This window comes from Stenotrophomonas sp. YJH_SMC_25, from assembly GCF_059369595.1.
The window spans coordinates 1-53,215 of the sequence record NZ_JCAFSV010000020.1; the positions used below are offsets into that span (position 1 = coordinate 1).

54 protein-coding genes are annotated in these 53,215 nt (G+C 64.8%); 39 read left to right on the top strand and 15 right to left on the bottom strand.

The window, feature by feature from the left end:
• Positions 1–92: transposase (locus AC5P7E_RS19435; RefSeq protein ID WP_305099592.1), on the bottom strand; the 92-nt coding region annotated here is incomplete at its 3' end.
• Positions 93–370: 278 nt separating this feature from the next.
• On the opposite strand from AC5P7E_RS19435, the gene AC5P7E_RS19440 reads away from it, so the two are divergent.
• Both AC5P7E_RS19440 and maiA read left to right on the top strand, forming a co-directional pair.
• Positions 371–1,360 (top strand): fumarylacetoacetate hydrolase family protein, encoded by a 990-nt coding sequence (locus tag AC5P7E_RS19440; protein WP_005407957.1) that lies wholly within the window; start codon positions 371–373, stop codon positions 1,358–1,360.
• A gap of 14 nt (positions 1,361–1,374) precedes the next feature.
• The gene (gene maiA / locus AC5P7E_RS19445) at positions 1,375–2,043 is read left to right on the top strand and encodes a maleylacetoacetate isomerase (protein WP_005407958.1); all 669 of its coding nucleotides are present in this window, start codon (positions 1,375–1,377) and stop codon (positions 2,041–2,043) included.
• A 44-nt stretch (positions 2,044–2,087) separates the two neighbouring features.
• Here the strand turns inward: maiA and AC5P7E_RS19450 are convergent, their stop codons facing one another.
• The 3 genes from AC5P7E_RS19450 to AC5P7E_RS19460 form a co-directional block, all read right to left on the bottom strand.
• Positions 2,088–3,548 (bottom strand): UdgX family uracil-DNA binding protein, encoded by a 1,461-nt coding sequence (locus tag AC5P7E_RS19450; protein ID WP_059036186.1) that lies wholly within the window; start codon positions 3,546–3,548, stop codon positions 2,088–2,090.
• Complete coding sequence (locus AC5P7E_RS19455; RefSeq protein WP_012479051.1) at positions 3,529–4,812, bottom strand: putative DNA modification/repair radical SAM protein; 1,284 nt, start codon at positions 4,810–4,812, stop codon at positions 3,529–3,531. Before AC5P7E_RS19455 ends, AC5P7E_RS19450 begins: the two co-directional genes overlap by 20 nt.
• A 130-nt stretch (positions 4,813–4,942) precedes the next feature.
• On the bottom strand, positions 4,943–6,070 hold the full coding sequence (locus tag AC5P7E_RS19460) for a PilT/PilU family type 4a pilus ATPase (RefSeq protein WP_004141526.1): 1,128 nt from the start codon (positions 6,068–6,070) through the stop codon (positions 4,943–4,945).
• 121 nt (positions 6,071–6,191) lie between these two features.
• On the opposite strand from AC5P7E_RS19460, the gene AC5P7E_RS19465 reads away from it, so the two are divergent.
• From AC5P7E_RS19465 to AC5P7E_RS19575, 23 genes are all read left to right on the top strand, one after another.
• Positions 6,192–6,557 carry a DUF4398 domain-containing protein gene (locus tag AC5P7E_RS19465; RefSeq protein WP_005407961.1) on the top strand — a complete coding sequence of 122 codons (366 nt, stop codon included), beginning with the start codon at positions 6,192–6,194 and terminating at the stop codon, positions 6,555–6,557.
• Positions 6,554–7,438: an OmpA family protein gene (locus tag AC5P7E_RS19470; RefSeq protein WP_099484605.1), complete on the top strand. Its 885-nt coding sequence runs from the start codon at positions 6,554–6,556 to the stop codon at positions 7,436–7,438. The genes AC5P7E_RS19465 and AC5P7E_RS19470 overlap by 4 nt, the downstream gene beginning before the upstream one ends.
• A 324-nt stretch (positions 7,439–7,762) precedes the next feature.
• On the top strand, positions 7,763–7,999 hold the full coding sequence (locus AC5P7E_RS19475; RefSeq protein WP_005407964.1) for an HP1242/YdcH family protein: 237 nt from the start codon (positions 7,763–7,765) through the stop codon (positions 7,997–7,999).
• Positions 8,000–8,299: 300 nt separating this feature from the next.
• Positions 8,300–9,670 carry a pyridoxal-phosphate dependent enzyme gene (locus AC5P7E_RS19480; RefSeq protein WP_114619135.1) on the top strand — a complete coding sequence of 457 codons (1,371 nt, stop codon included), beginning with the start codon at positions 8,300–8,302 and terminating at the stop codon, positions 9,668–9,670.
• Between the two features lie 123 nt (positions 9,671–9,793).
• Positions 9,794–10,978 carry a cystathionine gamma-synthase gene (locus AC5P7E_RS19485; protein WP_114619136.1) on the top strand — a complete coding sequence of 395 codons (1,185 nt, stop codon included), beginning with the start codon at positions 9,794–9,796 and terminating at the stop codon, positions 10,976–10,978.
• The gene (locus AC5P7E_RS19490; RefSeq protein ID WP_099527059.1) at positions 10,978–11,772 is read left to right on the top strand and encodes an ABC transporter permease; all 795 of its coding nucleotides are present in this window, start codon (positions 10,978–10,980) and stop codon (positions 11,770–11,772) included. The genes AC5P7E_RS19485 and AC5P7E_RS19490 overlap by 1 nt, the downstream gene beginning before the upstream one ends.
• A complete protein-coding gene (locus AC5P7E_RS19495; protein WP_114619137.1) occupies positions 11,762–13,123 on the top strand; it encodes an ABC transporter ATP-binding protein in 1,362 nt (453 codons plus the stop codon). The genes AC5P7E_RS19490 and AC5P7E_RS19495 overlap by 11 nt, the downstream gene beginning before the upstream one ends.
• A complete protein-coding gene (locus tag AC5P7E_RS19500; protein WP_114619138.1) occupies positions 13,120–16,575 on the top strand; it encodes a glycosyltransferase in 3,456 nt (1,151 codons plus the stop codon). The genes AC5P7E_RS19495 and AC5P7E_RS19500 overlap by 4 nt, the downstream gene beginning before the upstream one ends.
• On the top strand, positions 16,572–17,600 hold the full coding sequence (locus tag AC5P7E_RS19505; protein WP_099527062.1) for a GHMP family kinase ATP-binding protein: 1,029 nt from the start codon (positions 16,572–16,574) through the stop codon (positions 17,598–17,600). The genes AC5P7E_RS19500 and AC5P7E_RS19505 overlap by 4 nt, the downstream gene beginning before the upstream one ends.
• Entirely contained in the window at positions 17,597–18,175 is a 579-nt protein-coding gene (locus AC5P7E_RS19510) for a D-sedoheptulose-7-phosphate isomerase (protein WP_099527063.1), read from the top strand. The genes AC5P7E_RS19505 and AC5P7E_RS19510 overlap by 4 nt, the downstream gene beginning before the upstream one ends.
• A gap of 1 nt (position 18,176) precedes the next feature.
• Positions 18,177–18,869 (top strand): sugar phosphate nucleotidyltransferase, encoded by a 693-nt coding sequence (locus AC5P7E_RS19515; RefSeq protein WP_111118421.1) that lies wholly within the window; start codon positions 18,177–18,179, stop codon positions 18,867–18,869.
• The gene (locus AC5P7E_RS19520; RefSeq protein ID WP_099527065.1) at positions 18,869–19,462 is read left to right on the top strand and encodes a D-glycero-alpha-D-manno-heptose-1,7-bisphosphate 7-phosphatase; all 594 of its coding nucleotides are present in this window, start codon (positions 18,869–18,871) and stop codon (positions 19,460–19,462) included. Before AC5P7E_RS19515 ends, AC5P7E_RS19520 begins: the two co-directional genes overlap by 1 nt.
• A 152-nt stretch (positions 19,463–19,614) precedes the next feature.
• Positions 19,615–20,412, top strand: coding sequence for a methyltransferase domain-containing protein (locus AC5P7E_RS19525; protein ID WP_111118422.1), 798 nt, complete (start codon positions 19,615–19,617; stop codon positions 20,410–20,412).
• 229 nt (positions 20,413–20,641) lie between these two features.
• Positions 20,642–22,534, top strand: coding sequence for a hypothetical protein (locus AC5P7E_RS19530; protein WP_099527067.1), 1,893 nt, complete (start codon positions 20,642–20,644; stop codon positions 22,532–22,534).
• Between the two features lie 77 nt (positions 22,535–22,611).
• A complete protein-coding gene (locus AC5P7E_RS19535) occupies positions 22,612–23,043 on the top strand; it encodes a GtrA family protein (protein ID WP_235643618.1) in 432 nt (143 codons plus the stop codon).
• 4 nt (positions 23,044–23,047) lie between these two features.
• Positions 23,048–24,178 (top strand): DegT/DnrJ/EryC1/StrS family aminotransferase, encoded by a 1,131-nt coding sequence (locus AC5P7E_RS19540; protein WP_099527069.1) that lies wholly within the window; start codon positions 23,048–23,050, stop codon positions 24,176–24,178.
• The gene (locus tag AC5P7E_RS19545; protein WP_099527070.1) at positions 24,175–25,137 is read left to right on the top strand and encodes a glycosyltransferase family 2 protein; all 963 of its coding nucleotides are present in this window, start codon (positions 24,175–24,177) and stop codon (positions 25,135–25,137) included. The genes AC5P7E_RS19540 and AC5P7E_RS19545 overlap by 4 nt, the downstream gene beginning before the upstream one ends.
• A complete protein-coding gene (locus AC5P7E_RS19550) occupies positions 25,137–25,379 on the top strand; it encodes an acyl carrier protein (RefSeq protein WP_111118423.1) in 243 nt (80 codons plus the stop codon). The genes AC5P7E_RS19545 and AC5P7E_RS19550 overlap by 1 nt, the downstream gene beginning before the upstream one ends.
• Position 25,380: 1 nt before the next feature.
• Positions 25,381–26,133, top strand: a complete 753-nt coding sequence (locus AC5P7E_RS19555) for an SDR family NAD(P)-dependent oxidoreductase (protein WP_099527072.1) — start codon at positions 25,381–25,383, stop codon at positions 26,131–26,133.
• Positions 26,133–27,524 (top strand): AMP-binding protein, encoded by a 1,392-nt coding sequence (locus AC5P7E_RS19560; RefSeq protein ID WP_099527073.1) that lies wholly within the window; start codon positions 26,133–26,135, stop codon positions 27,522–27,524. The genes AC5P7E_RS19555 and AC5P7E_RS19560 overlap by 1 nt, the downstream gene beginning before the upstream one ends.
• The gene (locus AC5P7E_RS19565; RefSeq protein WP_099527074.1) at positions 27,469–28,617 is read left to right on the top strand and encodes a LuxE/PaaK family acyltransferase; all 1,149 of its coding nucleotides are present in this window, start codon (positions 27,469–27,471) and stop codon (positions 28,615–28,617) included. The genes AC5P7E_RS19560 and AC5P7E_RS19565 overlap by 56 nt, the downstream gene beginning before the upstream one ends.
• The gene (locus AC5P7E_RS19570; RefSeq protein WP_111118424.1) at positions 28,614–29,822 is read left to right on the top strand and encodes an acyl-CoA reductase; all 1,209 of its coding nucleotides are present in this window, start codon (positions 28,614–28,616) and stop codon (positions 29,820–29,822) included. Before AC5P7E_RS19565 ends, AC5P7E_RS19570 begins: the two co-directional genes overlap by 4 nt.
• Positions 29,823–29,854: 32 nt before the next feature.
• Complete coding sequence (locus AC5P7E_RS19575; RefSeq protein ID WP_099527076.1) at positions 29,855–30,520, top strand: PglD-related sugar-binding protein; 666 nt, start codon at positions 29,855–29,857, stop codon at positions 30,518–30,520.
• A 25-nt stretch (positions 30,521–30,545) separates the two neighbouring features.
• On the opposite strand, the gene AC5P7E_RS19580 is transcribed toward AC5P7E_RS19575, so the two are convergent.
• Both AC5P7E_RS19580 and AC5P7E_RS19585 read right to left on the bottom strand, forming a co-directional pair.
• Positions 30,546–31,487, bottom strand: coding sequence for an electron transfer flavoprotein subunit alpha/FixB family protein (locus AC5P7E_RS19580; RefSeq protein WP_114619140.1), 942 nt, complete (start codon positions 31,485–31,487; stop codon positions 30,546–30,548).
• Positions 31,487–32,233, bottom strand: coding sequence for an electron transfer flavoprotein subunit beta/FixA family protein (locus AC5P7E_RS19585; RefSeq protein WP_024957342.1), 747 nt, complete (start codon positions 32,231–32,233; stop codon positions 31,487–31,489). The genes AC5P7E_RS19580 and AC5P7E_RS19585 overlap by 1 nt, the downstream gene beginning before the upstream one ends.
• A gap of 263 nt (positions 32,234–32,496) precedes the next feature.
• Here AC5P7E_RS19585 and rfbB point away from each other — a divergent pair, with 263 nt between their 5' ends.
• From rfbB to rfbD, 4 genes are read left to right on the top strand one after another with little or no spacing between them, the layout of a single operon-like run.
• The gene (gene rfbB / locus AC5P7E_RS19590; protein WP_111118427.1) at positions 32,497–33,552 is read left to right on the top strand and encodes a dTDP-glucose 4,6-dehydratase; all 1,056 of its coding nucleotides are present in this window, start codon (positions 32,497–32,499) and stop codon (positions 33,550–33,552) included.
• 16 nt (positions 33,553–33,568) lie between these two features.
• Positions 33,569–34,456: a glucose-1-phosphate thymidylyltransferase RfbA gene (gene rfbA, locus AC5P7E_RS19595; RefSeq protein ID WP_114619141.1), complete on the top strand. Its 888-nt coding sequence runs from the start codon at positions 33,569–33,571 to the stop codon at positions 34,454–34,456.
• On the top strand, positions 34,453–35,010 hold the full coding sequence (gene rfbC / locus AC5P7E_RS19600; protein WP_114619142.1) for a dTDP-4-dehydrorhamnose 3,5-epimerase: 558 nt from the start codon (positions 34,453–34,455) through the stop codon (positions 35,008–35,010). Before rfbA ends, rfbC begins: the two co-directional genes overlap by 4 nt.
• Positions 35,007–35,900 (top strand): dTDP-4-dehydrorhamnose reductase, encoded by an 894-nt coding sequence (rfbD, locus tag AC5P7E_RS19605; protein ID WP_114619143.1) that lies wholly within the window; start codon positions 35,007–35,009, stop codon positions 35,898–35,900. Before rfbC ends, rfbD begins: the two co-directional genes overlap by 4 nt.
• A gap of 75 nt (positions 35,901–35,975) precedes the next feature.
• Here rfbD and AC5P7E_RS19610 read toward each other — a convergent pair whose 3' ends face one another.
• Together AC5P7E_RS19610 and AC5P7E_RS19615 are read right to left on the bottom strand one after the other, a co-directional pair.
• Positions 35,976–37,379, bottom strand: coding sequence for a mannose-1-phosphate guanylyltransferase/mannose-6-phosphate isomerase (locus tag AC5P7E_RS19610; RefSeq protein WP_114619144.1), 1,404 nt, complete (start codon positions 37,377–37,379; stop codon positions 35,976–35,978).
• A gap of 11 nt (positions 37,380–37,390) precedes the next feature.
• Positions 37,391–38,737 carry a phosphohexomutase domain-containing protein gene (locus tag AC5P7E_RS19615; RefSeq protein WP_099596889.1) on the bottom strand — a complete coding sequence of 449 codons (1,347 nt, stop codon included), beginning with the start codon at positions 38,735–38,737 and terminating at the stop codon, positions 37,391–37,393.
• A 233-nt stretch (positions 38,738–38,970) separates the two neighbouring features.
• On the opposite strand from AC5P7E_RS19615, the gene AC5P7E_RS19620 reads away from it, so the two are divergent.
• The 9 genes from AC5P7E_RS19620 (at position 38,971) to AC5P7E_RS19660 (ending at position 45,614) form a co-directional block, all read left to right on the top strand.
• The gene (locus AC5P7E_RS19620) at positions 38,971–39,927 is read left to right on the top strand and encodes a UDP-glucuronic acid decarboxylase family protein (protein ID WP_099527084.1); all 957 of its coding nucleotides are present in this window, start codon (positions 38,971–38,973) and stop codon (positions 39,925–39,927) included.
• Positions 39,928–39,937: 10 nt separating this feature from the next.
• Complete coding sequence (locus AC5P7E_RS19625; RefSeq protein ID WP_099527085.1) at positions 39,938–40,882, top strand: glycosyltransferase; 945 nt, start codon at positions 39,938–39,940, stop codon at positions 40,880–40,882.
• Positions 40,860–41,264, top strand: a complete 405-nt coding sequence (locus AC5P7E_RS19630; protein ID WP_099527086.1) for a GtrA family protein — start codon at positions 40,860–40,862, stop codon at positions 41,262–41,264. Before AC5P7E_RS19625 ends, AC5P7E_RS19630 begins: the two co-directional genes overlap by 23 nt.
• On the top strand, positions 41,261–41,860 hold the full coding sequence (locus AC5P7E_RS19635; RefSeq protein WP_005407993.1) for a hypothetical protein: 600 nt from the start codon (positions 41,261–41,263) through the stop codon (positions 41,858–41,860). Before AC5P7E_RS19630 ends, AC5P7E_RS19635 begins: the two co-directional genes overlap by 4 nt.
• A gap of 51 nt (positions 41,861–41,911) precedes the next feature.
• The gene (locus tag AC5P7E_RS19640) at positions 41,912–42,337 is read left to right on the top strand and encodes a hypothetical protein (protein ID WP_099527087.1); all 426 of its coding nucleotides are present in this window, start codon (positions 41,912–41,914) and stop codon (positions 42,335–42,337) included.
• Positions 42,312–43,517, top strand: coding sequence for a hypothetical protein (locus tag AC5P7E_RS19645; protein ID WP_099527088.1), 1,206 nt, complete (start codon positions 42,312–42,314; stop codon positions 43,515–43,517). The genes AC5P7E_RS19640 and AC5P7E_RS19645 overlap by 26 nt, the downstream gene beginning before the upstream one ends.
• Positions 43,518–43,613: 96 nt before the next feature.
• Positions 43,614–44,345, top strand: a complete 732-nt coding sequence (locus AC5P7E_RS19650; protein ID WP_099527089.1) for a CoA transferase subunit A — start codon at positions 43,614–43,616, stop codon at positions 44,343–44,345.
• Position 44,346: 1 nt separating this feature from the next.
• Positions 44,347–44,979, top strand: coding sequence for a CoA transferase subunit B (locus tag AC5P7E_RS19655; RefSeq protein WP_088436267.1), 633 nt, complete (start codon positions 44,347–44,349; stop codon positions 44,977–44,979).
• A gap of 47 nt (positions 44,980–45,026) precedes the next feature.
• The gene (locus AC5P7E_RS19660) at positions 45,027–45,614 is read left to right on the top strand and encodes an alpha-ketoglutarate-dependent dioxygenase AlkB family protein (RefSeq protein WP_114619145.1); all 588 of its coding nucleotides are present in this window, start codon (positions 45,027–45,029) and stop codon (positions 45,612–45,614) included.
• A gap of 4 nt (positions 45,615–45,618) precedes the next feature.
• On the opposite strand, the gene AC5P7E_RS19665 is transcribed toward AC5P7E_RS19660, so the two are convergent.
• From AC5P7E_RS19665 to AC5P7E_RS19680, 4 genes are read right to left on the bottom strand one after another with little or no spacing between them, the layout of a single operon-like run.
• Positions 45,619–46,260, bottom strand: a complete 642-nt coding sequence (locus tag AC5P7E_RS19665; protein WP_099527091.1) for an ABC-type transport auxiliary lipoprotein family protein — start codon at positions 46,258–46,260, stop codon at positions 45,619–45,621.
• Complete coding sequence (locus AC5P7E_RS19670; protein ID WP_005408000.1) at positions 46,257–47,183, bottom strand: MlaD family protein; 927 nt, start codon at positions 47,181–47,183, stop codon at positions 46,257–46,259. The genes AC5P7E_RS19665 and AC5P7E_RS19670 overlap by 4 nt, the downstream gene beginning before the upstream one ends.
• Positions 47,184–47,186: 3 nt before the next feature.
• Entirely contained in the window at positions 47,187–48,014 is an 828-nt protein-coding gene (locus AC5P7E_RS19675) for an ABC transporter ATP-binding protein (protein ID WP_005412184.1), read from the bottom strand.
• 1 nt (position 48,015) lies between these two features.
• A complete protein-coding gene (locus tag AC5P7E_RS19680; RefSeq protein WP_005408002.1) occupies positions 48,016–49,137 on the bottom strand; it encodes an ABC transporter permease in 1,122 nt (373 codons plus the stop codon).
• A 93-nt stretch (positions 49,138–49,230) separates the two neighbouring features.
• On the opposite strand from AC5P7E_RS19680, the gene AC5P7E_RS19685 reads away from it, so the two are divergent.
• Positions 49,231–50,490 (top strand): threonine/serine exporter family protein, encoded by a 1,260-nt coding sequence (locus AC5P7E_RS19685; protein WP_005408003.1) that lies wholly within the window; start codon positions 49,231–49,233, stop codon positions 50,488–50,490.
• Between the two features lie 80 nt (positions 50,491–50,570).
• On the opposite strand, the gene AC5P7E_RS19690 is transcribed toward AC5P7E_RS19685, so the two are convergent.
• From AC5P7E_RS19690 to AC5P7E_RS19700, 3 genes are all read right to left on the bottom strand, one after another.
• Positions 50,571–50,954, bottom strand: coding sequence for an H-NS histone family protein (locus tag AC5P7E_RS19690; protein ID WP_005408004.1), 384 nt, complete (start codon positions 50,952–50,954; stop codon positions 50,571–50,573).
• 222 nt (positions 50,955–51,176) lie between these two features.
• Positions 51,177–52,880: a proline--tRNA ligase gene (locus AC5P7E_RS19695; protein ID WP_114619146.1), complete on the bottom strand. Its 1,704-nt coding sequence runs from the start codon at positions 52,878–52,880 to the stop codon at positions 51,177–51,179.
• Positions 52,881–53,106: 226 nt separating this feature from the next.
• Positions 53,107–53,215 (bottom strand): IS3 family transposase (locus tag AC5P7E_RS19700; protein WP_495205392.1); only part of this gene is annotated, 109 nt, incomplete at its 5' end.

Genomic DNA, 53,215 nt, shown 5'->3' on the forward strand with positions numbered 1-53,215 from the left:
CCGTGGCGACGGGCAATGGCTTTGACCGATGTGGAGGTCTTGCAGGCCTCTTTGGCGACCTGCAGTTTGAAACGTGCGTCGTATCTGTTCATGTATCCCTCGGGGTTGGATCTGACGTCCAACTCCCGGGGGTCACTTCATGGACGGGTTTACGGCGTGTCCTGCCGGCCCACACCGCCCCGCCCAACCAGCAGAAAGCCAGAGCCGCTTTTGACGTTGCCGTTGCTGTTGCATTGAGCCGGTGCAGGGCTGCAAGCCCTGCCGAACCCCCCACTACGGTAGGGTGGGCCGATGCCGCGCTGCAGCTTGGCGCCGCCGCAGATTTGATTACACTTGAAACTTGTTTGCCCACGACTCCGGACACCCACCCATGAAGCTTGGTTCTTTGAAGGAAGGCGGCCGCGACGGCACCCTGATCGTCGTCTCGCGTGACCTGCGCCACGGCGTGCGCGCCACCGGCATTGCCGCCACCCTGCAGCAGGCTCTGGAAGACTGGAGCCACATCGCGCCGCGCCTGAACGCCCTGTACGAATCGCTCAATGCCGGCGACGCCGACGGTGTGTTCGACCTCGACCCGCAGGCCCTGGCCGCGCCGATGCCGCGCGCCTATGAATTCGTCGACGGCAGTGCCTACCTGCCGCACGTCGAGCGCGTGCGCCGCGCTCGTGGCGCCGAGGTGCCGGAGAGCTTCTACACCGATCCGCTGATGTACCAGGCCACCAGCGCCGGCTTCTACGGCCCGCGCGATGCGGTCAAGGTGGTCAGCGAGGAGTACGGTATCGACCTGGAAGCGGAGATCGTGGTGATCACCGACGACGTGCCGATGGCGGCCACCCCGGAACAGGCGGCGGGCCACATCCAGCTGGTCGGCCTGGTCAACGATGTGTCGCTGCGCAACCTGATTCCGGGCGAGCTGGCCAAGGGCTTCGGCTTCCTGCAGTCCAAGCCGCGCTCGGCGCTGTCGCCGGTGTTCGTCACCCCCGACGAACTGGGCGTTGCGTGGCAGGACAGCAAGGTGCACCTGCCGCTGCTGACCCACATCAACGGCAAGTGGTTCGGTGCACCGGAAGCGGGCGTGGACATGCAGTTCAATTTCGCCCAGTTGGTCGCGCATGCGGCCAAGACCCGTCCGTTGGGCGCCGGCACCATCGTCGGCTCGGGCACCATCGCCAATGAAGACACCAGCAAGGGTGCCTCGTGCTTCGCCGAGCAGCGCGTGGTCGAAACCCTGCGCGACGGCAAGCCGAGCACGCCGTTCATGTCGTTCGGCGACGTGGTCCGCATCGAGATGCTCGATGCCGCCGGTAACAGCATCTTCGGTGCGATCGAGCAGCGCATCGAACAGGCCGCCAAGCCCTGAGCATGGAGGCGGCCATGGAGATTCCGGTCGACGACGGCATCGTGCTGTACACCTACTGGCGATCCAGCGCCGCCTACCGCGTGCGCATCGGCCTGGAGCTGAAGGGCCTGGCCTGGGAGGCCCGGCCGGTGCATCTGGTGCGCGACGGCGGAGAGCAGCACCTGGACGCCTATCGCGCGCTCAACCCGCAGCAGCAGGTGCCGACCCTGCTGCATGAGGGGCATGTGCTGACCCAGTCGCTGGCGATCCTTGAATACCTGGACGAGCGCTTTCCGCAGGTGCCGCTGCTGCCGGCCGATGCCGCCGGCCGTGCGCGGGTGCGGGCACTGGCCCAGCTGGTGGCCTGCGACATCCACCCGATCAACAACCTGCGGGTGATGCAGTACCTGGAGCGCAGTCTGCAGCTGCCGGCCGATGCACGCACGCAGTGGACGCTGCACTGGATTGCCGAGGGCTTTGCGGCGATGGAAGCGCTGTTGGCCAACAGCCGTGACACCGGCACCTTCTGCCACGGTGACCGCCCCGGGCTGGCCGACCTCTGCCTGCTGCCGCAGCTGTACAACGCCCATCGTTTCGGCCTGGACCTTGCGCCGTACCCGACCCTTCGCCGCATCGAGGCCGCCTGTCAGGCGCTGGACGCCTTCGACCGCGCGCGCCCGGAAAACCAGCCCGACGCAGCCTGAAAGTAGAGGGACGGAGGGGATCAAGTCGCAAGTGCATTCACGACTTAATCCCCTCCGTCCCCTTTTTGCAGCAGTTGCGCGAGATCATCGCGGAACAGTGCATAGGCCCGTTCGCGGCGCGCGCCATCGCCTTGCCGCAGCACCCACGCCGGGTGCACGGTGGCGTAGCCGCGGGTGCCTTCCTCCAGCGTGTGCCAGCGTCCACGGTCGCGCGACAGATTGAAATCACGGCCAAATACCGAGGCTGCCGCGGTTGCGCCCAGGCAGACGATGAGCTGCGGCCGCACGCGCGCAATCTCGCCCATCAGCCACGGCCGGCAGGCCTGGATGTGGCGGCTTTCCGGCCGCTTGTGCAGCCTTACCTTGCCGCGCCGCTCATGGTGGAAGTGCTTCACCGCGTTGGTCAGGTACAGCGTGGCGCGATCGATTCCCAGCTCGGCCAATGCGCGGTCCAGCAACTGGCCGGCAGGGCCGGCGAACGGCTGGCCGCGCAGATCCTCGGTATCGCCAGGCTGCTCGCCGATCACCATCACCCGCGCATCGGCCGGCCCCTGGCCGAACACCGTCTGTGTGGCGGTCTCCCACAGCGGGCACTGGCGGCAGGCGCTGGCCTGCTGTCGCAGCGTCTGCAGGCTGGCGGTATCTGGGCGCGCTGCCGCAGCGTCCCCACGCATGGGAATCCTGCGCTGGGGTGCCTGCGCGGGCCGGTCATGCATTTCCTGCACGCGATCGCCCGCATCGCGCACCAGGCGCGGCAGCAGCTGCGCCTCGGGCAGGTGGCGCCAGTATCTGGCCGGCATCTCCTGCATCATCATCCGGGTGTTGAGCCGGGCCGGATTGAAGATGCTGGCGTAATAGGTCTGCCACAGGGCCTCGCGCGCATCTTCGGCCGGGGCGTCCTCGCGCCGTGCGCCGGGGCCGAAGGTCAGCGCCTGTCCATCCCACGCCACGCTGCGCGAAGGAGTGAGGATCGCCCAGCGCATGCCGGTGAAGCGGCGTGCGAAGAACGGCGCGACCCGGTCGACGATGTGGTGCTGTGGCTCGAACCAGGCGATGAACGCATCAGGTTGGCCAGGCACCTCGCGGAAGCGCACGAATGCCTTCATCTTGTGCGTGTCACGGCGGACGGCCTGGGCCAATGTCATCGCACGCAGCACATCGGCATCGGCGGGATTGGTCAGCACCGCGCGTTCGCCATGGGTGATCCGCCACAGCAGCCGGTACAGCAGTGACAGGCGCTGCGGTTCGCCATGGCACAGGCAGGTGTCGGCCAGTTCCAGGAATTCGCGCGGGACGCCGGGAACGCTTGCCTGTGCCGCCACCGGTGCCTGCTGCACCGGCGGCGCATCCAGCAGCGAAGCCTCGCCGCCTTCGAGCCAGTCCAATTGCTCGGGCCGCACGCCCCGCAGCAGCGCATCACGCGCGCCGTCGCGCCAGGCCTGCAGCGACCACGGCGGATCCACCCGCTGCGACCAGCGCGGCGCGTCAGGCTGCCGGCGGTGCATCGAACAGTGATCCCTGGCGCGGCGGCGGGGCCAGTTGTGCTCGCAGCGCGGCCGGGTCATCCAGTGCCTTGCGCGGGTGATGGTCGGCCAACAGCACGAACGGTAGCAGTTTGCTCATCGGCGCCTTCAGGCGGGCGATGTCCGCCACGCGCAGGCGCCCGTGCCGGCGCGCCATCAGCACCCGGTCTGCATTGCGCACGCCCAGGCCGGGCACCCGCAGCAGCATTTCCTTCGGTGCACGGTTCAGATCGACCGGGAAGCGTTCGGGATGGCGGATCGCCCAGGCCATCTTCGGGTCGATATCCAGATCGAGCATTCCGCCCTGGGTGGTGTCGGTGATCTCGTCCACGCCGTAGCCATAGAAGCGCAACAGCCAGTCGGCCTGGTACAGCCGGTGCTCGCGTTGCAGGGGTGGGGGCTGCAGCGGCAGCTGCCGGCTGGCATCGGGAATCGGGCTGAACGCGGAGTAGTAGACCCGGCGCATCCGGTAACTGCCGTACAGGCTGTCGGCGCTGGCCAGGATCTGCTGGTCGTTGGCCCCATCCGCGCCGACGATCATCTGCGTGCTCTGCCCGGCCGGGGCGAAACGGGGAGGGCGCGGGCGTGCGCTGCGGCTGGCCGTCGGCGCCACCGCTGCGGGGGCCTTGCGCGCCTCCTTGGCTTCCTCGATGCGCCAACGCAGTTCGCCCATCGCGCCGCGTATCGAATGCACCGTCTTCTCCGGCGCCAAGGCGCTCAGCCCGGCTTCGGTCGGCAGTTCGACGTTGATCGACAGGCGGTCGGCGTAACGCCCGGCGCTGGCCAGCAGTTCCGGCGAGGCCTCGGGAATGGTCTTGAGGTGGATGTAGCCGGCGTAGCGGTGTTCTTCGCGCAGTTGCCGGGCCACCTCCACCATCTGCTCCATGGTGTAGTCCGCATTGCGGATGATGCCGCTGGAGAGGAACAGGCCCTCGATGTAGTTGCGCTTGTAGAAGTCCAGGGTGAGCGTGACCACCTCGTCCACGCTGAAGCGCGCGCGTGGCACATTGCTGGACACGCGATTGACGCAATAGGCGCAGTCGTAGACGCAGAAGTTGGTCAGCAGGATCTTCAGCAGCGATACGCAGCGGCCATCGGGCGTATAGCTGTGGCAGATGCCCATGCCCTCGGTGCTGCCGATACCGCCGCTGGCGCGCGAATCGCGCTTGCCCGAGCCGCTGGAGGCGCAGGAGGCGTCGTATTTGGCGGCATCGGCCAGAATGGCCAGCTTGCGGATGGTTTCCATTGAGGAAACCTACGGATGAGGGGTCTCATTGGATGAGACGGCCCCTGAATTCTTCAGGAAAAGGGGACGGAGGGGATCAAGTCGTAAGTGCATATACGACTTAATCCCCTCCGTCCCCTTTTTCGTGCGGTCAGAAGCCGTGGGTGATGCTGGGTGCGCCGGCCGAGAAATCCGCGTACGGGTCATGCTCGCCGCTGCTGCCTTCGGACAGGCGGAACTTCAGCGCCAGGCCATCGCGCGAGTCGGCCGCGCGCAGCGCTTCCTCCTGCTCGATGGTGCCGGCCTTGGCCAGCCGGAACAGGCACTGGTCGAAACTCTCCATGCCCTCTTCCAGCGATGCTTCCATCGCCGCCTTGATCTCGTGCACCTGGCCGCGACGCAGCAGGTCGCGGATCATCGGCGTGTTGAGCAGCACTTCGGTGGCCGGCAGGCGACGGCCTTCCTTGTTCTTCACCAGGCGCTGGCTGATCACCGCACGCAGGTTCAGCGCCAGGTTCATCAGCACGTTCTTGTGCGCGCTTTCCGGGAAGAAGTTGAGGATGCGCTCGATGGTCTGGTCGGCGTTGTTGGAGTGCAGGGTGGCCAGGCACAGGTGGCCGGTTTCGGCAAAGGCGATCGCCGCCTCCATCGTCTCCGCATCCAGGATTTCACCGATCAGGATCACGTCCGGCGCTTCACGCATCGCGTTCTTCAGCGCGTTGTGGAAGGCATGGGTATCCAGCCCGACCTCGCGCTGGTTGACGATCGACATCTTGTGCTTGTGCAGGTACTCGATCGGGTCTTCGATGGTGAGGATGTGACCGGTGGTGGTGCTGTTGCGGTGGTCGATCATCGACGCCAGCGAGGTGGACTTGCCGGAACCGGTGGACCCCACCACCAGTACCAGCCCGCGCGGGGTCATGATGACGTCCTTCAGCACCTGCGGCAGGTTCAGCTCCTCGATGCTCGGAATCCGGCTGCGGATGGCACGGATGACCATGCCCACTTCGCCGCGCTGCTTGAACACATTGACGCGGAAGCGACCGGCATCGGGCAGGGCGATGGCCATGTTGAGTTCCAGCTCGCGCTCGAACTGCGGCACCTGGCCTTCGTCCATCAGCGAGTAGGCGATCTTCTTGACCATGCCCGGCGGCAGGCCGGTGTTGCCCAGCGGATAGAGCTTCCCCTCGATCTTGATGTAGACCGGTGCCCCGGTGGTCAGAAACATGTCCGAAGCGTTCTTTTCGGTCATCAGCTTCAGGAAGTAGCCGATATCCATTGCGAATTTTCCCCAACGAAACGGCCGACGCCCGTTGCCAGCACGGTGTCGGCTTGACGACAATGGCCGTGAACCGACAACCGGTACGGCCTCCCCAATGAAACGACTTAGCTTCGCACGAATGCGCCACAGCCTGTATGTGATGGCGTTTGCATTCGCACTGTCTGCCCCCGCCTGGGCGCAGGATGGCGCGATGGAACTGGCCCAGGCCCGGCAGGCGGTCGACAAGGCCACCCAGGCCGATGCCGACCAGTACGCCCCGGACCTGATCGGGCTGGCCCGGCAGGGGCTGGAGCAGGCCCAGCGCGCCGCCGGCGACCGCCGCGAGCGCAAGAATGCCCCGGCCATGGCCCTGCGTGCCGCCGCCGATGCCGACCTGGCCCGCGTGCGCAGCGAGGAAGCCACCGTGACCGCCCAGCTGCAGCTGCGCCGCAACGAGGTCAACCAGCTGCAACGCCAGCTGTCGACCGGGGAGGATCGCCGGTGAAGCCGATGACTGCCGCAACCCTGGCCGCGCTGCTGGCGCTGCCGACCCTGGCCGTGGCCGCCGACAACCCGATGGTGGCGCAGCTGAGCCAGCGCCTGCTGGCCATCCAGGCCAACCCGGATACCGCTGAGCTGGGCGCCTTCGAGCGCATGCAGGCCCAGCAGGCCATCGCCACCCTGGACAAGGCCAAGCGCCGCGACCAGGAGCTGGCCACCTACCTGGCCGAGCGCCGGGTGGAGATCGCCGAGACGGCCGTGCGTACCGCGCTGGCCGCCCGCGAGGTCGACCGCCTGGAGCGGACCCGCAGCGACCTGCTGATCGAGGCCAGCCGCCGCGACGCCGCGCGTGCCCGCCAGGAAGCCGAACAGCTGCGCATGCAGGCACAGATGCAGGCCGAGGAGGCTGAACGCCTGCGCCAGGCCGCCGAGGCCGAGACCCTGGCCCGCCAGGACGCCGAGAACGCCCTGACCAGCGTCGCCGGCAAGCAGCAGCAGCGCCTCAGCGCCGCCCAGCAGAACGCCGCCAAGCTCGCCCGCGAGGAAGCCGAGCTGGTGTCCGGCCAGAAGCTGCCGGGGTCGAAGTTCGATGGCCGCGGCGAGGTCTTCACCTTCCGTGGCGATGCGTTTGCCGCCGGCGCCTCCAGCCTGTCCGGCGGCGCCCGCAATCAGGCCAAGGCGTTGGCCGAATACCTGAACATCGGCAAGAAGGGCCGCCTGCGCATCGAGGCTTACGACAGTGCCAACGGCGTAGGCCAGAAGCGTGCCGAGGCCCTGCGCGATGCCCTGGTTGCGGCGGGTGTCGCGAGCAACCGGATCCAGCTTGCCGGCAAGAAGGCGGCCTCCACCCAGGCACGTTCAGCCGAGGTCATCATCGCCCCGTAATTGCTTGATATTGTTTGTTTTTCGTTGTGATGAGCATTCAGCCTGAACCCCGCCCCGGCGGGGTTCGGTCTTTTTGCCGCAGGGGTCTTGTACCCCGCCTTGAGCAGGCGTAGGGTCAATCGTCCGGGACGCAATGCCGCGGACCGGACGATGGGAGGGCCGGGCCGATGCAAGCAGGGCGCGAACCGCAGCAGATCGACGTGCGCAGGCCAGTGCCGCAGGTCGTTGCAGGCGTCCAGGTGGCCATCGACCGGCGCTCCTCCATGAACAACGCCCCGTGCCTTGCGGCCGGGGCGTTCGTGTATCTGTCGAAGGAGGTCCATCATGTTTGAAGATCAGCCCCAGAGCGAGATCGACGCACGTCGCGCGCGTGATCCGGAGTTCAGGGCGCTCCATGACCAGCACCGCAAGTTGAACAAGAAGTGCATGGACGCGGAGTTGGGTGTACTCCCGATCGATGATGTCACCCTGGGTCGCATGAAGCGCGAGAAGCTGCTGGCCAAGCAACGACTTCTGCGAATGTACGAAACACCGCTCCCAACGACGTCCCCCACGCTTTGACGCACCCCGTCACGCCCGGAACGGCGTGACCCGGCCATCGATGGCCCCGCCGGGCGCTCCTGCCCCGGCATCGCGGCACCGCCGATGAGGCGGCCGCGCCAAGGCACCACAGGCGGTGGTGCCTTGGCCTGCAGGCACAACTCACCGATGCGGGCGGTACCGGTCTCCTCGTCGATCCGGGGCCGTCCGCATCTCTTTCTGCGGGCTTGCGGCCCGTCTCCGCGCCGACCTGACATTCATCGCCATCCGACGGATAATCATCGGTCCGGCCCCCTGCGGCGCGAACCGAAAGTCCTCCGAATGCCCATTCATTCTTCCGTCCTCGAACTCATCGGCCAGACCCCGATCGTCAAGGCCCAGCGCCTGGACACCGGCGTCTGCGAGCTCTACCTGAAGCTCGAAAGCGCCAACCCGGGTGGATCGATCAAGGATCGCATCGGCCTGTCGATGATCGAGGCGGCGGAGCAGCGCGGCGACCTGAAGCCGGGTGCGACCCTGGTCGAGGGTACCGCCGGCAACACCGGGCTGGGCCTGGCTTTGGTCGCGCAGCAGAAGGGTTACAAGCTGATCCTGGTCGTTCCCGACAAGATGAGCCGCGAGAAGATCTTCAACCTGAAGGCGATGGGCGCCGAAGTCCGCCTGACCCGCTCGGACGTGGCCAAGGGCCATCCGGAGTACTACCAGGACCTGGCCAAGACCATCGCCGAGCAGACCCCGGGCGCCTACTTCATCAACCAGTTCGGCAACCCGGACAACCCGGCCGCGCATGAATTCGGTACCGGCCCGGAGATCCTGGAGCAGATGGGCGGCGACCTCGACGCCATCGTGTTCGGCTGCGGCAGCTCCGGCACCATGACCGGCCTGTCGCGTGCCTTCGCCAAGCTGTCGCCGAAGACCGAGCTGGTGCTGGCCGATCCGGTCGGCTCGATCCTGGCCGAATACATCAATGACGGCGTGCTCAACGACAAGTCGGGCAGCTGGCTGGTGGAGGGCATCGGCGAGGACTTCCTGCCGTCGATCTCCGACTTCAGCCGCGTCAAGAAGGCTTACGCCATCAGCGATGCCGAGAGCTTCCACACCGCGCGCGAGCTGTTGGGCAAGGAAGGCATCCTCGGTGGCTCGTCCACCGGCACCCTGCTGGCCGCTGCGCTGAAGTACTGCAAGGAGCAGACCACGCCGAAGAAGGTGCTGGTACTGGTCTGCGATACCGGCAACAAGTACCTGTCGAAGATGTACAACGACTACTGGATGCTGGACAACGGCTTCCTGGAGCGCCCGCAGTACGGTGACCTGCGCGACCTGATCCTGCGCCCGTACGGCCAGCGCGACACCGTGGTGATCGGCCCGAACGACCTGCTCACCACCGCCTACCAGCGCATGAAGCTGTACGACGTGTCGCAGCTGCCGGTGATGGACGGTGACCAGCTGGTCGGCATCGTCGACGAAAGCGACGTGCTGCTGCACGTCTATGGTGACGAAGCGCGCTTCCGCGACACCGTCGCCACGGCGATGGTCAGCAAGCTGGACCGGCTGGACGTGAAGTCGCCGATCGAGGCGCTGCTGCCGGTGTTCGACCGCGGCCAGGTGGCGATCGTGATGGACGGCAACGCTTTCCTGGGCCTGATCACCCGTATCGACCTGCTGAACTATCTGCGCCGTCGCGTGCAGTAAGCCGTTGATCGCAGACGTTCGCTGCTGAATCCCGGTTTATCCGCGTCAAAGGTCGTTAAGGCCGCGCTGGTAGACTTCCGCACCTTCGATGGCGCCGCGTGTCGGCGCCCCTCAGGAAAGAACATGTCCAACGCTACTTCCCAGGATCGCGCCCTGGCCCTGGCCACGCTGGCCATCCACGGCGGCCAATCGCCCGACCCCAGCACCGGCGCGGTGATGCCGCCGATCTACGCCACCTCGACCTATGCGCAGTCCAGCCCGGGCGAGCACCAGGGCTTCGAGTACTCGCGTACCCACAACCCGACCCGCTTCGCCTATGAGCGTTGCGTGGCGTCGCTGGAAGGCGGTACACGTGGCTTTGCCTTCGCCTCGGGCATGGCGGCCAGCTCGACCGTGATCGAACTATTGGACGCCGGCAGCCACGTGGTGGCGATGGACGATATCTATGGCGGCAGCTTCCGCCTGTTCGAGCGCGTGCGTCGCCGCACCGCCGGGCTGGATTTCAGCTTCGTCGACCTGACCGATCTGGCGGCATTCGAAGCCTCGATCACGCCGAAGACGAAGATGGTGTGGATCGAGACCCCGACCAACCCGATGCTGAAGATCGTCGACATCGCCGCGGTGGCCGCCATCGCCAAGCGCCATGGCCTGATCGTGGTGGTCGACAACACCTTCGCCTCGCCGATGCTGCAGCGCCCGCTGGAACTGGGCGCGGACCTGGTCCTGCATTCGGCCACCAAGTACCTCAACGGCCACTCGGACATGGTCGGCGGCATGGTGGTGGTGGGCGACAACGCCGAACTGGCCGAGCAGATGGCTTTCCTGCAGAACTCGGTGGGTGGCGTGCAGGGCCCGTTCGACAGCTTCCTGGCCCTGCGCGGCCTGAAGACCCTGCCGCTGCGCATGAAGGCGCACTGCGCCAACGCGCTGGCCCTGGCCCAGTGGCTGGACAAGCACCCGGCGGTGGAGAAGGTGATCTACCCGGGCCTGCCGTCGCACCCGCAGCACGAGCTGGCGGGCAGGCAGATGGCTGGCTACGGCGGCATCGTCTCGATCGTGCTGAAGGGCGGTTTCGAGGCGGCCAAGCGCTTCTGCGAGAAGACCGAGCTGTTCACCCTGGCCGAGTCGCTGGGCGGTGTGGAGAGCCTGGTGAACCATCCGGCGGTGATGACGCATGCCTCGATTCCGGTCGCGCGGCGGGAACAGCTGGGGATCAACGATGCGCTGGTGCGGCTGAGCGTGGGGGTGGAAGAGCTGGGTGATCTGCAGGTGGATTTGGAGAGGGCGCTGGGGGCGCAGGCAGTCTGATGGGAATTCTCTCGGTCTTCGGCAAGCATCGCTCGCTGGCTTTCGAGCTGACCCAGCGCGAAGTGCTTGGCCGCTACCGGGGCGCGAGCTTCGGTCTGCTGTGGTCACTGATAAGCCCGTTCTTGATGCTCTTGGTCTACACCATGGCGTTTGGCTACATCATGAAGGGGCGTTGGCCGGGTTCGACGGGTTCCACGACTGACTTCGCCCTCATCCTCTTCGCCGGGCTGACCGTGCATGGATTCTTTGCGGAGTGCTTCACGCGCGCGCCTCAATTGATCGTGGCCAATACCAGCTATGTGAAGCGCGTGGTGTTTCCGCTGGACATCCTTGGTTGGAGCATGACCTTCTCCGCGCTGTTCCATCTGCTGATGAACATCGTGGTCCTTCTGCTGCTGCACCTGGCAGTGAAAGGCAACATTCCTCCGACGGCACTCCTGGTGCCGGTGGTGCTGTTGCCGCTGGTGATCCTCACGGTGGGTGTGAGCTGGATCGTCTCCGCGTTGGGCGTCTATCTGCGCGACATCGGTCAGATTGCCGGTGTGATCGCCACCGCGATGCTGTTCCTCTCCTCGGCCATTGTCCCGCCGGAATCCGTGCCTGCCAGTTACCGCATCGTGTTCGAACTCAATCCGCTCACCTTCATCATCAACCAAGTGCGTGAAGTGGTGATCTGGGGACGGTTGCCTGATTGGGAGGGGTTGGGCGTCTATGCGCTGATCGCCTGCGCCGTGGCATTGGTCGGGCATCGCGTGTTCAACAAACTGCGAGTGGGGTTTGCCGATGTGCTCTGATCGTGTCGATTCGGAAGTGGTGATCGACGTCCGTGGGGTCGGCAAGAGCTACCACATGTACGAGCGCCCCTCGCACCGCCTGTGGCAGGCACTGGCCGGCAAGCGCAAGGCGTACTACAAGGACTTCTGGGCGCTGCGTGATGTCAGCTTCAGCGTGCGCCGCGGGCAGACCGTCGGCATCGTCGGTCGAAACGGCTCGGGCAAGTCCACGCTGCTGCAGATGATCGCAGGCACGCTCAATCCCACCGAGGGTTCAATATCGGTGAACGGGCGCGTCGCGGCGTTGTTGGAGCTGGGCAGTGGCTTCAATCCCGAATTCACCGGCCGCGAGAACGTATTCCTCAACGCGGCGATCCTCGGTCTTTCCCGCACGCAGATCGAGCAGCGGCTGGAGAAGATCCTTGCCTTTGCCGATATTGGCGAGTTCATTGATCAGCCGGTACGCAGCTATTCCAGCGGCATGTCAGTGCGTCTTGCTTTTGCAGTGATTGCACACGTGGATGCGGACATCCTCATCATTGATGAGGCGTTGGCGGTCGGGGATGCGTTCTTCTCGCAGAAGTGCATGCGCTTCCTGCGTGAGTTCCAGAAGCACGGAACGCTGCTGTTCGTCAGTCATGACGCGGCGGCGGTCACCAACCTGTGTGAAAACGCGGTCTGGTTGCAGAACGGCCGCATGCGCCTGTCCGGCACCTCGCAGGAGGTGATCGAGGCGTACATGACCGAGCAGCACGTGGTGGGGCGACGCGAGGTGGGCTCGGAAGAGATCGTGGTGGCGCACAAGAAACCACGCAAGATGCTCGACGATGCGGCCGATTTCCGCCAGGACGCCCTTCGCGAGGCCGGCGTGCACAACCGCATGACCCTGTTCGAGTTCGATCCGGACAATGTGGGCCAGGAGTTCGGTGCGCAGGGGGCGCGGATCGTCGACGTCCGCCTCACCGATGCAGATGGCAACCGTGTGCTGGTGTTCGAAGGCGGGGAACTTGTCCGGCTCGAGCTGCAGGTTTCCCTGCAGCAGGCACTGGACAATCTCATCGTTGGCTTCTACGTCAAGGATCGCCTTGGCCAGCGTCTGTTTGGCGACAACAGCTACTTCGCGTGCAAGGACAAGCCGGTCTCCGGTGAAGCGGGCGAGACGGTGGTGGGTACGTTTCTTTTCCGGATGCCGGTAATGCCCTCCGGCTCCTACATGATCGACGCAGCGGTTGCCTCCGGCGACCAGCATGATCATACCCAGCAACACTGGATCCACGACGCGCTGGAGTTCCGCGCGATGGACGAGACGATGCGCTTCGGGCTGCTCGGTCTGCCGATGCTGGCCATCGAAGTTTCCAAGGAGTCGAGATGATCGAGTTTACCGGTGAGCGCTTTGTTCCGACCGAACAAGGCGTGATTAGGCAGGAACACCTGCATCGCTATGCCTGGTGCCTGCCGCTGGTGAAAGGCAAGGATGTGCTGGATGTGGCCAGTGGCGAGGGCTACGGGAGTGCCATGCTGGCTGCCAATGCACGCTCGGTACGTGGCGTGGATATTTCCCATGACGCGGTGGCCCATGCGGCCGAGCGCTACGCGGCGCTGCCCAATCTCGCCTACGTGCAGGGATCTGCAGCAGCCATTCCGCTGGCCGACGACAGTGTCGATGTCGTGGTCTCCTTCGAAACCATCGAGCACCTGATGGAACAGGAGGAGATGATGGCCGAGATCCGTCGCGTGCTGCGCCCCGATGGCATAGTGGTCATGTCCTCGCCGAACAAGGAGGTCTATTCCGATCGCGCCGGGTATCACAACGACTTCCATGTAAAGGAGCTTTACCAGGCGGAATTCGAGGCGCTTGTCGGGCGCTATTTCCCTGCCTCGCGCCTGTGCGGGCACCGCATGGCCGTGTGCTCGACGATCACTCCGCTGTCGGAAGTGCAGCATGCCGAGAGTTACCAGGCGCTGACCGACACTGGTTCCGGTGTCGAGGCGCGTGTGGCCAATGTCCCGGATGCGGTCTACTTCGTGATTGTGGCGGCGGCCGATGTGTCCCTGCTGCCTGATACATCTGCCTCGATCCTCTACGCCGAGGGTGAGGATCTGTATGCACAGCAGCATGATATTGCTCGCTGGGCACAGGGCTTGGACAACGAGCGTGAAAATGCCATTGGCTGGGCGCGTTCGCTGGAAGCGGAGCTTGAGAAATCCCGCGCCGATTACCACCGCCTGGAAGGCGAGTTCGATGATCGCACGCGTTGGGCGCTGGAGCTGAATCAGATCGTCCAGGCCAGAGGCGACCACACTGTCACTGCCGAAATGCGCGCACGCAACGATGCGCTGCAGGCGCAGCTGGAACAGGCGCAGGCGCAGCTGGAACAGGCGCAGGCCGGACTGGAACAGGCGCAGAGCGAGAAGGCGGACATCGAAGCCGAACTGCGACGTCACCAGGAAGCATCGCAGTACGAAGCGGCCGAGCTGCGCCGACTGCTGCAGACGGCCCATGAGACCGTTGCCAGTCGTTCGGAAGTCAGCCGCGAACTGCAGCGGCGCTCTGGTCTCGCCTTCCGGTCCGCTCCGGAAGACACCTCCGAGCTGGAAGTACAGCGCGTCATCCGCGACTACGACGAACAGTTGGAGAGCCTGAACGAGGCCTTCGCAAAGGTGCTCGCCTCCAAGTCTTGGCGCATTACCCGTCCGATGCGTTTCGCTTCGCGCCTGCTGCGTGGGGATGTGCCGGCCATCATTGCGTCGCTCCGTGCCAGCGGTCTGGCCCGCAACCGATTGCTGGCGCCGCTGGCACGCCCGGTGCGTAACTGGCTCCTGCGCCATGACAATGCCCGCGTTGAACCGCTATCGGGTCTGGCGTTGCAGTCGGTGGTGGAAGATCCAGACGAAGTACTGAAGACCCTGTCCTTCCCGGTGCATGAATCGCCGGAAGTCAGCATCGTCATTCCCACCTACGGCAACCTGCAACACACCCTGGCCTGCCTGCGCTCCATTGCCGACCATCCGCCGGCGGTGAGCTATGAAGTACTGGTGCTGGAAGATGCCTCTGGGGATGCGGAGATCGAAAAGCTGGTCCCGGTTCCGGGTCTGCGCTTCCACCACAACCCGAAGAATCTCGGCTTCCTGCTGTCCTGCAATCAGGCGCTGGAGCTTGCACGTGGTCGCTACACCTACTTCCTGAACAATGACACGGAAGTGCGTCCGGGCTGGATGGACCAGATGCTGGATGTATTCCAGCGGATGCCCGATTGCGGCATGGTCGGTTCCAAGCTGGTCTACCCTGACGGGCGCCTGCAGGAAGCCGGTGGCATCATCTGGCGCGACGGCTCGGCCTGGAACTACGGACGCCTGAGCAACCCGGCCGACAGCCAGTACAACTACCTGCGCCCGGTGGACTACTGCAGCGGTGCCAGCCTGCTCATTCCCACCGCGCTGCTGCGTGAACTGGGCGGCTTCGATCCGGAATTCGTGCCGGCCTACTGCGAGGATTCGGATCTGGCGTTCCGCGTGCGCAAGGCAGGCTATCAGCTCTACTACTGCCCGACCTCGGAGGTCGTGCATTACGAAGGCATTTCACACGGCACCGATACCGGCAGCGGCATCAAGGCCTACCAGGTTGCCAACCAGAAGAAGCTGCGCGAGCGCTGGCAGGACGAACTGGCATGGCACGAGCCCAACGGCGAGCACGTGGTGCTGGCCCGCGATCGTGCCTGGCAGAAGGAAACGGTGCTGATCGTCGACCACTACGTGCCGCAGCCTGATCGGGATGCCGGCTCGCGGACCATGATTGCGTTCATCGACGCGCTGTTGGCACGTGGCTGCGTGGTCAAATTCTGGGCCGACAACCTGTACTTCGATCCGATCTATACCCCGCCGCTGCAGGCCCGTGGCGTGGAAGTGATGTACGGCGGCCAGTGGGTGGGCGGCTTTGCGCGCTATCTGCAGGAAAACCCGCACGTGCGCATGGTGATGCTGTCGCGCCCGCATATCGCCGGTCATTACATCGATGCCCTGCGCAAGCAGCCAGGCGTGCGCACCGTTTACTACGGCCACGACCTGCACTTCCGTCGCATGGACATGGAAGCCAAGCGGAACGGTGGCAGCGATGTCGAGGCACGTTCGATGGAACTGCTGGAGCGGCAGATGTGGAAGGCCGTCGACTGTGTCCTCTACCCATCGGCCGAAGAGGCGCAGGATGTGCACGCGCTGGAGCCCTCTGTCGATGTGCGCGCGATCCTGCCGTATGCCTTTGACCACTTCAACGATGACGCCGTGCCAGCCCAACGTGCCGGCATCCTGTTCGTGGCCGGCTTCGCCCATGGCCCCAATGTCGACGCTGCACAGTGGCTGGTCGAATCAGTGATGCCGCATGTTTGGGCGCGCCATCCCGGCGTGAAGCTGTCGCTGGTTGGGTCCAACCCGACCGACGCCGTACGTGCCCTGGCTGGCGAGCATGTCGAGGTGACAGGGTTCGTGAGCGACGATGAACTGACCGAGCGCTACGGTGCCGCGCGTGTGGCCGTCGTGCCGCTGCGGTTTGGTGCCGGCGTCAAGGGAAAGGTGGTGGAGGCCATGCAGCAGGGCTTGCCGCTGGTGACCACCGGTGTTGGCGCCCAAGGCCTGGTGGGCCTGGACGCTGTGGCTACGGTGACCGATGGCGACGAAGGCCTTGCCGCCGGGCTGGTGTCGTTGCTGGAAGATGACGCGCTGTGGCTGCAGCGTTCGCGCGCGGCAGCCCGCTACTGCCGTGGCCAGTTCTCGCGCGATGCATTGGGCCGTGCGCTGGAATCGGCATTCGCAATGGAGAAGAAGGCATGATCGTTCGTTCTCGCGCCCCCCTGCGTCTTGGCCTGGCCGGCGGTGGTACTGACGTGTCGCCGTTCTGCGACCAGTTCGGTGGCTACGTCATGAACGTGACCATCGATAAGTTCGCCTACGCGACCCTTGATGGCTCGCCCGATGGCCTGGTCGAATTCCACGCACAGGATGCCGGCGCGTGCGAGCGCCTGGATCCGGAGTCCGTCGTTGCAGACCCCGGCCCGTTGCAGCTGATGAAGGGCGTGTATCTGCGCGTCTGCAATGACTTCCTGCAGGGTGAGCGGCCGGCCATCCGTATCCGCGCGCATTCCGATGCGCCGCCGGGCTCCGGCCTGGGCTCGTCTTCGACGATGGTGGTGGCACTGGTCACGGCATTTGCCGAATACTTCTCCCTGCCGCTGGGCGAATACGAGATCGCTCAGCTGGCCTACCGCATCGAGCGCGTCGACCTGCAGTTGTCCGGTGGCAAGCAGGACCAGTACGCGGCAGCGTTCGGTGGCTTCAATTTCATGGAGTTCTACGACGCCGATCGAGTGATCGTGAACCCACTGCGCATCAAGGACTGGATCTGGTCCGAGCTCGAGGCAGGCCTGGTGCTGTATTTCACCGGCGTGTCGCGTGCATCGGCCAAGATCATCGACGAGCAGTCGCGCAACATCAAGGAAGGCAAGGCCAGTTCGCTCGATGCGATGCACCGGCTGAAGGTCGAAGCAAGCCAGATGAAGGAAGCGCTGCTGCGCGGTGATTTCGAGCGGCTGGCCCAGGTGATGCAGTCCGGTTGGGAAGCCAAGAAACTTAGTGCCAGCAGCATCTCCAACCCGATGATCGATGAGATCGAAGTGCTGGCGATGCGCCACGGCGCGCGCGCGACCAAGGTCTCCGGCGCCGGCGGTGGCGGCTTCATGATGTTCCTTTGCGATCCGGCACATCGGATCGAACTGGTGCGAGCGCTCGCGGGCGCTGGCGGCACCGTTTTTGATACACACTTCACCCACCAAGGTGCAACGGCATGGAAAATCGGATGAACGACTTCATCAAGGCCGAGTTCGGCAAGACTCTCGAGAACTTCCAGCGCATGTCGGCCGATGCGGCGCTGGCGTCGCAGATCGAGCAGGCAGTGGCACTGTGCGTGGACGCGCTGAAGGCCGGTCGCAAGATCCTCTTCGCCGGTAACGGTGGCAGTGCCGCCGATGCTCAGCACTGGGCAGGTGAACTGGTCAGCCGTTTCTACTACGACCGTCCGGGCTTGCCGGCGATTGCGCTGACCACCGACACCTCGATCCTGACCGCCATCGGCAATGACTACGGCTACGACTACACCTTCGCCCGCCAGATCGAAGCGCTCGGCCAGGAAGGCGATGTATTCGTTGCGATTTCCACCTCGGGCCGTTCGAAGAACATCATGCGCGCGCTGGACGCCTGCGAAGCCAAGGGCGCGCGCGTGATCGGCTTCACTGGCGAGCATGGCGGCGACATGAAGGATCGCTGCGACATCTGTTTCCGCGTGCCCTCCAATGAAACGCCGCGCATCCAGGAAGGCCACGAGTTCATCGGCCACCTGCTGTGTGCGCTGATCGAAAGCGAGATGTTCCCACGCTGACATGGCTGCCGACGAGATTCTGATCCTGGCCGGTGGCTTCGGCACCCGCCTGCGAAGTGAAGTGCCCGACCTGCCCAAGCCACTGGCCCCGGTGGCCGGGCGCCCGTTCCTGGCCTACCTCCTGGACCGCTATGCGGCCGCCGGCATGCGTCGTGCGATCCTGGCAACCGGCTACCTCGGTGATGTGGTGGAGCAGACCATCGGCGCCCGATGGGCGGGCATGGACGTGGTCTACTCTCGCGAGGAGACCCCGCTTGGCACCGGCGGCGCGATCGCCGCCGCGGCGCGCCTGGCGCAGGGTGAGGGGCTGCACGTCTGCAACGGCGACACCTACCTCGAGTACGCGCCGGCCGCGCTGGAAGCGGCCGCGCATGACCTGCCGATGTCGATCGCGCTTGCGCGGGTGGATGATGTCTCACGCTATGGCACGGTGGATGTGGAGCAGGGCAGGGTGCTGCGCTTCCATGAAAAGCGTCCGGGTGGTGCTGGGCTGATCAATGCCGGCAGCTATTTTCTCAGCGCGCAGGCGCTGGCCAGCCTGCCAGGCGAAGCTACGTTCTCGTTCGAGAAGCAGGTGCTGGAACCGGCGGTGGCCGCTGGCCGCGTCGGCGCGCTGGTGGAAACCGCTGCGTTCATCGACATTGGTGTGCCTGAGGATTTCCACCGGGCGCAGACGCTGTTCGGGGCCATCTGATGGCGCTGCTGCCCAACGTGCCGGGCTTCGTCGCCGGGCCAGTCGCAAGGCGGCCCGGCGCGCCGGTGCTGTTCCTCGATCGGGACGGGGTCATCAACGTCAACCACGGCTACGTGCACACCGCGGAGCGTACCGAGTGGGTCGCCGGTATCCAGCCGCTGCTGGCCCATGCCGCGCGCCGGGGTTTCCAGGTGGTGGTGGCGACCAACCAGGCCGGCATCGCACGTGGCTTCTACAGCATCGATGAATTTACCGACTACACGCACTGGCAGCACGAGCAGTTGATGCAGGCCGGCGCGCCGCTGCTGGGCACGTGGTTCTGCCCGCATCATCCGCTGGCCGGCCAGGGTGAATTCAAGATTGACTGCCTGTGCCGAAAGCCCGAACCGGGCATGCTGCTGAAGGCGATCGAGGAGTTTTCGATTGATCCGGCGCAGGCGGTATTCGTTGGCGACAAGATCTCGGATATGCAGGCGGGGGCTGCCGCAGGCATTGGGAAGCTGTTCCTGATCGCAGGCGACATCGGCAAGGGTGCTGCGCCGCAGCAGGCTATCATGGTGCCTGACCTCGCTGCGGTGCAGCGTCAGCTGTAGCGGGTTCTCCACAAGGGTAGCAATCCTGTGCTGCTAGGATGCCCTCTCCATCCTTCCAGGAGAGGGCTGTGGCGCGCTTCAGATCTGTGTCGTCGACGGGTAACTGTCTGCTTTGCAATGAGCCGGCCACTGCCTTCAGGGTGGTTGATGGCGTGCAGTATCTTGAATGTGACATCTGCGATTTCATATTCGCCGACCCGGCGCTGATAGCCTCGATCGATGCTGGCGAATCTCCCCGGGAATACGACGAGGACTACTGGCGCTCCGAACTGCAGTCGGCACGTGACCGGTCTTTCGGGTCGTCGCTGGCAAGGTTGGGGGAGGCGTTGCTCTACTGCTCCATTCCCGTCCAGCGCTTCATCGATATCGGCACGGGCCCGGGTTTTCTGCTCGATGCGGTGCAGCGCTACCTGCCGAAGAGTTCGCATTGCTTCTACGGCGTAGAGAAGTTTCCGCCCGAGCCGGCGTACCGCTCCAGCCACGCGAATTACAGGTGCGGCGATCTGGCCGACATCGGGATGACGTTCGAATGCGGTATCTGCGTGGAAGTCGTTGAACATCTGACCCCGTCGATGGCGAGTTCGTTGGCGAGTTCCCTACGCAAGGTCGCCGCTCCGGGGGCCCTGTTTCTGTTCAACACCGGACTGACCGAGTATGTACGAACCGAGGATCCGGGCTACCTGGATCCATTCCATCGCGGGCACATCACCTGCTGGTCGGAAAACGCTGCGCGCCGGCTGTTCGAGCCTCTGGGCTTCCGCGTGCTCCCGCTGCAGGGCAAGAGCTGGGCTTTCGTGGTCGAAGTCATTTCCAACGACCCGCGGCAGCAGGTTCCGCTGGCTGATCGCATCTGGTCGGCGCCGCAGGCCAACGTCGATCTTTTGACCGATGAGGACATGGGAACGGTCATGCACATCCTGGCCCGGGAGAGCGCTCGGGCATACATCTAGTCCGTCCGGCCCCTTCTGCGGTGCTGCCTCGAGGTCAGCCCCCAGGGGGGGCGCGACCACAGTGTGTCGCACTGTTACTATCTCGGTCCGGCTGCTGATGGCATCGCGGCGGAATGGCCATGTACGTGCCCGCTGTTGCCTACGGATCCTGCCGGATCGTGGGCCGCGTGGTCGCGGCGTACAGGAAGCGAGGCCTTGCGGCGGTTTGAATCAATGGAGCAGTGTGTCGATGTTTAACAAAATCCTGGCTGTAAAGCCGGTGGTGCGTCTGGTGGACCTGGCGGCCATCGCAGCGATGACGTTCGCGCTGTCCATCTACTTCTATCATCCCTATTACTTCGGCGATGAGATGTTCTCCTTCAACTTCGGAGAGCACAGCGGCAACACCCTGATAGGGGTTTTCACCGGGCTGAACAGCTACAAGCCACGCATCGTCATGAACTTCATCTGGGCGGTCATCGTCTCCCAGGATCTTCCGCGCTGGATGACCATGCTGGTCAATTGTGCGGCATTGGCAGGATGTGCCGCGCTGGTCTATGGGATCGCACGGGTGCATTTCAATGCTCGCCGAAGCGCTGCCCTGTTGGCTGCGGCGATGATGGTGGCGTGTCGTTTCAACATCATGCTGTACTTCGACTACGTTTCGGGAACGGTCGAGGCGCTCAGTCTCCTGTTCCTGCTGGCCGGTGTTGCCGTGTCCATGCCCGGTCTGGTGTTCTTGCAGCGCCAGCGCGCTTCCTGCCTGGCACTGGCGCTGCTGTTCTTCATGCTGGCGGTGTTCACCCATGAGCGCTACGCATTGGCATTGCTCGGTCTGTCCGGCGTGGCGGTGCTGCGCTGGTGGCCCATGCGCAGGACCATCGGCGCCCAGCCTCTGATCTTCGCTCTGGTCGCTGCCGTTGTCCCGCTTGGCCTGTACATCCTTGCGGTGAAAGTGCTGTCCAACCAGCCGGTGGCGATGGGGACGTCCGGACAGACCGTCAGTGTATCGATCGACACGCTGAAGGTGTCTGCGACCTATCTGGTCAATCTGTTCCTGGGCGGCAACTACGGCCCGCAGTACTTCGTTGGCATGTTCAACCATGCGGCGCCGCGCTATCTGTACGTTTTCGTGCCTCTGGCGGCAGTCTCTCTGCTGGCTTGGTGCCTGCCGTGGCTGCGTCCGCAATGGCGGTCGACGACCTTCCTGATGCCGATGCTGGCTTTCCTCGCTGCGGTTCTCGGCCTGGTTGCGATCGCGAGCTTGCCGGGTGCGGCACGGCAGGAGGCCCGTTGGATGTTCCCGGCCATGGCATTCCTGCTGCTGTTCGTCTTCGCCGGCTACCGGCACCGCGCGCAGATCATCATCCTGTCTTTGCTGGCCGTCACCCAGCTGTTCTATATGTTCTTTGGCAGCATGTGGTCGATTGCCAGCATTGCCGGTGCGCGTCTTGCTGTGTCCATCAGCGATTCACTGAGCACCCTGCGCCAGAGCGGGCACGGTGTGGTCGTGGCAGGACCCGAGCCGGATATTAGCTGGGTCCTGGGCGAGGATGGCAAGGTCTACTGCCGCCTGAACCTGCCGAAAGGCCACTGCCTGTATCCACGCGCCGAGTTCAGCAAGGGGAATGTTCGGGACTTCAGCTATGGTCTTGTCATAGGTGAGCCGAATCTTCGCGGCCGGCCGGGGTTCAGCGTGATCTCCGCTGAACAGGCGCGACGCCTGATGGACCCCGCGGCGCTGCCGGCACCGACCCGTGAACTCGGTATTGGCAAGGATTGGTCCGGTTGGGTCGGCATCGCGCCGGCGCAGGTGAGCGATGAGGGCCTGGAACTGCGGGGGTTGTCGGAAATGACTCGGCAGCAGGCTGTGACTGAACTGGACCGCCACATCGTCCTGTATACCGCACAGTCCGCGGATGGGCGGCCGGGCAAGATGCGCCTGCAGGTCAACTGGCATGGCGCGGACGGTCAGTTCATCTCCACCCAGATCGAAGTCGTGGACGTGGGGGGGGTATCCCATACCTACCCCCTTCTGGCTGTCGCCCCCAGCGGTGCGACTCAGGCCTATGTCTATGCGACGTTGCCTGATGACCACTCCGGGAAGGTGTTGCTGCGCAGCATCGGCGTGGCCGATCCCTGATCGGCCCCCGGATGGAGCTATGTTAAGATTCCAAAGCCAATGCCCTGCGCCTTGGGGGCGCGACAACCGACCGAGGCTTGGGAGCACAGCAGGTGGTGTGGAAAGTGGAGCAGGAGAAGGTTGTTCGCCTCCTCAAATCCGAGAAGCTGCGATTCCTGATCGTGGGCGCGGGCAATACCGTGATCGGCTATGCCTGCTTCTTGCTGACGTTCGCACTCATGGATCCCTGGGCAGGCCCGGTCGCCATTCTTGTCGCCGCCTATCTGGTTGCACTTCCCATTGCCTTCGTCAATCAGCGGGTGTTCGTGTTCCGTTCACGGGCGCCCTGGGTACGCGAGTTCGGCCGGTTCCTGCTGGCCAACTCCACGATCTTCGCAATCAATGTGGTAGCACTGCCGATCTGCATAAGGCTCTCTGAGGGTGACCCGCGTGTCGTCCAGGGAGTGTTCGTGATGGTTTCGACTGTCGCGAGCTATTTTGCTCACAAGTATTTCTCTTTTTCCCGGTGACCCGATGCGTCGTATTCCGTTGTTGATTCCGAGGATGCCGTCTGCGGACAAGGTGTATCCGTATCTCCGAAAGATTGACCAGAATCGGATTTACACCAACTACGGCCCTTTGAATGGCGAGTTCGAGCAACGCCTGGCCACCGAACTCGGCCAGGGGCTTGAGCCGGCCCATCTGACGACGGTCTCCAATTGCACCGTCGGCCTCGAGCTGGCCATCCAGGCGCTCGCCTTGCCTGCGGGCGCGCGGGTCCTGTTACCCTCGCTCACCTTTGTCGCCACAGCCACTGCGATTGTCAGGGTGGGGGCCACCCCGCTGTTCAGCGATATCGACCCTTCCGGCTGGTGCCTGACTCCGGCCATTGCCGAAGATGCGCTGGCGCGGGGTGAGGCCTTCGACCTGGTGATGCCGGTCAGTACATTCGGCAAGCAACACGATGTCACCGCCTGGGACGACTTCAGTGCAAAGACCGGCATCCCGGTGCTGATCGACGCGGCAGGTGCCTTCGGCAACCAGCCGATCGGCCGCACGACGGACGTTGTGTTCAGCTTCCACGCGACGAAGTCCATCGGCAGCGGTGAGGGCGGATTGATCGTGTCGTTCAATGCCGAGCGCATCCGGCGCATCCGCCAGTTGGCCAACTTCGGCATCGACGCCGCCCGCGGCGAGCTGATCGGACTGGGGACCAACGGCAAGCTCAGCGAATATCACGCTGCAGTCGGGCTGGCGGCACTGGACGAGTGGCCCGACATCGTCGAGCAGCGGCGCGAGCTGCATGCCCGCTACCTGCGTACGCTGCGGCAGGCCTGCCCGAGCGTGGGGCTGCAGGATAAGGATCCCGATGGCATCTATCCGCTGCTCCCGGTGCTCCTGCCTGACGGTGTCGACGCGCTGGCCATCGGTGGCGCATTGCGCGAGCAGGGGATCGATACCCGGCGGTGGTACTGCCCGCCGTTGCACGCGCATGGCGTGCTGGCCCATTTCGACCGCTCGGGCTCGCTGGATGTTACCGCTGCCATCGGTGACCGCATTCTCGGTCTGCCGTTCTTCGCCGGTATCACTGACGAGGAGATCGGCACCGTGGTCGATTCGCTCGCACGTGCGATTTCCACCGAGTCCGCCGGAGTCGTCCAGTGAGTACGATCAGCTACGTCATTCCGGTCTATCACAATGAAGGTTCAATTGAGCTGACCTGGGCTGCGATCCGCGACCTGTTCGCCACCAGCCTGCCCGAACACGACTACGAGATTGTGTTCGTGAATGATGGCTCCAAGGATGGCTCCCATGCGGAGATGCTGCGTGTCAGTGCGCAGGATCCGCGCGTGCGATCGATCTCCTTCACGCGCAATTTCGGTCAGCTGTCGGCTACGTTGGCCGGCTTCGACGCCGCCAGCGGCGACGCGGTCATCAACATGTCCGCAGACATGCAGGATCCGGTCGAGTTGACCGCAGAGATGATCCGCAAGTGGGAACAGGGCAATGAAGTGGTCATCGCACATCGTGCGGACCGTGAGGACAACTTCACTTCATCGATGTTTTCCCGCATTGTCTACGGCATCCTGCGCATGTCCAACCCGAACATGCCGGCGGGCGGATTCGATTTCACCCTGATGAGCCGCCGTGCACTGACGCTCTTCATGAGCATGAAGGGGCGCCATCGCTTTTTCCAGGGAGACGTGCTCTGGGCCGGCTTCCCGACCGCCTACATTCCTTACGTGCGACGCAAGCGCGAGATCGGCAAGTCGCAGTACAACTTCAGCAAGAAGCTGAAACTGGCCTTCGATTTCATCATCGACGGTTCCTACCTTCCGATCCGTCTCATGTCCTTGTCCGGCACCGTACTGGCCATGTTGGGGCTTTGCTATGCCGTCGTGATCGCGGTTTCGCGCCTGTTCGACCTGACACCGTTCTCGGGATGGGCGCCGATCATGGTGGCGATCCTGGTGGTGGGCGGCATGATCATGTTGATGCTGGGTGTCATTGGCGAATACCTGTGGCGGATCCTCGACGAGATCCGTGCCAAGCCGATGTACATCGTCCGAGAAGATACAGCTGAGAAGGCTGCCATTTCCAAGAATGAGCTGGAGCAACACTGATGAGTAACAACAACGAGCGACTGGTATCGGTCTATTCGGCCGCCCTGAACATCGACGCTTCCCGCGTGGTCGATGGCCTGCTTTACAACAGCATTCCGGAATGGGATTCGATTGCCCACATGCTGCTGGTTTCTCAGCTTGAGAATGAGTTCGATGTCATGTTCGACACCGATGACATCATCGATATGAGCTCGGTCGCCAAGGCCAAGGAAATCCTGGCGAAGCACGGCGTCGAGTTCTGACATGGCCGGTTTGCTGGAAGGAAGGGTTGCGCTTATCACGGGGGCATCCCGCGGCATTGGTGAAGCAACGGTTCATGCCTACCTGCAGCAGGGCGCGCACGTTGTGGCGACCGCCCGGGACACCGCCGCCTTGCAGCCGCTGCTCGACAGCGTGCGCACGAGCATGCCTGAGGCACGGCTGGAGGCGGTTCCGCTCGACGTGACCGATCCGGTTTCCGTGCGTGATGCCTTCCAGACCGTGTTCAAGCAGCACCGCCGGCTGGACGTGCTCGTTTCCAACGCGGGCGTCCTGCAGGATGCCCTTATCGGCATGGTCACGCCCGAGCAGATCCAGCAGGTATTCTCGGTCAATACCTATGGCGTCCTGTACTGTGCCCAGTATGCGAGCCGACTGATGGCACGCAACGGTGGCGGCTCGATCATCAATCTTGCATCAATCATCGGCGTGAATGGCAACGTTGGCCAGGCGGTCTACGGTGGCAGCAAAGCGGCCGTGGTCGGCATCACCCTGTCGCTCTCCAAGGAGCTCGCGCCGAACAACATCCGCGTCAATGCGATCGCGCCAGGATTCATCGACACGGACATGGCGCGCTCCATCGGTTCGGAGAAATATGCGGAACGCGTGGCGTCCATCGCCATGGACCGGGTGGGTGCACCGGCAGAAGTGGCCAACGTGGCAGTCTTCCTCGGATCGGATCTGGCCTCCTACGTGACCGGCCAGGTGATCGGGGTCGATGGCGGGATGCTGATCTGATGTTCGCCCGCGTACTGGAGCAGCACGGCGACCAGATTGCCGTGATCCTTCCCGGCGGAGAGTCACTGGCATACCGCGAACTGGCCGCGCGCGCGGACGCTGCGTGGGCTGCTGTCGATCCGGATTGGGGCGTCATCGCCCTTGAATGCGCCAATACGTTGGACAACCTGCTGGCCTATCTGGGCGCCCTGCGTGCAGGGCAGCCCGTTCTGCTGCTGGATGCCTCGTTGAACGACACACTGCGCGAGCAGGTCATCGATCATTACAGCATCAGCCACGTGCGCCACCCCGACGGGCAGTGGCATGCAACCGGCAGGCACGCGGCCGCTGTTTCTGCTGAACTGGCGGTTCTGCTGCCGACATCGGGCAGTACGGGATCGTCGAAGCTGGTGCGTCTCTCTGCAGGAAACCTGCAGGCCAACGCCCGGTCGATCCAGGAGTATCTTGGGATCGATGGCGCGCAGCGTGCCATCACCTCGCTGCCCATGCATTACTCCTACGGTCTGTCGGTGGTCAACAGCCACCTGTTGGCGGGTGCGACGTTGCTGCTGACAGCCGAGTCCGTGGTTTCCAGGACTTTCTGGGATTTCTTCCGGCAGCACGAGGCGACGAGCCTCTCCGGTGTTCCGACTCATTACGAGATGCTGAAGCAGTTCCGCTTCGAGCGCATGTCGCTGCCTTCACTGCAGACCATGACGCAGGCCGGAGGCCGCTTGGCCGAGTCGACCATCGAGTGGTTCCACAACCTGGCCGAGCAGCGCGGCCAGCGTTTCTTCGTGATGTACGGCCAGACCGAGGCCACGGCCCGTATTGCCTATGTCCCCCATGACGTGCTGGCCAGCAAGATCGGGTCGGTTGGTGTTGCCATTCCCGGCGGAATGCTGTCATTGGTGGACGAGCAGGGGCAGGCCATCGAGCGGGCCGGTGAGGTGGGTGAGCTGCGCTATCGCGGCGCGAACGTGATGCTGGGGTACGCCGAGGGTCCTGGAGATCTGGCGTTGGGCGACATCCAGCAGGGTGTGCTCAGTACGGGTGACCTGGCGCGTTTTGACGAAGACGGGTACTACTACGTGGTTGGCCGCTTGAAGCGGATGATCAAGGTATTCGGCAACCGCTTCGGCCTGGACGAGATGGAGTCCACGCTGCGAGCCGATGGCTGGGATGTGGTCATGACCGGACGCGATGACCTTGTTGTCGCGGTCCTTGTCCGGCCCGAGGATGATGCCTGCGAGCGTCTGAGGCAGGACATCGCAGCGCGCTACAAGCTGAATCCAATCGCGGTGAGGGTGCTGCCGGTCGACGCCATTCCGCTGTCCTCGTCGGGCAAGATTCTGTATGCAGATCTCCTTCAACAGGCCGAGGCAGGCCAAGGGGCAGCCCGTGCAACGTGATTACTTCGACCTGCCTGTCTATGGCATCGGGGCTGCCGAGAAGGAAGTCCTGCTCAAGCAGCTGCTGAGCAGCTTGACCGTGCATCATGCCGAGCACTGCGCGCCCTATGCGCGCGTGCTGCAGGCCCACGGGCATGCGCCCGGCTTGGAACAAAGCGTCGACCAGATTCCTTTCCTGCCCGTACGCCTGTTCAAGGAATTCGAGCTCAGCTCGACACCGGCCGATCAGCGCTTCAAGGTCCTCACCTCGTCGGGCACGACGTCGCAGACGGTCTCCAGGATCATCCTTGATCGCGATACGGCGGCTGCGCAAACTCGCGCGTTGGTGCTGATCATGCAGCAGTTCCTCGGCAAGGCGCGCCTGCCGATGCTCATCATCGATCACCCCGGTGTGGTAAAGGATCGCGCCAATTTTTCCGCGCGTGGCGCTGGCATTCTTGGCCTGTCCAACTTTGGGCGTGACCATACCTATGCATTGAACGACGATATGTCGATCAATCTCGATGCAGTGAATGCGTTCCTGGAGCGGCATGCCGGCCAGCGCGTGTTCCTGTTCGGCTTCACCTTCATGGTCTGGAAATACTTTGTCCAGGCGTTGAAGGGGCGCAGTGATGTTCCGCGGTTCAGTGATGCCGTACTCATCCACAGTGGTGGCTGGAAGAAACTGCAGGATGAGGCGGTAAGCAATGAAGAGTTCAAGCGGTCGCTGGCCGGGGGATTCAATATCGGTGCTGTGCACAATTTCTACGGTATGGTCGAACAGGTTGGTTCGATCTTCGTCGAGTGCGAGCACGGCCGACTGCACTGTCCTGCCTTTGCTGATGTGAGAATCCGTGCGCCGAGCACGTGGGAACCACTGCCGGCGAACGTGCCAGGTCTTATCCAGGTGCTGTCGGTGCTGCCTACCAGTTACCCGGGCCATAGCCTGCTGACCGAGGACATCGGCGAGTGGACCGGCGTGGACGATTGTCCGTGTGGCCGCCTGGGCCGCACGTTCCGCGTGCATGGCCGGGTGGCGCGCGCGGAACTGCGTGGTTGCAGCGACACCCACGCTGCCGATGCCGCAACCGCCCCCTTTGATGCACGCCCATGAGTAATTACGAGTCCCTTATTGCGACGGCCCCGGACCTGGACGTCCTGGCCGAGGCCCCCCCGCTTCCCGCGTTCGCCGAGCCCTCGGTGGCATTTGTCGATGCTCTGTCTGCAGAGCTGTTCCGCATGCCGGAGGCACGGAGTTATCCCGAGCTGAGCGCGCTGGCATTCTGGATGCGGCGCTCGAGCATCGTGCGATTGAAGGAAGCCCATGATCGCCGTCACGACGGTCATCTGTCGGTGGCACGCGGAACGGTTCTGCATTTCGCGCCTTCCAACGTGGACACGATCTTTGTCTACTCGTGGTTCATTTCGCTCCTGTGTGGTAACCGCAACATCGTCAGGTTGTCGACGAAGGCATCGGTGCAGACCGACCTGCTGGTTGCTGCCATCGGGCGGGTAAGCGCGCGTCCCGAGCATGCCGAGATTGCCAGGCGCAGCCTGATGGTGCGCTACGCGGCTGACGCCCGCACCACTGCATTGTTGTCCGCTCACTGCGATACCCGTGTTATCTGGGGCGGCGACGCGACAGTTGCAGCCATCCGTCAGGTGCCCTTGCCACCGACTGCGACCGAGATTGCATTTGCAAACAAGTTCTCGCTCGGTCTCTTCGACGCGGCCGGCTGGATCTTCGCATCGCCCGAGCAGAAGGCGCGCTGGATCGATGGGTTCTTCAACGATGCCTACTGGTTCGATCAGATGGCCTGTTCGTCGCCGCGGCTGATTCTCTGGATCGGAAGCCCGGCGCAGGTGGATCAGGCACGGGACAGCTTCTGGCCCGCACTGGAACAGAAGGTGCGGGAAAAGGGTGTTTCCTTTGGCGACGTCGACTATGTAAACAAGCGAATCGCGCAGGATGTGCTTTCCATCGAGGCCGATGTCAGCATTCCGGCGGCAAGCGGCAACGATGTTGCGCGCCTTTGGCTTGAGGTTCCGGCATTGCACGCCGATGCACACTGCGGCGCGGGGCTCTTCTTCGAGTCTCGTATTGCGCATCTGGATGCGCTTCGTCCACTGCTTTCCCGCAAGGTTCAAACGGTTTCCTACCTCGGCATGCCATCGGATCAGCTGCGTTCCTTCGTGCAGCAGGCGCCGTTGGCCGGTGTTGACCGCTTTGTTCCTGTGGGAAGCGCGCTTGATTTCAGCAATGTCTGGGATGGTTTTGATCTGATGACCGTGTTCACGCGTGAAATCACGGTCGCCTGATCGAAGTTGTACGTTCCAAACGGAGAAGACGAATGCCATTGCTTAATGATCGTGCCATCGATTCGGTGGTAATTGCCGGGGCCGGTGGCTTCGGTATGGAAGTCTTCGATTACCTCAGCGTAGATGCGCACGGAGGCGGGCCGAAGATCGCCGGATTCATCGATGACGGTGTCGACAATCCGATTCCCGCCCAGCTCGGGTCGACCCATCTCGGCGCGATCGGCGACTATCAGCCTGTGGAACGACAGGCAGTCGTCGTTGCGGTTGGTTCGGTGAAGGGGCGCCGACTCATCCTGTCACGTCTCTGGGAGCGGGGCGTGTACGTTCCCCCGTTCGTGTCGACCAGTACCGTGACCTCTCCGAATGCGCAATTTGGGGATGGTGTACTGGTGTGCCCCTTCAGCGTGATCAATCGCAATGCCGTGCTCGGCCGCGGAGTGGCGGTCAACGTGCACTGCAGCGTGGGCCACGGCGCCCAGGTCGGGGAGTTCAGCATCCTCTCCCCCTACGCTGCTCTCAATGGCGATGCATCGATCGGCGACGATTGCTTTCTGGGGACGCGCGCGACGATCTACCCCAAGACCCGTCTGGGAGCGGGGTGCATTGTCGACAGCCATACCGGTGTGCGCGCGAGTGCAGGTGATCGCCAGATGATCTCCGCGCGCGGTACCTACCAGGTGATTGCGCTCCGGACCTGACGATCCGGAGCACAATTGGCGCGGGTCAGCCCAGCGCGGCTTCCAGCTCCGGCAGGATCGCAAACAGATCCCCCACCAGGCCGATATCGGCGATCTCGAAGATCGGCGCGTCGCCGTCCTTGTTGATGGCCACGATCGTACCGGCGTCCTTGATGCCGGTCAGATGCTGGATCGCACCGCTGATACCCACGGCCACGTACAGTTCCGGCGCGATGATCTTGCCGGTCTGGCCGACCTGCAGGTCACTGGGCACGTAGCCGGCATCGACCGCGGCGCGCGAGGCACCGACAGCGGCACCGAGCTTGTCGGCCAGCTGGAAGATCACCTTGAAGTTCTCTTCCGAACCGACGCCGCGGCCACCGGAGACCACGCGCTTGGCGCTCTGCAGGTCGGGGCGGTCGCTGGCACCGGCGGCCAGGCCGATGAAGCGGGTATGGGTCGGCAGCGCGGCATCGACGCTGGCCGCTTCAATGGCGGCACTGCCGCCCTGGGCGGCTTCCGGCCACGAGGCGGCGCGCACGGTGGCGACCACGGTCTGGTCGGCCGGGGCTTCCACGGTGATGATCGCGTTGCCGGCGTAGATCGGGCGCTTGAAGGTGTGGCTGCCTTCGACGGTCATCAGGTCGGAGACCTGGTTGACGCCGAGCAGGGCGGCCACGCACGGCATCAGGTCCTTGCCGAAGGTGGTCGACGGGCCGAACACGTGGGTGTAGCCCTTGGCCAGCTGCGCGATCTGCGGTGCCAGCACCTGGGCGATGGCCTGCGCGTTGGCGGCGTTGGCCACGGTCAGGACCTTGGAGACGCCACTGATCTTCGCGGCTTCAGCGGCGACGGCAGCCGGATCGGCGGCCAGCACCACCACGTCGATGCTGGCACCGCTGATGGCGGCGGCGGCACTGACGGTCTTGGCGGTGGCGGCGTTGAGCTTGCCGTCGTGGTGTTCGGCGATGACGAGAATCTTGCTCATTACAGCAGCCCCTTCTGCTTGAGTGCGGCCACCAGTTCGGCCGCGTCCTTGACCATTACGCCCTTGCTGCGCTTGGACGGCGCGGCGTACTGGGTGGTCCTGAAGGTGTCGGCGGCTTCAACGCCGAGATCGGCCAGTTGCAGGGTCTCCAGCGGCTTGGCCTTGGCCTTCATGATGTCCGGCAGCTTGATGAAGCGCGGCTCGTTCAGGCGCAGGTCGGTGGTGACCACGGCGGGCAGGTCCACTTCCAGCGTTTCCAGGCCGGCGTCGACTTCACGGGTCACCGTAGCCTTGCCGTCCGCGATCTCGAGCTTGCTGGCGAAGGTCGCCTGCGGACGGCCCCACAGCGTGGCCAGCATCTGGCCGGTCTGGTTGGCGTCGTCGTCGATGGCCTGCTTGCCCAGGATCACCAGGTCCGGCTGCTCCTTCTCGATCAGCTTCAGCAGGGTGCGCGAGGCGGTCAGCGGCTGGATGGCCTGGTCGGTCACCACGTGGATGGCGCGGTTGGCACCCATGGCCAGGCCGTTGCGCAGGTGCGCCTGGGCGTCGGCCGGGGCGATGGTGGCGACCACCACTTCCGTGGCGATGCCTTTGTCGCGCAGGCGCAGGGCTTCTTCCAGCGCGATTTCATCGAAGGGGTTGGGGGACAGCTTGACGCCGTCGGTGACCACGCCGGAACCGTCCGGCTTGACCTGAATGCGGACGTTGTAGTCCACCACGCGCTTGTACGCGACGAGGATTTTCATCTGGTACGGGGTCCTTCAATAACGGGGAGAACGTCCGGTGCTGCAAAAGCAACCGGTTCGGGGGTGGGATCCCGATTCTAGCTGGCTTGGGTCGACCATGCGAATGCGTATGGTTTTGCTGCGGCGCGGCAAAAAAATGCCCGATCCAGCGCTCCGTTCACGCCACGCAGGCAGTCGTGAAGACGAACGACATGTATCCTGTGCCGCTGTGCCGGGGCGCCTGCAGGCGCTCCGTGGATGAATTTCGATCAGGAGAACAGGTAGTGCCCACATGGCTTGTCACCGGCGGCGCCGGATTCATTGGCGGTAACTTCGTTCTCGAGGCCGTCGCGCGCGGCGTCAAGGTCATCAACCTCGATGTGCTGACCTATGCCGGCAACCTGAAGACCCTGTCCAGCCTGGACGGCAACCCGAACCACGTGTTCGTGCAGGGTGACATCGGCGACAGCGCACTGGTCACTCGCCTGCTGGCCGAGCACCAGCCCGATGCGGTGCTGAACTTCGCGGCCGAGAGCCACGTCGACCGTTCCATCGACGGGCCGGGTGCCTTCATCCAGACCAACGTGGTGGGCACCCTGGGCCTGCTGGAGGCGGTACGTGACTACTGGAAGGCGCTGCCGGCCGAGCAGGGCGCGGCCTTCCGCTTCCTGCACGTATCCACTGACGAGGTGTACGGCACCCTGGGTGAGACCGGCAAGTTCAGCGAAACCACGCCGTATGCTCCGAATTCCCCATATTCGGCGTCGAAGGCCGCTTCGGACCATCTGGTCCGTGCCTTCCACCACACCTACGGGCTGCCGGTGCTGACCACCAACTGTTCCAACAACTACGGCCCGTACCACTTCCCCGAGAAGCTGATCCCGCTGGTGATCGCCAAGGCGCTGGCCGGTGAGCCGCTGCCGGTGTACGGCGACGGCAAGCAGGTGCGCGACTGGCTGTTCGTGTCCGATCACTGCGAGGCGATCCGCACCGTGCTGGCCAAGGGCCGGGTCGGCGAGACCTACAACGTCGGCGGCAATTCGGAAAAGCAGAACATCGAAGTGGTGCAGGCCATCTGCGCACTGCTGGACCAACGCCGCCCGCGCGCGGACGGCCAGCCGCGCAGCAGCCAGATCACCTACGTCACCGACCGCCCGGGCCATGACCGCCGTTACGCGATCGATGCCTCCAAGCTGAAGAACGACCTGGGCTGGGAACCGGCCTACACCTTCGAGCAGGGCATCACCTTCACCGTTGACTGGTACCTGGACAACCAGGAATGGGTCAACGGCGTGCTCGACGGCAGCTACCGTCTGCAGCGCATCGGCACCGCGGCCTGAACACCCAGGAGACCTCATGACCCAGCGCAAGGGCATCATCCTCGCCGGCGGCTCCGGCACCCGGCTGTATCCGATTACCAAGGGCGTAAGCAAACAGCTGCTGCCGGTGTATGACAAACCCATGATCTACTACCCGCTCAGCGTGCTGATGCTGGCGGGCATCCGTGAAGTGCTGATCATCAACACGCCGCACGAGCAGGCGCTGTTCCAGCAGCTGCTGGGCGACGGCTCGCAGTGGGGCATGGACATCCAGTACGCCGTGCAGCCCAGCCCCGATGGCCTGGCCCAGGCCTATCTGATCGGCCGTGATTTCGTCGCCGGCAAGCCGAGCTGCCTGGTGCTGGGCGACAACATCTTCCACGGCCACGGCCTGCGCGAAGTACTCAAGCGCGCCGACGAACGCGTGGACGGTTCGACCGTGTTCGGTTATTGGGTCAATGATCCGGAACGTTATGGCGTGGCCGAGTTCGATCAGAGCGGCAAGGTGATCGATCTGGTGGAGAAACCGGAAAAGCCACGCTCCAACTATGCGGTCACCGGACTGTACTTCTACGACGGCAAGGCCAGCGATTACGCGGCCGAACTGAAGCCGTCGCCGCGTGGCGAACTGGAGATCACTGATCTCAACAAGCGCTACCTGGACGAAGGCAATCTGCACCTGGAGGCCCTCGGCCGTGGCTATGCATGGCTGGATACCGGCACTCACCAGTCGCTGCTGGAGGCGTCCAACTTCATCGAGACCATCCAGACCCGCCAGGGCCTGCAGGTCTGTTGCCCTGAAGAAATCGCGTTCGGCCAAGGCTGGATCAATGCCGAGCAGCTGGAGGCGCTGGCTGCGCCGCTGATCAAGAACGGCTACGGCCAGTACCTGCACACGCTCGCCCAGCGTGGAGTCGTTCCGTGAAAGTAATTGAAACCAAGCTGCCCGGCTGCGTGGTGATCGAGCCGGCCGTGTTCGGCGATGCCCGCGGTTACTTCTTTGAAACCTGGAATGCCGAGCGTTTCGCCGCGCTGGGATTGCCGGACCGTTTCGTGCAGAGCAACGTGTCCACCTCGGCGCAGGGCGTGCTGCGTGGCCTGCATTACCAGTGGCCGCGCCCGCAGGGCAAGCTGGTCAGCGTGCTGGAAGGCGAGGTCTATGACGTGGCCGTAGACATCCGCCGCGGCTCGCCGACCTTCGGCCAGTGGGAAGCAGTGGCGCTGAGCGCTGAAAACAGGAAGCAGTTCTGGATTCCGGAAGGCTTCGCCCATGGCTTTGCCGTACTCTCCGAGCGCGCGCTGTTCAGTTATCTATGCACGGATGTATACGTCAAGGAAGCCGATGCAGGTATCCGCTGGAACGATGCTGATATTGCGGTGGACTGGCCGATCAGTGCGCCGGTGCTCTCGGCCAAGGACGAGAACGCCCCCTTCCTGAAGGACATTGCTGAAGACCGCCTGCCGGTCTACGTGCCATGACCGTGCTGGTGTTCGGTGGCAATGGCCAGGTCGGCCAGGAGCTGCTGCGCGCGCTGGCCCCGCTGGGGGCAGTGGTTGCCACCACCCGTAGCGGCCAGCTGCCCGACGGTAGCGCCTGCGAAACCGCCGATTTCTGCCAGCCCGACAGCCTGCCTGCCTTGCTGGACCGCGTGCAGCCGTCGCTGGTGGTCAATGCGGCCGCTTACACCGCCGTTGACCGCGCAGAACAGGATGTTGATGCCGCCTTCGCCGCCAACGCGCAGGCGCCGGGCGTGATCGCGCACTGGTGTGCGGCGCATGGCGTGCCGTTCGTGCATTACTCCACCGACTACGTGTTCGATGGCCAGGGCACCGCGCCCTACCGCGAGGACGAGCCGACCGCACCGCTGGGTGTCTATGGCACCAGCAAGCGCGACGGCGAGGAGGCGGTGCGTGCCGCGGGAGGACGGCATCTGATCTTCCGTACGGCGTGGGTGTATGCCTCGCACGGCGCGAACTTCCTGCGCACCATGCTGCGCGTCGGGGCCGAGCGCGATGCGTTGCGGGTGGTGGCCGACCAGATCGGTACGCCGACGCCGGCCGCGCTGATAGCTGATGTCACCTTGCAGGCGCTGCAGCACCCGGGGCAGTTGTCGGGTACGTGGCACCTGACCGCCAGCGGCCAGACCAGCTGGCATGGGTTCGCCGAAGCGATCTTCGCCGAGGCGTTGGCCACCGGCGTGTTGACCAAGGTGCCGACCGTCGAGGCGATTCCCAGTTCCGAGTATCCGACCCCGGCCAAGCGCCCGGCCTGGTCGGTGCTGGACAACCGCAAGCTGCAGCGGGATTTCGGCATCGTGCTGCCGACCTGGCAGGACGGCCTGAAACGGGTGATGGCGGAGATGGCCTGACCCGGTAGGCGGCGTGCCGACCAACGGTCGGCACCCACCCCGACCCGCGGCCGGCAGCCTCCAGCGGGCGCTGGGTCAGTTGCGCCCGTACGTATCCTCGAAGCGCACGATGTCATCCTCGCCCAGATAACTGCCTGACTGCACTTCGATCAGTTCCAGCGGCAGTTTGCCCGGGTTGCGCAGGCGGTGGGTCACGCCCAGCGGGATGTAGGTGCTCTGGTTCTCGCTGAGCAGGATCACCTCGCTGCCACGGGTCACTTCGGCGGTGCCGCTGACCACGATCCAGTGCTCGGCGCGGTGGTGATGCATCTGCAGGCTGAGCGTACCGCCGGGCTTGACCGTGATCCGCTTGACCTGGAAACGCTCGCCGTTGTCGATCGAATCGTAGGCACCCCAGGGGCGATACACTTTGCGGTGCCAGGTGGCTTCGCTGCGGCCTTCAGCCTTCAGCTTCGCCACTATCGTCTTGACCTCCTGCATGCGGTCGGCCTTGCCGACCAGCACCGCATCGTCGGTCTCGACCACGATCACGTCATCGAGGCCGACCATGGCCACCAAGCGCTGCGCATAGGCATAGGTGTTGCGGCAGTCGATGGCGATCACATCGCCCTGATGGGCGTTGCCGTCGCCGTCCTGCTGCGAGACATCGCGCAGCGCGGTCCACGAACCGACGTCGTTCCAACCGGCATCCAGCGGGATCACGACTGCATCGGCAGTCTTCTCCATCACCGCGTAGTCGATCGAGTCCGACGGCACCGCCGTGAAGGCATCCCTGTCCAGGCGGGTGAAGTCGGCATCGCGGCGCGCCTGCTGCCAGGCCTGGCGGCTGCGGGCCAGCATTTCCGGCTGGAAGCGCTCCAGCTCCTGCAGGTAACGCGACGCCTTGAATAGGAACATGCCGCTGTTCCAGTAGTACTGGCCGCTGCTGACGTAGCCGGTGGCGGTCTCCAGGTCGGGCTTTTCGACGAAGCGTTCGACGGCACGCAGGCCCTGGCCGTTGGCAGTCTTGATATAGCCGTAGCCGGTTTCCGGGCCGGTCGGCACGATGCCGAACGTGACCAGCTTGCCGGCTTCAGCGGCACTGGCGGCGGCCTGCACCGCGTTGCGGAAGGCCGCCTCGTCGGTGATTACATGATCGGAGGGCAGCACCAGCAGCAGCGCGTCGGCACCGTCACGGGTGGCCTCCAGCGCGGCCACGGCAATCGCCGGTGCAGTGTTGCGGCCAACCGGTTCCAGGATGATCGCGGCCGGCTCGGCGCCGACCTGCTGCAGCTGTTCGGCGGCAACGAAGCGGTGTTCCTCGTTGGCAATCACCAGCGGGCCACGCGCCGCCAGTGGGGCGACGCGTTGCCAGGTGGCCTGCAGCATCGTCAGCTCGCCGGCCAGTGGCAGGAACTGCTTCGGGTAGGCCTCGCGCGAAAGCGGCCATAGGCGTGTACCGGACCCACCGGACAGGATGACGGGCTGGATGCTGCTCATGCGGGCCTCGGTTACTGCTGGATCAGACGGGAGATTTCGTCGGTACGCGCCTGCATCAGTGCGGCGTCACCACGCGCTTCGACGTTCAGGCGCAGCAGCGGCTCGGTGTTGGAACTGCGCAGGTTGAAGCGCCAGTTGCCGAAGTCGGCACTGATGCCATCGGTGTGGTCCAGCGCGGGCGACTGCGCGGCGAAGTGTTCCATCACGCGCGCAACGGCAGCCTTGGCATCGGCCACCTTGAAGTTGATCTCGCCGCTGCACGGGTAGGCTGCCATGCGGTCTTCAACCCAGTCGGCCAGCGAACGGCTGCTCTCGGAAACCAGCTGGGCGATCAGCAGCCACGGAATCATGCCCGAGTCGGCATAGGCGAACTCGCGGAAATAGTGGTGTGCGCTCATCTCGCCGCCGTACACCGCGTCTTCGGCACGCATCTTTTCCTTGATGAAGGCATGGCCGCTCTTGCACTGCACCGCGACACCGCCGGCCTGCTCGACCATGTCCACCGTGTTCCAGACCAGGCGCGGGTCATGCACGATCTTGCCGCCGGGATGGCGCGCCAGGATCGCCTTGGCCAGCAGGCCGACCAGGTAGTAGCCCTCGATGAAGCGGCCGCTGTGGTCGAAGAAGAAGCAACGGTCGAAGTCACCGTCCCAGGCGATGCCGAAGTCGGCACCGTGTTCGCGCACCGCGTCGGCGGTGGCGGCGCGGTTCTCCGGCAGCAGCGGGTTGGGAATGCCGTTGGGGAAGCTGCCGTCCGGCTCGTGGCAGATGCGGATGAACTCGAACGGCAGGTGCGGTGCCAGCAGGTCGACGATGGCGCCGGCGCCGCCATTGCCCGCATTGACCACCAGCTTCAGCGGCTTCAGTTTGCTGGCATCGACGTAGCTCAGCAGATGCTGGATGTAGGCGTGCTTGTCATGCTGGGCGGTCTGCCCGGCACGCGGCGGCTGGGCCTCGGAGGAATCGGCGGCGACCGCGTCGGAAATCGCGAACAGGCCGGTATCCGAACTGATCGGCCGCGCGTTCTCCTTCACCAGCTTCATGCCGTTGTAGTCCATCGGGTTGTGGCTGGCGGTCACCATCACGCCGCCGGCCGCGCCGAGGTGATCGGTCTGGAAGTAGACCTCTTCGGTGCCGCACAGGCCGATGTCGATCACCTCGCGCCCGGTACCGCGCAGGCCTGCGGCCAGCGCATCCTGCAGTGCCGGACTGGTAAGGCGCACATCATGGCCGAGGACCACCGGGCCTGGAGCGAGCTGTGCGGCCAGGGCGACGCCGATGCGACGGGCCAGGTCCTCGTTCAGTTCTTCCGGCACACGGCCGCGGATATCGTAGGCCTTGAAAGCGGGCAGGGGCATCGAAGCAGTCCATCCGGATAGAGAAGCCTGATTATAGCGGGAGGGTCTGCAAACGGCCGGTGAGCCAGGGGCGCCCGGCCAGCAGCGTTGATTTGGGAGGGGGCAGGCCGATTCCCCGTCGATGGGCCATGGCCAGCGGGCAGTTCGCATACAATTGCGCGCTGACGACCGAGGACATGGCCCGCGTGGCCATCGCCAATTGGCCTGCTGTTCCAGAAGGATCGAGGTTTGCTTTGAAATTCACTCACGATCAGAAACGCGTGCTGGTGACCGGAGGCGCGGGCTTCCTTGGGTCGCATCTGTGCGATCGGCTCATCGCGGGCGGCCATGACGTCCTCTGCGTGGACAACTTCTACACCGGCAGCAAGGCGAACGTGGATGGGCTGCTGGGCCACCCACGGTTCGAGCTCATGCGCCATGACGTGACGTTCCCGCTCTATGTGGAAGTGGACCGGATCTTCAACCTGGCCTGCCCGGCGTCACCGATCCACTACCAGCAGGACCCGGTGCAGACCACCAAGACCAGCGTGCATGGGGCGATCAACATGCTCGGCCTGGCCAAGCGCCTGCGCGCGCGCATCCTGCAGGCCAGCACCAGCGAGGTGTACGGCGATCCGGAAATCCACCCGCAGGTGGAAGGCTACTGGGGCCGGGTCAACCCGATCGGCATCCGCAGCTGCTATGACGAGGGCAAGCGTTGCGCCGAAACGCTGTTCTTCGACTACTGGCGCCAGCATCAGCTGGAGATCAAGGTCATGCGCATCTTCAACACGTATGGTCCGCGCATGCATCCCAATGACGGCCGGGTGGTCAGCAACTTCATCGTGCAGGCGCTGAAGGGCGAGCCGATCACCATCTATGGCGATGGCAGCCAGACGCGCAGCTTCTGCTATGTCGATGACCTGATCGAGGGCATGTTGCGGCTGATGGACTCGCCGGCTGATCTCACCGGTCCGATCAATATCGGCAATCCGTCCGAGTACACCATGCTGGAACTGGCCGAGACCGTGCTCCGTCTGGTCGGCGGCGCGTCGAAGATCGAGTACCGTCCGCTCCCCTCGGATGATCCACGCCAACGCCAGCCGGATATCAGCCTGGCCAAAGCGGATCTGGGCTGGGAGCCCAAGGTCGGCCTGGAGGACGGCCTGAAGGAGACCATCGCCTATTTCCGCCATCGCTTGCAGGCCTGAGGTGGCGACGATGCGCAAGATCGTGGTGATGCCGGTCTACGAGGACCTGGAAGCCTCCTCGAAGCTTTTCGTCGAGCTCGCCCGCACCCAGGGTCCGGACACCTATGTGGTGGCCGTGGACGACGGCTCGGTGCGGCAGCCATTGCCGATCAGCGCCATTGAGGCTTCGGGGCTGGAGGGCGTGGTGATCCGCCTGCGCCGCAATGTCGGGCATCAGCGTGCGATCGCCATCGGCCTGGGCTATGTGGCCGAACACTTCGATGGCAATGACATTGTCGTGGTGATGGATTCCGATGGCGAGGATACGCCGGAGAGCATCACCGAGCTGGTGGCGGGCCTGGATTCGGCCGATGTCGACGTGGTGGTGGCCAGCCGTCGCAGCCGGGTCGAATCGCTGAAGTTCAAGTCGTTCTACATCGTCTACAAGCTGCTGTTCTCGCTGCTCAGCGGGCGCCAGATCAGCTTCGGCAACTTCATGGCGGCGAAGATGCCGGCGGTGCGCCGGTTGGCATCGATGCAGGAGCTGTGGATCCACGTTGCCGCCTGCGTGCTGGGCTCGAAGCTGCGCGTGCAGACCTGTGCGCTGGATCGTGGTCCGCGCTATGCCGGTCGCAGCAAGATGAACTTCGTCGGCCTGGCCCTGCACGGATTCCGTGCACTGATGGTGTTTGCCGAGGACGTGCTGGTACGCGTGGGCATCGCCTGCACCATGGTGGCGGCACTGTCGATCATCGGCGGGATCGTTGCCACCGGGCTGAAGATGCTGGGCTTTGCATCGCAGGGCTGGTTCTCGCTGGCATTCGGCATCCTGGTGCTGGTGTTCCTGCAGACCGCGGCACTGACGCTGATCATCCTGATGTTGTCGGGGATGATGCGCGGCGGTGGCGTCATGAGCGTGGGCAGCTATCGCGAATTCATCGACGAGGTCCTGCATGCCTGCCGCCGCAGTGGCTAAGGGTGCGCTGGGCGGACAGGCCGTCCGCTACGTGATCAATGGCCTGGTCGCCACCGCAGTGCACTATGGAGTGCTGCACTTCAACATCGAGGTGCTGCACATCCCGCTGGCCGCGATGGCCAATGCGATTGCAGCGGTCTTCGGCATCACTGTGTCGTTCCTCGGCAGCCGCTACTTCGTTTTCCATGGCAGGCAGGGCAGCCTGGCGCGGCAGGGCTCGCTGTTCCTGCTGATCTACGCCGCGATCGCCGTCCTGCATGCGCTGGTGATGTACGTCTGGGCCGATCGATGGGGCCTGGACTACCGCGCAGGGTTCGTGCTGGCGACCGGAATGCAGATGGCCGTCAGCTTCGTCGCCAACAAGTTCCTGGTGTTCAAATGAACAAATATCTGCGTGCCGCGCTGGCAACCCTTGCATTCATTGCCGCCCTGCTGCTGGTCTACTACGTCCACATGCGCCAGTTCCGCGTGAACGTGGTGCTGTATGCCAGCATCCTCGACGCGGTGATCGCAGTGGTGGTGGTGTTTGCGGGCCTGTATGCATTGAAGTGGTTCAGGGATTTCAGCCGCCTCGAGCTGATCCAGCTGGCCGCCATCTGGTTGCTGGGAGGCTACGTGTTCGCGATCTCGGTCCCGACCGTCATCGACCGCTCGCTGTCCTTCTACATCCTGGAGAAACTGCAACAGCGTGGTGGTGGGATACGCGAAGACGCGTTCCGCCAGGTGTTCACTGAAGAGTACGTCCGCGAGCATCACCTGGTGGAAGTGCGCCTGACCGAGCAGCTGCAGTCCGGAACCGTGCAGATCCATGATGGTTGTGTGCGGTTGACCGCGCGCGGCGAGCGCCTCGCATCGTTCGGCCGCTTCTACCGGCAGAACCTGCTGCCGACCCACCGCCTGCTGATGGGGCAGTACACCGATGCGCTCACTGATCCTTTCCGCGACAGCCGGATGCCGTCCGACTACCGTTGCCAATAGCCTGGGTGCTGCTGGCGCATTGGTTTTTCCGTTGGTTCCTTGAAACGTTTCATGGATGACATGACCTCCACCTCTCCTCCCTTGCGCGCTACGCGCCGGGACCTGGCGATTGCCGGGATCCTGGTGCTGCTGTTGGGCGCTTCACTCGTATCGGTCGCCAAGCGATCGGACTATCAGACGTCGCTGCTGCGCCAGGCCTTCGCTGAGGACGCGGGATTCGACGCATCCGTACCACGTGAGGTGGTGGACGCACGTGATCTGGTGCGCGCGCAGCCGATCGCGCCTTCGCTGCTTTCGCTCGGGCAGGGGCTGAAGGACGACCCCTTGATCCAGCAACGCATGTGGGAGGCGCTGTATCCGGTTCGGTTCAGCGATACCGATACCCCACAGCGCCTGCTGAGGGCCGGTGATCCGCTGGTTGACCAGTGCCACGTCCAAGGGAGGAGTGGAGATGTCGTTCTTGCCGACTGCCGCTGAACCAGGGCGCCGTGCGGCGCTGGCCATGCTGGTCTCCATTCTTCTCTGCTATGGCCTGGCCGCCGTAGGCCTGGCGGGCTGGCCGGTGCAGGTGGCATTCGGCACGGTCGTGCTCAGCGCGCTGCTCGCCCTGCCAGCCGTGCGTGACCTGCGTACCGCGCCTCTGGTCCTGGCCGTTCTGGTGCTGGTGTTGATCGCGCTGGGAAGCCCCACCGATGGCTGGGACCCGCGTTCGATCTGGCTCTTCCATGCCAAGCGGATCTACCTGGAGGGCACGTTGTACGCCCAGCTGGATGATTACGCGCCGTGGAGCCACAACGACTATCCCGCACTGGTTCCGTTGTTGATGGCCAGTGCAGCAGGTTTGGCCGGGCACTGGAACGAACTGCTGCCCAAGGCGGTGGCACCGCTGCTGCTGCTGCCGGCACTGCTGCTGATTGCCCCGAGTTTCCGATGGCGCTGGTGCGGAATGCTGTTCGCATTGCTGCTGCTGCGCCTGGGGCGTGACATGCTGATCAACGGCTACATGGATCCGCTGGTGGCGGTCTATGCCGTCGCTGCCGTGGCGACAGCGGTGCGTCACCGCATGTCTGGGAAGCATGGTGGTGGTCGAGAGCTGGTCGCATTCACCCTGCTGGTGGCCGTGCTGTCGATGTTGAAGAATGAGGGTGCGGTGCTTGCGGCTCTGTTGACGGCCGTGGTACTGGGCGAAGGCGTGCTGCGTGAGCGCCGCCTGGGCTGGCGCATCCTCCTGGCCGCGGTTGTGGCCCTGCTGCCACTGCTGGCATGGAAGCTGGCCGTCGGGCAGGCAGGGGTTGCCAATGACCTGGCGGGAAGCGACATGAAGGCGCAGCTGTTGGCGCGGCTTGGCAGCGAGGGCGGTGCCAAGCCGATCGTCGGGCGCCTGCTGCTGGATGTGTGGGTGCTGGTGCCGCTGCTGGTGCTGGCGGTGCTCTGGCGTCCGGTGCTGCGGGTTCCGGCGGCATCGGCCGCCGTGCTGGCGGCGCTGGCGTACGCAGCGGTGCTGTTCCTGGTCTACCTGGGAACGCCGCATGACCTGGACTGGCACCTGCGCACCAGTGTCGACCGTGTCCGCATGCCGGTGACACTGCTGCTGGGGTTTGCGGTGTTGCTGGCGCTGGAACATCGCGTCGCGGCGAAGATGCCGGGGACGCGCTGAGGCGCAACGCGCCGTGGCGTCATGCTGCGGCGCATCCCAGCCGTATGCGGTCGTAGCGCTAGAATGCGCTCATTCTTCCCGTGTGGGGCTGTAGAAATGGAACACGTGACTTCCACCGACAAGCGTGGCAAGCGCTTCGCCACCGCAGCGCAGGCGCTGGAGGGCGTGGTCGCCGATGGCCAGACGCTGGCCGTGGGTGGCTTCGGCCTGTGCGGCATTCCCGAGGCATTGATCGCCGCGCTGCGCGATAGTGGTGCCAAGGGCCTGACCGTGATCTCCAACAATGCCGGGGTCGATGGTTTCGGCCTGGGCCAGCTGCTGGAAACCCGGCAGATCAAGAAGATGATTTCGTCCTACGTGGGCGAGAACAAGGAGTTCGAGCGCCAGTTCCTGGCCGGTGAGCTCGAGCTGGAATTCAATCCGCAGGGCACCCTGGCCGAGCGCTTGCGTGCCGGCGGTGCAGGTATTCCAGCGTTCTTCACCGCCACCGGCTATGGCACGGTGGTGGCCGAAGGCAAGGAAACCCGCGAGTTCGACGGCAAGCACTACGTGATGGAAACCGCGCTGCGCGCCGACGTGGCGCTGGTCAAGGCGTGGAAGGCCGACGAGGCCGGCAACCTGGTGTTCCGCAAGACCGCTCGGAATTTCAACCCGGCCTGTGCGATGGCCGGCAAGGTCTGCATCGCCGAGGTCGAGGAGATCGTGCCGGTCGGCGCCATCGATCCGGACCAGGTGCACCTGCCGGGCATCTACGTGCACCGCATCGTGCACAACGCACATCCTGAAAAACGCATCGAACAGCGCACCATCCGCGCGGAGGGCAACTGACATGGCGTGGACCCGTGACGAGATGGCGGCACGCGCCGCCCGCGAACTGACCGATGGAGCGTACGTGAACCTGGGCATCGGCCTGCCGACCCTGGTCGCCAACCACATCCCTGAAGGCGTGGACGTGTGGCTGCAGTCGGAGAACGGCCTGCTCGGCATCGGCCCGTTCCCGACCGACGCCGAAGTGGACGCCGACCTGATCAATGCCGGCAAGCAGACCGTGACCGCACGCGCCGGTGCCAGCTATTTCGGCAGCCACGACAGCTTCGCGATGATCCGCGGTGGCCACGTCAACCTGGCCATCCTCGGCGCCATGCAGGTCACCGACAAGGGCGACCTGGCCAACTGGATGGTGCCCGGCAAGATGGTCAAGGGCATGGGCGGCGCGATGGACCTGGTGGCCGGCGTGCAGCGCGTGGTTGTGCTGATGGAGCACACCGCCAAGAACGGCGAGCACAAGATCCTGGCCGAATGCACGCTGCCGCTGACCGGCGTCGGCGTGGTCGACCGCATCATCACCGACCTGGCCGTGTTCGACGTCACCGATGCTGGTCTGGTGCTGGTAGAAGCGGCGCCGGGTGTCAGCGATGACGAACTGAAGGAAAAAACGGGCGTGGCGTTCGCGCGCCGCTGACGTTCCGGGGCGGCCTTCGGTCGCCCCCCCTTTCCCTTGGGGCGCCCATGCTGTTCCCCCACGACCTTCCCGATGCCGACGTCCGCCACCTCCCGGCCTGGCTGTCTCCCGCCGAGGCCGATGCCTTGCAGCGCGATCTGCAAGCCGGCCTGCCGTGGGAGGTGCATCGCATCCGCATGTTCGGCGGCTGGGTGGATTCGCCACGGTTGAGCTGCTGGATAGGTGATCCGCAGGCGCGCTATCGCTACTCGGGGGCAGAATTCGTGCCGCACCCGTGGCCGCCGTCCCTGCAGGGCATGCGCGAGCGCCTGCAGGACGATGGCTTCGGCCGCTTCAACAGCGTATTGCTGAACCGCTATCGCAGCGGCGGCGATTACATGGGCTGGCACAGTGACGACGAACCCGAACTGGGCCCGGCGCCGGTGATCGCCTCGCTGAGCCTGGGCGCGGCACGGCGCTTCCTGCTGCGCCGGCGAGACGATACGGCGCGCAAGGCGGAGTATCTGCTCGGCCATGGCGACCTGCTGGTAATGGCCGGGCAGACCCAGCGTTATTACCAGCACGCGCTGCCGAAGATGGCGCGCGTGCAGGGCGAGCGGATCAACCTGACGTTCCGCTGGATTGCGCCACGCTGATCGATCAGCGCGTGACGGTCGGCCGGTCGGCCTGCCCGCTCACCAGCGTCCAGCCCACCACGTCCTGCGCCAGCTGCTGCAGGCCACGTTCGAAGGCGGCGGTGACGGCCGGCACGTCGGTACTGCCGACCGGCTGTGCCTGGCGGAAGGTACGGTCGGCCACCACGCGCTGGTCGGCGACGTGGATCAGCTTGGCGTTGACCTCGATCACCACCGTCGGCGTGGCCTGGCCCTGGTAGTCCGACTCGAAGCGGCGCACGTCGGTGGACAGCTTGTAGTCGGCGCGGATGCCGGCGGTGCTGCGGGCGACGCCGTGGATGCGCCCGGAATCCTCAAAGCCGCGCAGCAGGGTGTCCTCGATCATGTCGGTGGCCGGCTGGGCCCAGCTGGCGCCCTTGTAGATCTCCAGCTGCGATGGCGTCGGCCGCACGTTGATGCGCGGGCTGTCGACCATGCGTGCGGCGCTGGGCTTGGCCAGTACCAGCTGCCAGCTGGCCTGTGGCCACGCCGGGTCGGCCTTCACCTGCACCGAGGGCGAGTACAGCGTCACCGCGGTTTTCTCGCTGCTGCCGAGGATGGAGCAGCCGCCCAGCAGGGTGACCATCGAAGTAGCCAGCAGCAGGCGCGGAAGGGTGGTCGGGCTCATTTGGGTTCGAACTCCTTCGGTGCGTCGCGGCCCAGCAGGTAGCGCGCGGGGTTGTTCTCGAGGCGGTCGCTGACCCGGCGCAGGTCGCGGATCAGGCCGCGCAGTTCGGTCAGCGTCGGGCCCAGCTGGCCGAGGCCATCGTTGGCGAAGCTGTTGATCGCGGCGCGGTTCTCGCCAAGGATCGAATCGGCGTTGCCGGCGGCCGAATCGAGCTTGGCCAGGGTGCCGTCGAGCTTGTCGATGATGCCCGGCAGCTGCTGCACCAGGTTCCTGTCCAGGCGCTCGATGGTGCCGTTGGTGGTCTTCAGCGTGGTGTCCAGGCTGCGGGCGGCATCGCGCGCGCTGAGCAGCAGCGCCTGCGTGCCCTGGTCGCGGTCGGCCAGGCCACCGCTGATCGTCTCCAGGTTGGCCAGCGTCGCGTTGATCGAGGCCACGTTGCGGTCGCTGAGGATCTGGTCCATGCGCTCGACGATGCGGTTGGCGACGTCGGTGATGTTCTGCAGCGCCGACGGCGTGGTCGGGATGATCGGGGCCGGGTCCTTGTTGACCGTGGTCAGCGCCGGCGACTGCGGCGTGCCGCCGCTGAGCTGGATGATCGACGGGCCGGTCAGGCTGGTGATCGCCAGCTTGGCACGGGTATCGGTCTTGACCGGGGTGGTCGAGTTCAGGCGGATGCGTGCGACCACCTGACGCGGGTCGTCAGGCACCAGGTTCAGTTCGATGATCGAACCGACCGCGATGCCGTTGTACTGCACCGGGCTGCCCACCGACAGGCCGGTCACCGCCTCGCGGAACACCACGCGGTATTCCTGCCAGGTGCGGTCGGAGGAGTACTTGGCCGCCCACAGGCCGAAGGCCAGCAGGGCCAAGCCGGTGATCAGGGTGAACGCGCCGATCAGCACGTAGTTGGCTTTGGTTTCCATGGCTCAGGCACTCTCGATCTGTTCGCCGCGCGCGGCACGCGCACGCGGTCCGTGGAAGTATTCCTGGATCCACGGATGATCCAGTTTCTCGATGTCCGGCAGTGGCGCGTTGGCCACCACTTTGCGGTCGGCGATCACCGCCACCCGGTCGCAGATGGCGTACAGCGTGTCCAGGTCGTGGGTGATCAGGAACACGGTCAGCCCCAGCGCCTCCTGCAGGGTCTTGATCAGGCGGTCGAACGCGGCCGCACCGATCGGGTCGAGGCCTGCGGTCGGTTCATCCAGGAACAGCAGCGGCGGGTCCAGCGCCAGCGCGCGGGCCAGGCCAGCGCGCTTGCGCATGCCACCGGACAACTGCGATGGCAGCTTGTTGATCGCATCGGCGGGAAGGCCGGCCAGCTTCACCTTCAGCAGCGCCAGCTCGTAGTGCCAGCGCTCGGGCAATTCGCGGTGGTGTTCCTTCAAGGGCACCTGCACGTTCTCGCCCACGGTCAGCGATGAGAACAGGGCGCCGTCCTGGAACAGCACGCCGGTATTGCGTTCGATGTGCAGGCGGCTCTCGGCGTCGTCGGCACGCGCATCGCGGCCCAGCACTTCGATCTGGCCGGCGTCGGGCGTGCGCAGGCCCAGGATCGAGCGCATCAGCACCGACTTGCCGGTGCCCGAGCCACCCACCACGCCCAGGATCTCGCCACGGCGCACGTCCAGGTCCAGGTCTTCATGCACGATCTGGCTGCCGAAGCGGTTGACCAGCCCGCGCACGCGGATGGCCAGGTCGTGGCCGTCGCCGTCCTGCATGGGTATTTCTTCGGGAGTCGGATGCGTGCTCATGTCACCAGTCCATGTGCATGAACCACAACGCCGCGAAGGCGTCGATGATGATCACCAGCGAGATCGTCTGCACCACGCTGGAGGTGGTGCGTTCACCGACCGACTGCGCCGTGCCTTCCACCTTCAGCCCTTCCAGGCAGCCGATCAGGCCGATCACCAGCGCAAACACCGGCGCCTTCGACAGGCCGACCAGCATGTGCCGCACCTCCATCGTCTCGTGCATGCGCGCGATGTACATCTGCGGCGGGATGTCGAGGTCGAACGCGCCGACAGTGATGCCGCCGGCCAGGCCCGCGATCATCGCGATGAAGGTCAGCAGGGGCAGGGTGACCAGCAGCGCCAGCAGGCGTGGCAGCACCAGCAGGTCGATCGGATCCAGACCCAGCGTGCGCATCGCGTCGATTTCCTCGCGCGCCTTCATCGCGCCGATCTGCGCGGTGAACGCACTGGCGGTGCGGCCGGCCAGCACGATCGCGGTCAGCAGTACCGCGAACTCGCGCAGGAAGGCGATGTTGACCAGCTCGACCACGTAGATCTCGGCGCCGAAGTCGCGCAGGATGGTCGAGCCGAGAAAGGCGATCACCGCGCCAACCAGGTAGGACAGCAGCGCCACCAGCGGTACTGCGTCCAGCCCGACCTGCTCCATCTGGTGGACGGTGGCGGTCAGGCGGAAACGGCGGGGCTCCTTGACCAGGCGTGCTGCCTTGACCAGGTTCTCGCCGAGGAAACTGCACAGCGCCTTGATGTTGTGGCCAGTGGCATGGACGCTGACACCGAGCCGTTCCAGCGCCGCCAGCACGCCGAAATCGCGCTTGGGCCGGGGCCGGTCGTCGGCCACTTCCTCGATGGTGCAGACCAGTGCCTGGTGGTCCGGCCGGAACTGCAACGCGTCCTCGCCAAGGTCGGCGCGATGCGCTACGCGCAGTACCTGCAGCACGCCGGCCGAATCCATCTTCTCGATGCCGGTGGCGTCGATGCCGGTCAGCGTGTCGGGAACGCCGCGCAGGACTTCGGCCGCGGCCAGCGCGGTCTTCAAGGTCCAGGTGCCGGACAGGCGGATCAGGCCCGGGTCATGGGCATCCTGTTCGAGCTGGGGGGCGTGGTTCGGGGTCACTTGGGCCATTCGGGTCGCAGCATAACCGTTCTGTCTGGGGCATCGCGTCGAACCCGGATGAATTTATCCAGTGCGGCCCGGCAGTAGGTAATACTACGGCGCATGTCCGCAGACGCTCACACGATCCCCACGCCCCAGGCCACCTACGCGCAGCGCGTGGCCTTTGTTTCCGAGATCGCCGGACGCCTGCACAGCTACGGCACCACGGCCCAGCGCCTGGAAACGGCAGTGGTGGCACTGGCCCGCCAGCTCGATCTGGATTGTGAACCGTGGTCGAATCCCACCGGTATCATCCTCAGTTTCAGCGACCCGGCACAGGCGATCGGCTCCAGCGACATCACCCGCGTGATCCGCCTGGCACCCGGCGAGAACGACCTGCACAAGCTCAGCGTCGCCGACCATATCGCCGAGGAAGTGGCCAACGGGCGGATGAGCATTGCCCAGGGCCACACCGCACTGCGCCAGTTGGACAAGGATCCGGGCCGGCGCGGCAAGCTGCGCACCATTCTTTCATTCACCCTGGGCGCGGCCGGCGTGGCCGGCATGTGGAAGCTGCCGTGGCTGGACATCGCCACCGCCGGTGTCATCGGGCTGATGATCGGCCTGCTCGGCATGGTCACCGACCGTCGCCCGGCCACCCGTGAAGCGGCCGAGGCGCTGGCGGCGCTGCTGGCCGGCATGGTCGCAACCCTGGTCGCGTCCTTTGTCGGCGCACTCAACCTCAACACGGTGATCATCGCCTCGCTGGTGGTGCTGCTGCCGGGCATGTCGCTGACCAATGCGGTCAATGAACTCGCCAGCCAGCATTGGGTCTCGGGTACCGCGCGCTTTGCCGGCGCGTTGACCACCATCATGAAGCTCAGCGTGGGCGCGATGATCGCGGTGACCCTGGCCGATGTACTCGGCCTGGACCCGGTGATCCGCGCCACGCGGCCGCAGGGGCCGTGGGTGGAGTGGGGTTCGCTGCTGACCGCGGCATTCGCCTTCGCGATGCTGTTCAAGGCCAACCGGCGCGATTACCCGTGGGTGATCGCGGCCTCGGTGGCGGGTTACGCGATCTCCAAGTTCGGCGGGCACGCCTGGGGCGCGCCGGCCGGCATCTTCCTGTCAGCGATGCTGCTGACCGCCGGTGGCAATCTGTTCGGCCGCCTCGTTGGCCGCCCAGGAGCGATCATCCGCCTGCCCGGCATCATCATGATGGTGCCCGGAAGCACCAGCCTGCGCGGCGTGCTGACCCTGGTCCAGCAGCAGGACGTTGGCGCGGGCCAAAGCGTGTTCCTCACCGTGCTCAACGTGGTGATGGCGCTGGTGGCCGGCCTGCTGTTCGGCAACCTGCTGATGCCGGCGCGCAAAACCCTGTAGGTGTGGACCGTTGGCCCGCACACCGAAGAATGAAAAACGCCGGCTTCCGCCGGCGTTTTTCATTGCATCCCGGTCCGGCCTCAGGCCTTCTTGATCAGGAAATCTTCCGGCTTCTTGTTGCCCTTGGCGGTCAGCTCGGCCATCCAGCGCGGCTGCTTGCCACGACCGGTCCAGGTTTCCTTGGGGTTGGCCGGGTTGCGGTACTTCGGGGCAACCTTGCCCAGCTTGCGGCCGGCGGTCTTGGACGGTGCCTTGGCTGCCGGGGCGGCTTTGCGCGCGCGCGGGGCCGGGGCGCCGCCGAACAGTTCTTCGATGGTGTAGCCCTCGGTCTTGGCCAGCTTGGTCAGCTGGGCCCGGACCTTGGTGATTGGCCGGCGCTTGGCGACGATGGTCTGCTGCTTCTTGGCGGTACGGATCAGGGCGCCCAGCTCGCGTGCCGACAGGCCGGTCAGGTCAATGCTCATTTACGGTTACTCCGGAAACTAAAATGTGGACGGGACGAGCCAGTCCATGGCGTCGCGGGACAGAATAAAGATGAATTAATCACAGCACAAATGCAGGCGGGTCATGGCCTGGCAGCATCCCGGCTGCATTGCGTCGATTTTGACCGGATTATGTCCGCTGCAATATTGCTCAACTGGGCGACAGGCAAAAAAAGACCGGGGCGTGCCCCGGTCTTCTCCTGATCAGCCCTGCAGTCGCTGCAGCAGGGTGGCCTTGTCCAGGCTTTCCGCTTCGCTGGCGCGGCGCGAGCGGTACTCGTAGGTACCGGCGCCCAGGCCGCGCTCGCTCACCACCACGCGGTGCGGAATGCCGATCAGTTCCATGTCGGCGAACATCGCGCCCGGGCGCAGGCCACGGTCGTCCAGCGCGGCATCGAGGCCGGCGTCGCGGAGTTCCTGCAGCAGGCTGGCAGCAGCATCGGCCACGGCGGCGTCGCCCTTCGGGTTGATCACGCACACCACCACCTGCCACGGCGCCATCGCGTCCGGCCAGATGATGCCGGCATCGTCATGGTTCTGTTCGATCGCGGCAGCCACCACGCGCGAGATACCGATGCCGTAGCAGCCCATCGCCATCACCGCCGCCTTGCCGTTCTCGTCCAGCACGGTGGCATCCAGCGCTTCGGCATATTTGCGGCCGAGCTGGAACACGTGGCCGACTTCGATGCCACGGGCGATCTTCAGTTCGCCACCGTCCAGCGCGCGGTCACCGGCACGCACGTTGCGGATGTCGGCCACTTCCGGTTCCGGCAGGTCGCGGCCCCAGTTGACCCCGGTCAGGTGGAAACCGACTTCGTTGGCGCCGACGACGAAGTCGGACATCGCGGCCACTTCGCGGTCGGCGACCACGCGGATGGCCTTGGCCGGGGCGACCGGGCCGAGGAAGCCCGGCACGCTGCCCAGGTACTCGGCGATTTCCGCCTCGCTGGCGAAGCGCTGCTCGTCCAGGCCGGCGACCTTGGCCAGCTTGATCTCGTTGACCTCATGGTCGCCGCGCACCAGCACCAGCACGAACTGCTGTGCTTCGCCTTCACCGGCGATCAGCGCCACCGACTTCACCGTGCGCTGCAGCTCGATGCCGAGCAGCGCCGCGACGTCCTCGCAGGTTTTCTGGGTAGGGGTGTCGACCTTGCGCATGGCTTCACTGGCAGCCGCGCGCGGTGCCGGATCGGCGGCGATCGCCGCTTCCATGTTCGCGGCGTAGTCCGAACCGGTGGAGAACACAAGCGCGTCTTCGCCGGAATCGGCGATGACGTGGAATTCCTGCGAGGCATCGCCACCGATCGCACCGGAGTCGGCCTGCACCATGCGGAAGTCCAGGCCGAGGCGGGTGAAGATGCGGCTGTAGGCCGACTTCATGTTCTCGTATTCGCGCACCAGGCACTCATCGTGCAGGTGGAACGAATAGGCATCCTTCATCAGGAATTCGCGCGAACGCATCACGCCGAAGCGCGGGCGGATCTCGTCGCGGAACTTGGTCTGTACCTGGTAGAAATTCACCGGCAGCTGCTTGTAGCTGGACAGCTCGCTGCGCGCGAAGTCGCAGGCGGCCTCTTCGGCGGTCGGGCTGTAGCAGAACACCTGGTCCTTGCGGTCCTTGATCTTCAGCAGCTGCGGGCCGAACTTCTGCCAGCGGCCGGTCTGCTCCCACAGTTCCTTCGGCTGGATGGTCGGGATCTGGAATTCCACGGCACCGGCGCGGTCCATTTCCTCGCGCACGATGCGTTCAACCTTGCGCAGCACGCGCAGGCCCAGCGGCGACCAGGTGTACAGGCCCGATGCCAGCTTGCGGATCATGCCCGCGCGCAGCATCAGCCGGTGGCTGGTGAGCTCGGCGTCGCTGGGGGTTTCCTTGGTGGTGTGCAGGTGGAACTGGGAGAGGCGCATCGTCGGCTTCGGATAACGGCAGAGACGCCTATTCTGCCAGCCCGGCCGGGGAGAGGGGTATCGGCAGGGCTGCGCCCTGCACCCCCAGTAGTGCCGGCCGCTGGCCGGCAACCTCAGAAGCAACTGCCGAAGCAACAGCGGGCTTCCCGTGGGATGGCGGGGTGGGTCCGGTTGCGGGAGACGCCGTAAACCCATCCATGAAGTGACCCCCGAGACTTGGACGGGGTCAGGCGGCCGATTGGGCCCGCTCCCGGTACTCTACCGGGCTCAGACCTTTCAGTTTCAGTTTGATGCGCTCCTGGTTGTAGTACTGGATGTATTCCACCAGCCCAGCC

Coding starts and splice junctions, on each gene's coding strand:
- AC5P7E_RS19635 (WP_005407993.1), top strand. CDS start 41,261: ATGAACAAATATCTGCGTGCCGCGCTGGCAACCCTTGCATTCATTGCC.
- AC5P7E_RS19540 (WP_099527069.1), top strand. CDS start 23,048: ATGCGTCGTATTCCGTTGTTGATTCCGAGGATGCCGTCTGCGGACAAG.
- AC5P7E_RS19505 (WP_099527062.1), top strand. CDS start 16,572: ATGATCGTTCGTTCTCGCGCCCCCCTGCGTCTTGGCCTGGCCGGCGGT.
- AC5P7E_RS19655 (WP_088436267.1), top strand. CDS start 44,347: ATGGCGTGGACCCGTGACGAGATGGCGGCACGCGCCGCCCGCGAACTG.
- rfbD (WP_114619143.1), top strand. CDS start 35,007: ATGACCGTGCTGGTGTTCGGTGGCAATGGCCAGGTCGGCCAGGAGCTG.
- AC5P7E_RS19515 (WP_111118421.1), top strand. CDS start 18,177: ATGGCTGCCGACGAGATTCTGATCCTGGCCGGTGGCTTCGGCACCCGC.
- AC5P7E_RS19500 (WP_114619138.1), top strand. CDS start 13,120: ATGATCGAGTTTACCGGTGAGCGCTTTGTTCCGACCGAACAAGGCGTG.
- AC5P7E_RS19650 (WP_099527089.1), top strand. CDS start 43,614: ATGGAACACGTGACTTCCACCGACAAGCGTGGCAAGCGCTTCGCCACC.
- AC5P7E_RS19680 (WP_005408002.1), bottom strand. CDS start 49,137: ATGGCCCAAGTGACCCCGAACCACGCCCCCCAGCTCGAACAGGATGCC.
- AC5P7E_RS19660 (WP_114619145.1), top strand. CDS start 45,027: ATGCTGTTCCCCCACGACCTTCCCGATGCCGACGTCCGCCACCTCCCG.
- AC5P7E_RS19625 (WP_099527085.1), top strand. CDS start 39,938: ATGCGCAAGATCGTGGTGATGCCGGTCTACGAGGACCTGGAAGCCTCC.
- AC5P7E_RS19640 (WP_099527087.1), top strand. CDS start 41,912: ATGGATGACATGACCTCCACCTCTCCTCCCTTGCGCGCTACGCGCCGG.
- AC5P7E_RS19645 (WP_099527088.1), top strand. CDS start 42,312: ATGTCGTTCTTGCCGACTGCCGCTGAACCAGGGCGCCGTGCGGCGCTG.
- AC5P7E_RS19580 (WP_114619140.1), bottom strand. CDS start 31,487: ATGAGCAAGATTCTCGTCATCGCCGAACACCACGACGGCAAGCTCAAC.
- AC5P7E_RS19450 (WP_059036186.1), bottom strand. CDS start 3,548: ATGCACCGCCGGCAGCCTGACGCGCCGCGCTGGTCGCAGCGGGTGGAT.
- AC5P7E_RS19675 (WP_005412184.1), bottom strand. CDS start 48,014: ATGAGCACGCATCCGACTCCCGAAGAAATACCCATGCAGGACGGCGAC.
- AC5P7E_RS19570 (WP_111118424.1), top strand. CDS start 28,614: ATGAGTAATTACGAGTCCCTTATTGCGACGGCCCCGGACCTGGACGTC.
- AC5P7E_RS19475 (WP_005407964.1), top strand. CDS start 7,763: ATGTTTGAAGATCAGCCCCAGAGCGAGATCGACGCACGTCGCGCGCGT.
- AC5P7E_RS19690 (WP_005408004.1), bottom strand. CDS start 50,954: ATGAGCATTGACCTGACCGGCCTGTCGGCACGCGAGCTGGGCGCCCTG.
- AC5P7E_RS19455 (WP_012479051.1), bottom strand. CDS start 4,812: ATGGAAACCATCCGCAAGCTGGCCATTCTGGCCGATGCCGCCAAATAC.
- AC5P7E_RS19670 (WP_005408000.1), bottom strand. CDS start 47,183: ATGGAAACCAAAGCCAACTACGTGCTGATCGGCGCGTTCACCCTGATC.
- AC5P7E_RS19485 (WP_114619136.1), top strand. CDS start 9,794: ATGTCCAACGCTACTTCCCAGGATCGCGCCCTGGCCCTGGCCACGCTG.
- AC5P7E_RS19565 (WP_099527074.1), top strand. CDS start 27,469: ATGCAGATCTCCTTCAACAGGCCGAGGCAGGCCAAGGGGCAGCCCGTG.
- AC5P7E_RS19530 (WP_099527067.1), top strand. CDS start 20,642: ATGTTTAACAAAATCCTGGCTGTAAAGCCGGTGGTGCGTCTGGTGGAC.
- AC5P7E_RS19610 (WP_114619144.1), bottom strand. CDS start 37,379: ATGAGCAGCATCCAGCCCGTCATCCTGTCCGGTGGGTCCGGTACACGC.
- maiA (WP_005407958.1), top strand. CDS start 1,375: ATGGAGATTCCGGTCGACGACGGCATCGTGCTGTACACCTACTGGCGA.
- AC5P7E_RS19615 (WP_099596889.1), bottom strand. CDS start 38,737: ATGCCCCTGCCCGCTTTCAAGGCCTACGATATCCGCGGCCGTGTGCCG.
- AC5P7E_RS19440 (WP_005407957.1), top strand. CDS start 371: ATGAAGCTTGGTTCTTTGAAGGAAGGCGGCCGCGACGGCACCCTGATC.
- AC5P7E_RS19695 (WP_114619146.1), bottom strand. CDS start 52,880: ATGCGCCTCTCCCAGTTCCACCTGCACACCACCAAGGAAACCCCCAGC.
- AC5P7E_RS19685 (WP_005408003.1), top strand. CDS start 49,231: ATGTCCGCAGACGCTCACACGATCCCCACGCCCCAGGCCACCTACGCG.
- AC5P7E_RS19490 (WP_099527059.1), top strand. CDS start 10,978: ATGGGAATTCTCTCGGTCTTCGGCAAGCATCGCTCGCTGGCTTTCGAG.
- AC5P7E_RS19665 (WP_099527091.1), bottom strand. CDS start 46,260: ATGAGCCCGACCACCCTTCCGCGCCTGCTGCTGGCTACTTCGATGGTC.
- AC5P7E_RS19630 (WP_099527086.1), top strand. CDS start 40,860: ATGCCTGCCGCCGCAGTGGCTAAGGGTGCGCTGGGCGGACAGGCCGTC.
- AC5P7E_RS19550 (WP_111118423.1), top strand. CDS start 25,137: ATGAGTAACAACAACGAGCGACTGGTATCGGTCTATTCGGCCGCCCTG.
- AC5P7E_RS19510 (WP_099527063.1), top strand. CDS start 17,597: ATGAACGACTTCATCAAGGCCGAGTTCGGCAAGACTCTCGAGAACTTC.
- AC5P7E_RS19555 (WP_099527072.1), top strand. CDS start 25,381: ATGGCCGGTTTGCTGGAAGGAAGGGTTGCGCTTATCACGGGGGCATCC.
- rfbA (WP_114619141.1), top strand. CDS start 33,569: ATGACCCAGCGCAAGGGCATCATCCTCGCCGGCGGCTCCGGCACCCGG.
- AC5P7E_RS19480 (WP_114619135.1), top strand. CDS start 8,300: ATGCCCATTCATTCTTCCGTCCTCGAACTCATCGGCCAGACCCCGATC.
- AC5P7E_RS19560 (WP_099527073.1), top strand. CDS start 26,133: ATGTTCGCCCGCGTACTGGAGCAGCACGGCGACCAGATTGCCGTGATC.
- AC5P7E_RS19575 (WP_099527076.1), top strand. CDS start 29,855: ATGCCATTGCTTAATGATCGTGCCATCGATTCGGTGGTAATTGCCGGG.
- AC5P7E_RS19465 (WP_005407961.1), top strand. CDS start 6,192: ATGCGCCACAGCCTGTATGTGATGGCGTTTGCATTCGCACTGTCTGCC.
- AC5P7E_RS19585 (WP_024957342.1), bottom strand. CDS start 32,233: ATGAAAATCCTCGTCGCGTACAAGCGCGTGGTGGACTACAACGTCCGC.
- AC5P7E_RS19460 (WP_004141526.1), bottom strand. CDS start 6,070: ATGGATATCGGCTACTTCCTGAAGCTGATGACCGAAAAGAACGCTTCG.
- AC5P7E_RS19520 (WP_099527065.1), top strand. CDS start 18,869: ATGGCGCTGCTGCCCAACGTGCCGGGCTTCGTCGCCGGGCCAGTCGCA.
- AC5P7E_RS19495 (WP_114619137.1), top strand. CDS start 11,762: ATGTGCTCTGATCGTGTCGATTCGGAAGTGGTGATCGACGTCCGTGGG.